Below are 57,671 nucleotides of genomic sequence, written 5' to 3'. Positions count from 1 at the left end.
CAAGGGGCAGGCAGGATCCTGACCTCAGATGCCAATGGAGTTGCAACATGGACTCCACCAGCAGCAATTCGTGTTGAAGAGACAGTCTTTGTGGGTGAACAGGGACCGGATCCATACGTAGTGACTGGTTGGGAGGGCACATTCAACGTACTTAAAGATCGTATTCCATTGGCGGTGAGGCCTGGCTCCCTGCCCGGCTACAATCCTGCTACTAAGCAATATACTATACAGGAAAGTGGTTATTACAGAGTTTTTGCCGGCGCAGGAATAGTTGGCACATTGCCTTTCCCTCGTACTACCGATGTCGTATTTTACCTGCACCCATGGCAAGTTTTCAATAATTACCTGAACATAGATGATAAGACTGGCCCAGTTCTATCCTCGTTCTGGCAGGCATATCTACCAGCTGGTTCTGTAGTTGATATTTATGTTACTGTTAACTATGATGGAGGACCTGCGCAATACGTTGTTGTCAAAAATGCCTTTCTATCCATCGTCAAGATGTTCTGACATTTTCCCAACTACTTCTTGCCTCCAAAGAGCAACTGGAAAAGCATTTCATTTTTTTCTCCCTGCGAATAAGTCTTGCGGGGAGATTTTTTTCGTTCAGCTCGCTCCATTTTTAAGTGCTGTTATAATCAGCTCACCTTTCTCCACTTCTATTTCAGTTGATACTAAAAGTCTTTTGTTGCTTTGTAAGCTTTGGCAAATGATCTAAAACACTACAGAAGCGATACAGAATCAATTCTAACCAATCACCAGAATAACTGCGAAATTAATGCGGCTTACTCTATTTACATTTGTTGCGTACTTTCAAAACCCTGTCAATCAAATCATTGACCAGGTGATTAATTTATACCTGATTTTACTAATCCGAACTTATTTACACCTTTCACAATTTAAACTAAATTACACATGCTCACGAAACATTTCAGTTTCAAGAAAAACCTCTACTTACTGGTTGGCATCCTTTCTCTATCAGGCCATGTCTCTTATGTTGCAGCGCAGATCAAGATCGGCTCCAACCCTACTGTCATTGGTGAAAATCTACATTTGGAAGTAGAAGCCGTCACCGGAAACAAAACCGTCATTCAGAAAGAAAACGGCAATATGGGTGTAGGGACTTCCGCACCTGGAAATAAGCTGGAGATCAAGTCCGATGGAGTGAATCAATCCGGGTTAAGATTTACCAACCTGACCAATGTGAGTCCAACTACAGCAGGAGCTGCTATATTGGGTGTAAATGCATCCGGAGATGTGGTTGTTACAGAGGGCACTGCGCCCAGACAATTTCTAGCAGTAGCCAGAACAGCCAATTCCCAGGGTGTTGCTACCGGCGTCGATATTATTCCAGATGGAGTCATCAAGACAAACAACACAATTCCCTATAATACCGCAACCGGTGTAGCCAACTTAACGGTGGGTAAAACCTACCTGATTACAGCTAACTTACACTGCGCACAATTCAATAATACTTTCGGAACTTTTGGCTCTATATTGTTCGGAGTAGTAAATGCCGCTGACAACCAGCCACTGGATATCTCAGCGAAGGCAGAATTGTTCGGACATTACAACCCGGGGACGGGAAGCTCCGGCAGCATTCAAATGGTCTTCACTGCAACTGCCGGCACCGAATCAATAAAACTACGGGCACTGCAAATCGTAGCCGGTGACGGAGCATCCGAAGGGCAGGCTACTATCCGAAATGACCTCTTTTCAGGATTTACGGTTACAGAGCTGTAAGGTTTTTTCGGGAGTTGCAGTCGGGCATCTGACTGCAACTCCCGAAAGACATTGCAAGCGATACAATGATCCGTTCAGTTTTTTGCCTGCTACATAGCCTTCATGATACTGGATTGCCGGTTTAACAACCTATAGCTCCATCCATAATCGTTATCCGGTCTGATCTATCTCTTTTCAAAGAAGAGCTAAGAGCATTAGAATTACGGTTCTTCTAACGATAGAATCAATTCTAAACTGACAGCATATCAAGATTAGAATCTCTAAGTTTGATACCAGGATTGATAGTATGGTTTGCAAAGTCCGCCATAACCTGGCTGCGCAAGTAACGATAGTTTCGAAACTCTATTCAATAAAAAACTCAACTTTTTCAATTAAACCATCTAAACATTTTCCTTATGGATCTTTTGTATTTCCTGTTGATTGGGGCAGTATCCGGTTGGCTTGCCGGCATTCTTTTCAAAGGCTGGGGTTTTGGACTAATCGGTAATATCATTGTTGGTATTGTAGGGTCAGTCCTGGGCGGCTGGATAGCTGCAAAAATAGGAATTGGCGGAACAGGACTTTTTGGCCATATCGTGATCGCCGCGCTTGGCGGATGGCTTCTGCTGTTCATCATTAGCTTGTTTTCCCGGCGTTAGTTAAGCCTATTCCCATAGACCTGGGCAGCATCTGAATAAATGCCGGTTGTTGATCCACGAAGCGTTTATTCAGATGCGTTACACTGTTAGGAATAAGCCCTCTAAGTAAATTCCCAGCCTACTCTCCTATCTTCATTTTAAAAGTTTCCGGGAAGACGGCAGCACGGCAGAATCAAGCTGTTGGGATTTGCTGATAATTTTCCCAAAGCGTTTAGACAGCTGTTTAGCCATATCGCCTGTTACCTGACCAGAGGAAATATTGCCGACGATATTCATGATTACATCGGCATTCCCGCGCCCATGATTTTTTTGAGTTGACTAAAATCCTGAATGCCCAGAGTCGTAGCCACCTTATTACTCCGAACGGTACTAATCAAACTATCCATATTATTGAGATAAATTATCGCAACTTGACCGAAGACAGAACTAATTTTCAGCTTATCCTTTTGGTTCATAGGCTTCACCAAGCGGTTCACATACAGCGACAAAACAGCTCTGTAGATCTGCATCTTTTGCGCCAAAAGAATTACACCTGTTGAAGAGCCAAAGGTCTGTTCTTTTCGTTCAGATATGTTTCTCGAAGCTGCAAATAAGATGAATCGAAGACCGACAGAGGGGCCAGTTTACCTTCTACTAAAACCAAAGGATCAACAGTGCGAATTTTAGGAGTGAGCACAAAATCAGGGCTTTCTGCGCTTTCCACAAAAAGGGCTTTGGAAGACAGTCTGGATAATTGATCCTTTAAAATGACATCTTCTGAAGCATTTAGTTTATCCCAGAATTCCTGATCAGTTCCCCAGACGTCTGATTCTTGTATCACAGCTATTTGGAGAGCTCTGCGAATTGCACTCGCTGTTTGTTCGTACAAGCCAATCGCCTGCAGGCTCGACCAGCATTGTTGGTCTGTCTTCATATAGGCTTGTGCCAAAAGCCGCGCAGCGACAAGGTCATTGACGACAATTTGTTTTTCCCGGATCACCAGATGCGAAAGTATATAAATGACCTGCTGGCCTGTTATTATCTCCAAAGCAAGACTATCCCGAAAGAAATAATCTAAACGGTCGGCACAAAGCAACGGTGAAGGCTGCTCCAAGATCGGATAAACCGAATCGTCGAGCAAATCGCGCCAGTCATATCCGTAATCTGCAAGCACTTGGGCAATATCCGATTGAGCCAAGAATGTCTGTTTCATGATTTCATGAAAACTCTCCCCGGCTGGTGTGCAGAAAACATGATCTGTTACGTGCGAAAAAGCAGTGTGGCTCACATCATGCAGCACCGCGGCAATCTGCTCGGTCAGCGGAGCTTGAGAGTGGCGGACCAAAAGCATAGCTCCAACTGAATGTTCAAAACGCGTAATTGGCTTGGTAATTCCTAAAAACCCGGTAATCCCATGTTGTAAAATACCTTTAAGCCGCTGCATACTAGCAGTGCTTATAAGCGCATTCAAAACGGGCTGGTCAATTTCGATCTGACCGTAGACGAAATCTTGATAGGTCATGACTTTGATTATAGAAATATCCTGGGTTATCGTGAAAAGATAAGGCCACAAATTTTCTGCTTCCTTACAGTTGCCACTCTAATTCAATTAATCACCTGTAGTTAATAAAGATTTTACGAATCCAATATCCGAAAGATCGGCATACCACCATTTCTCAGAAAATCCTTTTTCCTCTTCAAACCGGCGTAAATAGGCTATTTTAAAAAGATGCAGCAGCAGAATATAGCTCTTTCTGAGCTCGCTATCAGGTAAATCTATAACTTTAGGTAACCCAATTACCAAACGGTGAGTGAGCAGAAGCACGCAAGGAGTAAATGTAGGTTTGAGAGCACTACCCTCAATAGCTAATCTGACATCTGAATCAACTGGCTTGGATTGCCATATCAAATTACATAAAAAACCCAAAACTGTGCGCTTGCTATTTTCTTCCAAATTTGAAAATGAGGCTAGCAAGTCGTCTATTGACCGGACTGACTGAGCGAACTGATTGATAGCTATTTCGTCTTCAAGTCTCATAATTAAAAGATAACCTGCTGAGTAAAGATACTAAAAAAGTAAACAACCTGTCTGAATACTCTTTTACACCCTATCAAGGCTGCTGCCAGGCATTAGCACGATTTATCTCTGATTCTTTTCGCTGGATCATTTACCGGGATTCAGTATAATCTAAAAACCGCAATGCTCTGCTAAACAAGGTAGATTTATTCGCTAACAAGCAAATTGTTCTTTTATACTCTATAAATTCTATGGGGAATATAACTTAATGTATATATTTGCGATTCGGGATATCTATTCCGGCATTTAAGTTATCGCTAAATACAAGTTCATGCCCCAAACTCTATCTGAAGAGGAATTATGGCATTCGTTTATTGCAGGTAATTCCATAGCATATGAAACGCTGGTAGGCCAAACCTACCCGCTGATGTTTCAGTATGGTTCGAAGTTTAATAAAAACAAAGACCTGGTAAAGGATTGTATTCAGGATGTATTTTTAAATGTCTGGGAAAAGCGCCACAACCTGGATAGCACCATTCCTGTCAGAGCTTATTTGCTCGCTTCACTGCGCCGGCGAATCCACCGCAAGGTTCAACATGAGCTGATCGAATTCAATAATATTGAGCCCGACTCTGTTTTTGACCCTATATTTAACGTCGAGCAAACACTGATAGAAAACGAGAAAAACATGTTTCTGTCTGAAAAAATCGCAGCTATGCTTAACACACTGCCCGACAGGCAAAAGGAGGTGATTTACCTGCGCTTTTTTCAGGAACTTGATCGTAACCAGATTGCCGAGGTGATGCAGATTACCCCACAGTCTGTATCCAACTTTTTGCAAAAATCTTTTACCCATATCAAAAACAACTGGATTTCTGCAAGTTACCATCTCTCAGGAATCATTCTGAGTCTGGCATTTCAACAATAATATACTTTTTTTGATTTTTTTTCCTGCAAACAGGGTATGTGTCCCGACCTTGTGTCTAATGGGGTTTGAAAGAAAAAACCAAAGACATGGACAAGTATCTGAATTATTCACTTGAGCAGCTTTTGTCAGACGACAGTTTCAGACAAATAACACTGAATCCGACCAGTGCACAGCAGCTCGAACTGAATTCCTTGATACAGTCGCATCCCCAGAAAGCAGAGCTATTCTGTGAAGCGCAGGATGTTATCCGCTCAGTTGGAATCGCCAACGTATCACTCACTGAGCAAGAATTCCAGCAGGCTGTTGAGCAGATATTATCTGTAACCTCCCGCAAGACCCGGCGAGCTTCCCGGATTGTCCCTGTATCCATACTTACAAGAATTGCCGCATCTGTTACCGTCATTATAGGACTGTTTATGCTGGGCAAAATGATCTTGAATAAACCTTCCGCTGCTGCGAACAGCGTGCAGATGGTTCGCAAAGAGAATAACACTGCAGTGGCAAAACTTATCCGTCTGCAGGATGGTAGCGCTGTAGTCCTTAAACCGGGCAGTTATATTACCTATCCTATCACCTTTGAAGCACATAAAAGAGAACTGAATCTGGTGGGTGAAGCTTTTTTTGAGATCAGCAAAAATCCTGAAAAACCCTTTTTCGTTCATGCGGGCGGCTCTGTGACAAAGGTACTGGGGACCAGTTTTAATATCCGGGCATTTGAGCACGATGAAAGGGTAACAGTTTTGGTAAAAACAGGCAAAGTGGCTGTATACAAGCAAGACAAAGAAGATAGGTTAACCAAGCCTGTAAGCCTTCTGCAGGCCAATCAACAGCTACAACTGGCAAAAAATGACAACAGCTTTCAAAAAAGTATTTTAAAGCAGGGACCTGCTGTTCAGGATGAGCAGCTAATGGAGATACCTGTATCTGAACTCTTTGAAAAACTCAGTAAATCCTACGGGATCGTCATCGACTTCGATCAACAGAAATTGAGCAATTGCGCTGTAATGGCTAACCTGACCGATTTACATCTGCTCGAAAAGCTGGATGCAATTTGTCTTGCCATCAACGCATCCTACACAATCAACGAAAACCAGATTACCGTTACAGGTCAGGGTTGTTGACCCCAAAGAATAAGACCTGCACAAAGCATTTTCAAACAACTCAACAAGACACTATATCAAGTTAAAGCCGGCGTTGCTTGCAACAACACCGGCCCTATGTTGCCCGAATAGTCTGTGAATTTTCGACGATCTGCAGACTCTTTCGGTAAGTTTTATTACATGTTCTACCATAACAAAACCCCTTAAAGGTATGCAAAAAAGTGTATTTGCTAACAATCAATGGATCCGGCTTATGAAAATCGGGCTGCTACACATGCTTCTGGCTATCGGCTTTTTGCAAAGCGCATTTGCAGCCAAAAGTCATGCTCAGGATCTTCTGAGCAGAAAAATTAATCTGAATCTGAAAGAACAAAAAATCAGTCATCTGCTGCAGCAAATCGAAAAGCAGGCTGATGTCCGGTTTGTTTTCAGTCCGAAGCTGATTGATGCAGGCCGGAAGGTCTCTGTGAAAGTGGTTAATGAACCCATCGGTCAGGTGCTCGACAGCTATCTTCGGCCTCTTGGAATCAGCTATCAAGCTACCTCAAAGGTGATTGTTCTGCGTACCCAGGTCCAGCCAGCTGCTGCGGGACCACAGCCAGTAGAGGTAAAAACGCCTTCAAGCTCACCGCTTACCGAAAGGGTTATAGGCGGAAGGGTAACAGATCAAAACAATGAACCTTTGATCGGGGTGAGTATTCTGGTTAAAAATTCAACGAAAGGGATTGTCACAGATCAGGACGGGAAGTATAGCCTTTCGGTCGTAGATGAAGAAAACGCCGTATTGGTATTTTCCTTTATTGGCTTTGTTGGCCAGGAAGTCTCAGTGGGCAAGCAGTCAGTGATCAATGTTACATTGCAAAATGATCTGCAAAACCTGAATGAGGTGCTCGTTGTTGGATATGGCACTCAGAAAAAAGCAGACATTACCGGATCTGTCGGAACAGTTAAAATTGACAAGGAGATTGCCGGCCGGCCGGCCGCGGAAGTAGGTCAGGCACTCTACGGACAAATCTCTGGCGTGCAGGTAATCACCGCCAACGGGCGCCCGGGAACATCCACTTCAATTCAGGTGAGAGGAATCAACTCGGTTTCTGCCGGTAGCACGCCACTTATCGTCGTGGACGGCCTTCCTACACCCAATTACGATCTGAATTTGATCAACCCGGCCATCATTGAATCGATAGAAGTACTCAAAGACGCTTCCTCGGCTGCTATCTACGGGTCAAGAGGGGCGAACGGCGTGATTCTGATCACGACAAAAAAAGGAAAATCCGGCCATGCCAAACTGGACCTTAACTTTGTGAGCGGTCTTCAGCAGGTGATCGATAAAATACCGGTGATGAACTCGGCCGAATATGCGCAGGCTTCTATCGACGCTGCTCAAAATGGCTGGATCAAAAGTGGTGGCGACCCTTCAGCACCCAATACGCTTGCAGCCAGAAAACAGTATAAATACACCTGGCCTGCCGCGTTTGATAATCCTGAAAACCTGGTCAATACCGACTGGCAGGATGAAATCTATAGCGTTACTCCTATCAATAAGCTGGATCTGAGCGTAAGCGGAGGCTCTGATAAATCCGCCTATCTGGTATCAGCAGGATTTGTAAAGCAGAAGGGAATTATTCAAACTTCTGAATACAGCAAATACACGTTGGGCTTAAACACAAACACGAAAGTAACCAACTGGCTCGAAATCGGAGGTTCGGTAAACCTGGCCTTGGATCACGAACAAGAGCCTTTCAACAGAATTGCGGAATGGGCAGTTCAGTATCCTTCCATTTATCCTGTCTACAGTGCCAACGGATATCTGGGGGCTCCTGCCAATCAGCCCGGATTTGAGAACTACAATGCAATTTTATTCCGTCCGCAAAATGGTCACCCATTATACCGGATTACAGATGACATTCACCATCGGCGTTTCAATGCACTGGGAAATGCCTTCGCAGCGATCAAATTATTACCGGGCCTGAATTTTAAAAGTGCACTGAATTATTTTTACAACCGCACCGACGACAACACCTATGCAGCCAGAGATCACCAGCTCGGGCCAGCTTATTACACAGAAGGCAGTATGTCTGTAGCCAACGCAAGAACGCTGAATTTCACCTATCAGAACCTTCTGACTTATGACAAAACAATAGGCAATCATAACGTCTCAGTCTTGCTGGGTGCTGAATACAATTCGAGCAATTACTATTATACGCTGCAGGAAAGACGCGGATATGACAACGATGAGCTCAAAGCACTCAGCGCAGGACGTACTGTTTTCCAGTCCATGGATAACAAAAACAAAAGTGCTCTGATTTCTTATTTCGGACGCGTTAACTATAACTTCAAAGAAAAATACTTGCTTTCTGCAAGTCTACGAACAGACGGCTCTTCTCGTTTCGCACCTAATAACAAATGGGGACTCTTTCCGGCAGTGTCAGCAGGCTGGGTGGTATCACAGGAGGATTTTCTTCAGTCTGTGCCGCAGATCAGCCAGCTGAAGATCAGAGCGAGTTATGGTTTCACAGGTAACGACCGCTTCGACGATTACCGCTGGATAGGTTCTGTTCAACAGGGACGTGTTGCATTTGGCAGCACGCTTGGAGCTTCCTACTACCCTTCTGCGATCACCAATCCGGATCTGCAGTGGGAACGAACCCAGCAGTTCAACATCGGCGTTGACCTGGGTATTCTTTCCAACAGGATCAACCTGGAAGCAGACTTTTACAGATCTGTTTCCGACGGACTGTTACTGGATGTGCCAGTGCCGGTCGTATCAGGATTTACAAGTGTATTTAAAAACATTGGAAAACTTGAAAATAAGGGAATAGAGCTGGGTATAACGACACACAACATTTCTAAAGGCAGCTTTAAATGGAGCACGAAATTCAATATCTCCGGCAACCGCAATCAGCTGTTGGCACTGGGACCAGACAATGCTCCTATGATTTTCACGCCTGCTGTGTTCAGCGGCATGCAAAAAATCAATCAGGTGGGTAGTCCTATATTCAGCTATTACGGCTACGAATATGCAGGTGTCTATAAAAACCAGGGTGAGATTGATGCTGATCCGGCTCATTACAGCACAGCCACTCCCGGAGACGGCAGATATAAGGACGTGAACGCAGACGGCAAACTGGATGCAAACGACCGTACACTGATCGGCAATTACAATCCTGATTTTATATGGGGACTTACCAATAATTTCTCTTTTAAAGGGATAGACCTGAGTTTTCTGCTTCAGGGCGTACAGGGCAATGATGTACTTGACGAAAATATTCACCGTTCACTGCTTTATCACGAGGGCCGCAACTATTACAAAAGCGCGGTCAACAGATGGCGCTCAGAGGCTGAACCCGGAGACGGTTACCACTACAAATTATCTGTAGACCAGAACGGATACGAAAAAACACCGTCAAGTTACTGGATTCAGGATGGCTCGTACTTCCGATTAAAAAGCCTGACACTGGGCTATACATTTGCTGCTGCTGTTCTTGAAAAGATCAAGGTGTCCTCTCTTCGGATTTACCTGACGGGACAAAATTTGTTCACGCACAAAAATATCCCGGTTTACGATCCTGAAAACTTTAGCGGTGATATGACCGACGCCTCCCGAAGAGGTGTAAATGCCAACCCCTATCCTACTGCCAAAGTGTATTCATTTGGTATCAATATCGGCCTTTAATCCCAGAAAGCTTTATGAAAAATATAAACAGATATATTGTTCTCTCCCTGAGTATCCTGCTGGCCTCCTGCTCTGAGAGCCTGCTAGATTTGTACCCCGAGACGCGGCTCACCGATGCGAGCTTTTACAAAACAGAAACTCAGCTCGTGCAGGCCACCAACGATGTGTACCGGCAGCTGGGCAGGCTGTATGATGCTGGCGGTATTGCAGATCTTTACGGAGAGCTCTACTCAGACAACGTCTATATTGAATTTACGAGCGGGGCCAATGCGTTCCCTGAAGAGATCAATAAACACAAAATTCTGCCTGATAACGGCAAACTCAAACTGGCATGGGAAACTGCATACAACGGCTTGTATATCACAAACAACGTGCTGCTTCAACTTGAAAAAACAGAAGTGAGCTTCGCCCAGCCTGCTTTAAAAGAGCGCCTGAAAGCAGAAGCCAGACTGGTACGCGCAGTGATTCTTTTCAATCTCGTGCAAGCCTGGGGTGATGTACCATTGCCACTTACTGTGGTCTCTCCAACCGAGAGCTACCAATATGCAAGAGAGAAAAAGGAAACAGTTTACCAGCAGATCATCTCAGATCTGAGTTTTTCAAAATCAGTTCTCCCTGCCAGCTACACTGGCACAGATATCGGGCGGGCTACTAAATATGCAGCCGGGGCTCTTCTTGGAAAGCTGTATCTTCTACAGGGCGATAAAGTCAAAGCCGCAGCTGAATTAAAAGAAATTATAGACAGTGGATTATTCTCATTGGATGCCAACAGGGATGGGGCCGTAAACACTGCCGACTTTGCCCATCTTTTCAAAGCAGATACTAAGAATTCAAAAGAATCTATTCTGGAAGCGCAGTATCTGGCTGGCCAAAACCAGGTCAATAGCCTGCATCAACAGGCTTACACACCGTTCCACTTTGCTTTCCATTTACCTCAAAGTACAGAGACATTTCGCGGAGATGGCCTCAATACACCAACCGCAGATCTGATCGGTGAATTTGAAACCAATGATCCAAGAAAAGAGCTTTCGATTTACCCTGGCTACACCGACCTGCAGACAAATCAGTTTATCGCTTATCCTTTCACGCTTAAATTTTTTGACCCGCAATGGAGATATGCCGGTCAGAACTTTGAAATTATCCGTTATGCTGATGTTCTTTTGTTGTATGCAGAAGCCACAGAGCAGGTCACCTATCTGAATCAGGTTCGTGCCAGAGTTGGTCTGCCTGCCTACGGCCAGGCCGCATACCCGTCCAAATACAATACACTTGCCCTGGCGATTGAACATGAGCGCCGCGTAGAACTCGCTTTTGAATTTCACCGGTTTTTCGATTTAGTTAGAACAAAACGGGCCGCCAGCGTTTTGAGCAGCAAGGGCATTACGATTTCAGCTGACAAATTGCTTTTCCCCATACCCCAAAGCGCGATTGACGTTAACCCGGCTATCACACAAAACCCATGAGACTTAAAAGTTTTATTCTTCTGCTGGCAAGTACAGTACTTGCCAGCAGAGCTGTGAGCCAGCCTGATCAACGGCCGAATATATTGTGGATCGTCAGCGAAGACAACAGTCCTTTTATCGGTGCCTATAGTGATCAGTTTGCCACAACACCGGTACTCGACAAGCTGGCTTCAGAAGGAATTCTTTATCAGAATGCTTTTTGTACTGCCGCAGTTTGCGCGCCGTCCCGCTCTACGCTCATTACAGGTATGTACCCCTCCTCAATGGGCACAGAGAATATGCGAAGCAATTATCCGGTACCCTCTTTTGTCAAATTCTTTCCGCGTTACCTACGTGAGGCGGGATATTATACAACCAACAATGCAAAAAAGGACTATAACACAACCGACCAGACAGAAGCATGGGATGAATCCAGTAAACAGGCCACTTACCTGAACAGAGCACCAGGTCAGCCATTTTTTGCCGTATTCAATCTTGAAACAACCCATGAGAGCTCGATATTTCCTGCTGCTGCCAAACGGCAAATGTATGCTCAGTTTGCCTCAGCACAGCAGGCCAATACGGTTCAGCTACAGGAGCCAACACCTGAGCATGACCCGGAAAAAGTCCGCATACCTGCCTACCACCCCAAGACTGCAGAGATGAAGCACGACTGGGCCCTTTACTATGATAAAATGCAGCAAATGGATGCTCAGGTAGGCAAAATTCTGCAAGAGCTCGATAAGCAGGGACTCTCACAGAACACGATTGTGTTTTATTATGCCGACAACGGAGGAATATTGGCAAGAAGTAAAAGATTCATGAACGAGTCGGGTCTTCGTATTCCATTAATAATCAGAATTCCTGAAAGGTACCGTGCGGCAAGTCCACTTAAAGCGGGATCAGCAACTGACCGTTTGGTTGACTTTACTGACTTTGCCCCTACAGTGCTTAGTCTGGCTGGAATAACTATTCCAAAGTACATGCAAGGGAAAGCATTTTTGGGTGCATCGGTCAGACCAGAAGATGAAAAAGCACTGGCCTTCGGATCAAGGGGCAGAATGGATGCCGGAATTGATCTGGTCCGCACTGTCCGTGACAAAAAGTACCGTTATGTGGCCAACTTCATGCCGCACAAAATCTACGGACAACATATCAAATTCATGTGGATGGCCTCTTCAATGCAGTCCTGGGAACGGGAGTTCAAAGCAGGTAGGCTCAATCAAATCCAATCTGCATTCTTCAAAGAGAAACCATCAGAAGAGCTCTACGATGTTTCTGCTGATGCTGATAATGTCATTAACCTGGCAGACAAACCGGAATTCAAACAGGTATTGGAAACATTGAGAAAAGATACATTTGACAAGATTATCAGTTTGAATGACCCTGGTTTTATTCCTGAATCGGGCCTTGAAGATATCTCGAAAACGACCACTCCCTATGACTATGCGCGTTCGGGCAAATACGATATCAATCAAGTGCTCAAAATTGCGGTTGCAGCATCCTCCAGAGACCAGTCAAAGCTACCACTGCTGATCAAAAGCATGTCAGATAAAGATCCAGTCATACGTTACTGGGCAGCCACCGGCGCATTGGTATTGGCAGACCGGGCAAAAACAGCTTCCAAACAGCTGATCAAACTACTTGATGACCCCACGGATTACGTGCAGGTGGCTGCCGCTGAAGCTCTTTACAAGCTTGGTGATAAAGATAAAGCGCTGAGCGCATGGTATCGGAACCTGTCAAGTAGCAACACAATGCTTCGTGTACAGATTCTCAGCGCGCTGACCGTGGTCAGTCCGGCTGAACTGGAACCAATCAGAAAGGATCTGATACAGCTTTCCAAAAACAAAGCCTCAGAATATGATTCTAATGCGGCCGAATTCTTATTGAGCCGGCTCGAAGAAAAAACTGATAAATAAGCGCTATCTTATATGAAAAATAGTATGATCCGGCATCAATTCCTATATATCGTGCTTGCACTTTTCTGCATAGATGTCCAGGCCAAGGCTAAAAAAGAAGTAGGTCCTGGCAGTCCTCCGAACATTATACTGATCATCGGAGATGATATCAGCGCAGAAGACATTGGCATTTACGGAAACAAGGCGATACGTACTCCGAATATTGACAAATTGGCTAAAAACGGTTTGAAATTTGACAATCTGTTTTTGACAGCGAGTTCCTGTAGTCCAAGCCGGACGAGCATACTCACCGGGCGCTATCCGCACAATACCGGAGCCGCTGAGCTGCATACGCCACTTCCACAGCACCTGACCTACTTTCCCGAGCTGCTCAAAAAAGCAGGCTACTATTCCGCATTGGCTGGAAAATGGCATGAGGGCGAAAACTCGAAGAGAGCGTATGATACCCTGTTAGTAGATAAGGGTGTAAACGGAGCCGGTGGAGAAAAGCAATGGCTGAGCCTGCTTAAAGCAAGGCCGACTGACAAACCTTTTTTCTTTTGGCTCGCTCCCTATGATGCACACAGGGAATGGTCAGCTAACGACGAATTTAAAAATCCTTACAAACCACAGGATGTAGTAGTGCCGCCCTCGCTGGTTGATACCAAAGAAACCCGTCAGGATCTTGCCTACTATTACAACGAGATCACGCGAATCGACGATTATATCGGTGAGCTGCAAGCTGAACTGAAAAGACAAGGTATTGCCGATAACACGATCATTATATTCACCGCTGACAATGCCCGCGCTTTCCCCGGAGCTAAAACCAGGGTATTGGACAGAGGATTAAGAACACCTTTTGTGATCCAATGGCCAAAGGGGATTCAAGGCCAAGGTGAGAGTGTTGATGCGCTTGTCAGCAGCATCGATATTGCCCCAACGCTGCTTGAAGTGGCAGGCGTTGAATCACCCCAAACAGTTCAGGGTGTCAGTTTCTCTAAACTGTTCAACAATCCCAAAGCCGATTTCCGTAATTATGTTTTCGGTGAACACAACTGGCACGATTACCAGGGTTTGGAGCGGTCTGTAAGATCGAAAGACTTTCTTTATCTGGTAAATGAAAGACCACTACTGACCAATGAAGGCCCTATTGATGCCAATCAGAGTCCTTCCGCCCTGGCGCTGAAAAAGGCCAAAGCTGACGGAAACATCACTGCCTATCAAAACGAAATCTTTCTTTCCCCCAGGCCGGCAGAAGAGTTTTTTGACAACCGAAAAGATCCGTTGCAAGCCAGGAATCTAATTGCAGACCCTGTCTATAACAAACAAATAGCTGCTCTTAAACGGGTATTGCTGCAGTGGAAGCAACAGACAGGCGATTCGTCCCCTAAAGCACTCACGCCGGATTGGTATCACCGGGAGAATGCCACTGAGCTTCCTGCCAAAGGTCAGCGTGGTGAAATGCCAGGCCAATCCCAGAATGCAGACCGCATCAATCACAAAGGCCCTTTTTAAATCGCACAACAAAGCTGTCTGCAAAAGCGGGCAGCTTTGGATTGTGCGATTTATTGTACAAGCAAAATGATAAGATTAACTCGCTCTAAAAAACATATTTGTGAAAAATGAATTGAAGTAGCTTTAAACACCAAGATTTTCACAGTAGTTAGACAGCAGGGCATGTGCACCAAGGTCAGCAGATCGACAGCACCTATCTGGGTTTTGAGAGTGACATTTCATCTGAACTACAAGCCGGTCAAAGCTATAAACGTCGTTTATGGACTTTCTTTTGCCGCCACTAATAAGCGTATGGAGTTGCTCAGCAAGGTTCCAGATTCTAAAAAATCCCGGTCTGTATACACTTGAGAGTTTCCTTCTCAATGCGCATACTAAGCAAAAAATCTCTTAGAATCAGTTAATACTACTCTCGATACTATATCCATGTATGCGACCACATGTTAAAACTCACTCTGAATATTTTATAAAATAATCTCCTAATTGAAATGCGACGGTTTTACTTATGAACAATCTGCTGAAATAAGCAGTCTGTAGGCGGTAACCAAACTAATTAATCTATTACGACGAAGCACCCTAGTACTTCCTTATTCCTGTAACTTCCTTGCAGTTACAATAACAATTGCTCAGGCTTTCGTAAGGCCGTCTGCAATGGCGTTGCCGACTCCCTTGCAGACTCTGGTTAGCTATGCGATTTTTCCTGATAACTCATTTTTTAAAAGTTAGAATCCATCAGCCCGCCGATTTGTCCAAGACAAATTTCTGAGGTAGTATAAGCGTCACCAGATAGGGACTTACGCCTCGCATAAGGGATAAATTTTTATCCCTATTGAATCGATATAATCATGTGATTATAATTGCAATATGTAAAAATGAAAGATACTACCGCTGGAGGGGATCAGGAAAAGTAACCTTACGACACCAATACTTTCAGTAACAAGGTGCTTAAGGTGTAATTCAGATCCTATCAAATTAAGCCGCCAAACATGCTTTGATAAGAGACAAGTTCTAAGCGACTTGCAGAATGTAAGACTTATTAAATCGAGTAAATCTTCTATCCAATAATTCCTTTCATAGTAATAGTTTTAATCAAAACAATAATTATGTAACCGATCATAGCAAAAAAGCTATATTTAAGTCAGAAATTTGATTTTTTACAATTTTATACGTGGACGCATTGGATAAGCAAAGAATCGGCACAGAAACCAGTTTTTTAGTAAACGCAGGCGAAATTGGTCAACTCATCCTTCTTTACGACTGGAATAAATCCTCATTGGGACCTATCCGGCTATGGCCCGCCAGCCTAAAAACGACATTAGGAATTGTGTTAAATTCTGCTTTTCCAATGTTTGTATTCTGGGGACCGGATAAAATTTGCTTTTACAACGATGCCTACCGGCATAGTCTGGGAACATCTGGTAAGCATCCTGCAATAGGAAAGCCTGCGATCGAAGTGTGGCCAGAAGTCTGGGAAACAACTGCTTCATTAATCGACAGCGTATATGCTACAGGGACGCCATCGTGGTTCGAAAACAGATTAATACCCATAGAAAGAAATGGCCAAATGGAAGATGTTTACTGGACCTTTAGCCATAGCCCAATCTTTGCAGAAAGTGGTAGCATTGAGGGAGTGTTGGTTACATCTTTGGAAACAACTCCTGCTGTGACAGCGAAGAAAATGATTCAGGAGTCAGTTCAGCAAAGAACAAACGAGCTAAATCAAGCAAATACTTCCGTCATGCAGGCGAACAAATACCTGCAAGATATCATCAATTCGTTCAAACAGCCTCTGCAAGTACTCTCGCCAGTCTATGAAAAAGGTGAAATTGTTGATTTTCGGTTTAATCTGACAAATCAAGCGTATGCCTCCTATGCGAACACAACGCCCAAACAAATCAGTGGGTGCAAAGTAAGTGATGTATTTCCCGGATATTTAAATACCACAAGCTTCAGCAACGTAGTTGCAACCTTCTTAACTGGAGAATCTAACACCTGGATGATTCATTATGACCAAGATGGATTGGATTTATATAATGAAATGACAGCGATTAAAATGGGAGAGGAAGTTATTTTGCACTTTGCAGATTACACCAAGCTGAAATACCTTGAATTTGAGTTGCTCAATAAGATCACTGATTTGGAGAAATCCAACCAGAATCTCGAAGCCTTTGCGCATGCTGCTTCCCATGATTTAAAAGAGCCTTTAAGAAAAATCCAAATGTTTGCAAATATGTTGCAAGATCAACTTGGAGAAAAATTGACTGAACAAAACCTGATGATGTTCAACAGGATCATATCATCGGCGGAGCGAATGGGAAAATTGACTGATGACTTGCTGCAGTATTCGCAATTGAGCTTGGTGCCTCCATCCAAAGAGCCAGTCGATCTCAATGAGAATGTGAGTCAGGTACTAGAAGATCTGGAAATTCGCATTCGAGAAAGCAATGCTTCTTTCACCTTTAATGACTTACCCGTTATCGCTGGTTATAAAAGGCAGCTTTACCAAATGTTTCTTAATTTGATAAGTAACTCCTTAAAGTATAGAGATCCTTCAATTCCATTACACGTTGAAATTTCTTCAGTTCCATATTTGGAAAACGGAGTCCAATATCACCAAATACAAGTACGCGACAATGGATTAGGTTTCCAGCAAGAATTCGCTGACATTATTTTCCAACTTTTTACAAGGCTACAAAACACAAGTACGCAATCCGGCAGTGGAATTGGCCTCTCCACTGTGAAACGAGTTGTCGATAACCATAAGGGTATTATCAGAGCAGATAGCAAGCCAGGTAACGGCGCGCTGTTTAGTGTCTATCTTCCTTATTAGCAGATTTTAATCATCAGGTGGCAAAGTCAGTGCAAAAACGAAACTTTCGACAGAATTTCAATTACATAGCAGACAGCCGTATATCGGCCACTGATACAATTATGCTTTCACGGATTTTTACAAGTGTATAGAAATTCTAATAATTCATCCTGACGTAACGATTATGGCTACGAAGAAAAGTGCAAACACAGCATAAAAAACTTATTGCACAGGTCGGGTGAAACTGCGGAACACCCCAGAAATATTAAATGTCCGCTTACGGAGATATAGCGTAGCTTAGGGAGCAGAGATCGATCATCTGATAACCAAGCTAGCAGAGTCGTATATCAATCAACAGGCCGGTGCGGAATAGGTTTGATAATACGAAAATTAAAGCCAATGCCCCTGTATTGCTACCTATAATATAAACCCCAACTAAGGCTGATGTTGACTTGATCGGGGCTTATATTTTTCGGGCCGTAGTTCGATAGCTACTGTATGTGAAATAATAAGATTCATGATGGCTATCATTAGCAATCATACTGAGAAATTTTACCCCTCAACATACAGTCCCTTTAGTCAATAGCGCTTTTGAAATCCGGTAACCATCGTTTTTGTATCGTCTGCCAATTGATCAACCGCTGTATTGGCTTTATGCGCATATTCATCAACGGCATGCTTTGCTTGATCTGCTGCATTATCCAATCTGCTTCTGAGGTCATCAACAGCAATTGCCGCATTGATTTTAGTATCTTCCCATTTTTCACGTAACTTATCTTTTTGCTGATCTGCCAGATCTTTAAGTTGGGCGCGAGTTTCTGCTCCGGATTTTGGAGCAAATAATAAGGCAGTCAATGCACCTATTGTAGCTCCAACCAAAAGCCCGAGAGCAAAACCATCATTAGAATCTTCATTGTACTTCGAGCTCATATCTTTAAACAGTTTGAATGAGCCGTCGCTCCCGCTAAAAATGTGCCAGAAGCCGTAGTTTCTCTCATAATGAAACAGAGTTTATGACCAGGATAACAAATAGTGTGTAAAATAGATTGTCAACAACGGCACTGCAGTATAAGTGCGGGTTGTTGAAGGCCCATTCCCGGCAGGTTCTTGCTCATTGTGAGGTGTTCGTGCTTGGAATAAGTCTGGGTGATCACCTAAGTTTTCAAGATACTGATGGGAATGTAACACCTCTAAACAGTGAATTTTCCAATGCTTACCTAATTAGTAACATCCCTGCTATTTTCTCAGAATATCAGCTTCAGGTAAGCTATACGCTAACCGGGTGTCTTGGCTATCAAATAGCTTTATGGCAAATAAGCTGACCGTTATCTGCAACCGCGAGCGGCTTTCAGAAAACGTCATGAGACAAAAAAATCGCTGGGTCAGCCCGATTAAATTGATAAATTATCTGTCATCTCTTTCTTATTTGCAAACTAAAATTATTCAAAGTGTCATAAATTTTTAATACTTAATTAGGAAGGGAAAGACGAACTTCCACACGGCGATTAAACCGCTTGTTCTGCTCGCAGTCGTTGGGTGCTGCCGGTTTGCTGCCGCCGAAGGATTTACTGGAAATCAGTCCATCCAGATCGCTCGATTTTAATAGGTATGACCTCACTACGCTATTCCGGTCTATGGACAACAACATATTCTTCTGCGGATCACCAACATTGTCTGTATGACCTTGCAGACTTACAGCACTTACCTTGTTCTTTTGAAGATACGCCCCTACCCTTTCCAAGTGCCGAACAGACCTTGGAGCGATATCGGTATTACTTTGAGAGAAGTAAATAATTGCGCTGATCTCTTCGGCCAGAATTGGATTGCCGGCTGTATGCTGACTTTCTGAAGAAGAATGGTTCGCAGTAAGATAATAGGTCTCTACGCCATTGATCTCACCGATCACCAGCGACTCATTGAGCATATGATAACCAACCGCATATATAGAAATATTGACCGTATCTGTGAGCGTCAACTTGTATTTGTAGGATTTGTCTTCAAATAGGGGTGTAATTGAATGATCGACGTGCTGATTTGTGATCAAGATTCTTGCATCAATCGGTTGCAGGGTTTCTTTGTCCACAACCCGGATGCTCACGCGCGGTACCCTGCTGACGGATGATGCAATACGCTGACTGTGGCAAACCTGTACAAAGATACAAATGCAGATAAGCCCGTATAGAAAAGATCTCATAATAGCTACAAGTTAATGATATATAACAATAACCAAATGCTATTTGAATATCGCAAATTAATCTAATATTACAATACTATATCCCTATTTTATCCTATTCACAACTGGTCTTAGGCTTAGATTCTTTGCCAGATGCAATCAAAATTTGCCAGGTCGATGTTACAGGTTGTCGCAACGGCGATCAGCGTTTTATTTCTTCCTTTATTTTTGCCACTAATTCTAAAGCAACAGCAATCTTTTCTGTCAATTCCTGCACATTTTGCCATTTTGTTTGATCGATGATGGTTTTAGCTTCTTTGAGAACAGGATCAAGACTGTCAGATATAATACCTTCTATGCGCTTTTTGGTACTCTCGCTTTCCTGGTGCCGCTCTTCGAGCACCTTATGCAGTATTTTGAGGGAACGCTGCGTTTTTCTGTTTTCCATTAGTGAAACGACGTTTCCAGCCAGGACCTGTAAGGCTTGCAACTGCTGCTCCGAAAGCGAATTAGGCTTGTGATCTATCACACACAAAGACCCCAGTGCAAAACCATTTGAATCGACCAGTGGCGCACCTGCATAGAAAATCACATAGGGATCATCCGACACAAGCGGGTTATCCGAAAAACGTGCATCAACCCGAGAATCGGGAACAACAAATACCTGTGAAGGATTCTGAATCGTATGCGTGCAAAAGGCATATTCGCGAGGCGTCTCTCTAACAAACAGACCGTGATTCGACTTAAACCACTGCCTCGTATCATCAATCAGACTAATCAATGATACGGGAGTCTGGCAAATTTGTGAAGCCAGCTTGGTGATATCATCATACTCTTTTTCTGAAATTGAGTCAAGAATGTTGTATTCCTTAAGGGCTTGTATTCGCCGGTTTTCTTCGGGACTAAAAAGGGAATGAGTCATTTGGTTGTGATGATTACCTGTAAACTTACGCATAATTGCCCATGCCGTGGTGTATATTAAATAGCTGGCCCAGCGACTTGACGTAAGATGAGCAGGACAACATAGTAAATCGTAAACCGGTCTTCTTCAGGCTCGATCCCGCATGCGTGAGGCAGCGAGCCTGAAAATGCCATTACAAATACCTAATCCATGTGCGTATACACCCAACAGATTTGTGGAAAATTCAACCCAAAAGCCCCTATACGTTATGGAGAAATAACCCCAAAATACCCCTTGTTATATGACTGAAGCCGCAACGATACAAAAAATCTGTAAAGTGTCGAACATTAGCTATGGGTTTGCCCTACAAGCTCATACTGGTTTTCAACTTGTTACCCGATCTGACTCATGTTTGATCTGGGATACATATTAAAACAACCTTCATGACTCTGTTTTAAAGTGTAGCTAGCACAATTATTTCCAGTAAAAGACTGATTTGCCAACTCACTCAACCTGATATGAAGATCGCGATTATAGACGATGACCCGCTGTGTCATTTTTTGCACAGGAAATTGATACAGACCGTTTCTGTTGAACATCAGATCTTACGCTACAACAATGGTTTGGAGGCCATGGAGTTTTTGATTCTGAATATGGGCAGACCTGAGCTACTGCCGGAGGTAATTCTTCTTGATATTAATATGCCGATCATGAATGGATGGCAATTCCTGGAAAAACTCAGATTATTGATGCCATCAGGTTACGCTCCGGAAATATATCTGGTAAGCTCGTCGACGGACACAAGGGACGCTGAAAGCGCAGCACAGTATCCCGAGCTAAGGGCTTTCCTGCAAAAACCGCTTACCAAAACACAGGTTTCCCAGATACTGAACGGAGATCCGGTATCAATTGAAATACCTTCGTACAAAAGTAATGACTGGTTGTCATCATATGTACCGCTATCCAATCCGGCACATCCATTTACCTGAATCGCAAGAGGGGCGGGAAACAGACTACCTATTGATGAAACTGCAGGTTATTGGGTATGAACCAGCATCAAAAGGTTAGGCCGTAAAACTGATAACTTCGCGGATCTTTACATCAAGTTCTTTCGCTGCCTGGTCGAGCATCGTGATCTCCTCTTTGATACTTGTTGGTATCACCTCGGATTTGATCAGTTCGACAATACCGAGTATAGATGACACGGGCCGCCTGAGCTCATGCGACTGCACATAGGCAATTTTTCTCAGCGCCTGGTTTTGCTTTAGGACAAGCTGGCCCTGATGAATTCTCTCGGTGATATCCGTAGCATTAAATGACACCCCGATAATTTCCCTGTCCCTGCCAAAAGCAGGTTCGAAATTCATATACCAGTATATCCTCCGGCCGTTTTGATAGGTGAGCTCTTTCTCACTGGTCACAGTCTGCCCCTGAATGGCCGCGTTATAGTTCAGTATAAAGTCCGCCTTGTAGTCATCGTGGAGAAATTCAGAAATTGCCATTTTCTCTCGGAGCTGCATTTGCAGATACTCATCTATAAAACCAGCGACCATCCTATTGTAAGCCAGCACTTCCAGCTCTTTGCCGATCAGTAAATGGCAGCTCACTGTACTTTCAAAGAAAGAATTCAGCTTTATTTCAGATACTTGAAGCTGCTCTACCTGATCTTTCAGCAAGCTGATGCTCAGGTCAAACTCTATAATCTGAATAATCTGTCCGGATAAGGCCTGCAGCATCTTTCTTTGATTCCCGCTCAGATGCCCTGGCTCGCTGTCTAGCACAGAAAGACAACCCAGCACGTATCCATCACGGGTAGCAAGAGCTGCTCCGGCGTAAAACCTTACATGAGGCTCACCGACTACCAGAGGGTTATCATAAAACCGTTTATCCTGCCTTGCATCAGTCACTTCCAGAATTGCGTCACTCTGAATCGTATGATGGCAGAAGTCATGGTCTGTGACGGGGTCTTGTAGCTGAAAACCCGCTACAAATTGCATGTATTGCATTTGTTCGTCAAGCAGCGTAATCAGTGCCATTCGGGTTCCACATACCTCAGCTGCTAAATCGACTATTTGTTGCAGTTCATTTCTTCTGTCTACTTCCAGTGTCAGAAAGCGGCTCACCGTGGCAGCACGGTCTAAATTGTACAATGGCATGACTTTCTTTAATTACCGAACGATCTGAACGTAACCCGCAGTAATTTAGCGATTAGTCGCCAAACAAAGAGCTCTTCAAATAAATATATATTTCTGCAGAATAAGCGACTACCCTCACTGTATACTGTCAGGTGTGTCCCAGGGCAATAGATAGCCAGCTCATACACGCTCAAATCAGCTTTAATCTAACCGCAAGCTGCAGTCTGGACTATCTTGCCTTTTGTGTACTGTAATGCGGAATAACTGTACGGACAGACAGCATCTTCCGCCTGATTGTTATCTTCTCGCCGGTGTGGCCAGGATCCAGTGTTTGTCTGGTGACTTCTTTGCCTTCGCGTAGCATTTTCTCGACACCTGTCACATCCTGTTTTACTACTTCTGAAGATCAGATGAAGGGGATAGTTTTCTGGCCGATGAAGAGATAACTGGTTTATGCACGATATATGCGTTTATAAGTTGTACCTTGTAGAATACTTTAAATACCTATGAAAACCCAATCTACACTTTACCTGGTTGATGATGACGAAGATGACAGATTATTTCTCAGCGAAGCTGTCCGCAAAACCGTTAAAAATGTAGTTATTATCGAATGCAAAGATGGTGTCGAGTTTCTGGAAAAGTTAGGGTCTGAACCCCAGATTGCAGCGCCGGTTCTTGTGCTAATGGACATGAATATGCCATTTATGAATGGACTGGAAACAATCAAAAAACTTAAAAGTGTCCCTGCACTGCAAAGCATTCCGGTAATTTTCATCTCCACATCTTCCAGCCCGGACCTACAAAGCCAGGCTTTTGAAGCAGGCGCGACAGATTTTTTAATCAAGCCCAGCACATCGGTTGGATTAAATCAGATAGCGCTGAATATAGAAAACCAATTTGCTGCTTTCCTGTAAAATCGCCATTCAGACATACCTACGTCCTGACAGTTGTCACCATATATCGTCCGTGCCATAAATCCTCAAAGTTTATCCTTACAAAAAGTAACAATAAACAAGGAATAAAGAATAATAACCCTACATTGCACACCCGAACAAAGCGCTTGCCAAATCGTTGCAGGCGCTTTCTTTTTTTGATCAAACAAAAACTTTAAGCGATTAAATGGAAAGAGATATTATTGACCTGTTGCGGTCTAAAAAAGACCAGGTATTGACACTCTGGCTTCAGGCCCAGGATTCGGACACTGAAGCATCCTCCAACTTTAACACCCACGACGAGCTCCAGGCACAGTCGTCTGAGTTTGTTGATCTGCTTTTCGGTAGCATTACCGAGCACAACATCCAGGATTTCACCTCTTGGGAGCTTGAAGCTTTGACCGACTATGTTTCAAGCCTGACTATTTCCAGGGCACGCCAGGGATTTTCTCCCAGAGAAACAGCGACTTACATCTTTACGCTCAAAGATGCACTTTTAAAAGTGCTAAGTGAACAGATCGAATCAGATCCGGTTAAACTCTACCACGCCAGTATCCAAATCAGCAAGTTCATTGACAACATCGGTATACTTAGTTTTGAAACCTTCATCACAGGCAGAGAAGATATCATTTCTCAGCAATCTGATGAAATGGCCGAACTCTCTACACCTGTCATCCGGGTTTGGAACGGAATTCTGGCAATGCCGATCATCGGAACCCTGGACAGTGCGCGCACTCAGGTAGTTATGGAAAATCTTCTTCAGGGGATTGTAGATACCGGCAGCAGCATTGCTATCCTTGATATCTCAGGTGTGCCAGCGGTGGATTCACTGGTGGCACAGCATCTGATCAAGACTGTCAACGCGACCCGTCTGATGGGGGCTGAGTGTATCATCAGTGGTATACGCCCTGAAATAGCACAAACGGTGGTGCACCTGGGCATCGACCTTTCCCAAATGATCACGAAGGCGACTTTGGAGAGTGCCTTGAAATATGCGTTCAATACGCTACAGCTGGAAGTACGACGCGTGCAAAAAGAAAAAGTTAACGGATAATAAGAAGCGATCACGATATGGAAAGAATTCCTATTCTTAAAATGGGAAAGTTTTTGCTGGTTACCATCCAGGTAGATCTGTATGACCGGCTGGCCTTAAACTTGGAGGAAGACCTGATCCAGATGGTATTTAAAACCGGGGCCAAGGGGGTACTGATTGATATCTCTGCCTTATCCATTGTCGATTCATTCATGGGTAAAATCATAGGTAACATCGCCGGGATGTCCAGTATCATGGATGCTGAGACGGTGGTGGTAGGTATGCAGCCTGCAGTAGCCATTACACTTATTGAGTTAGGGCTGCCACTTTCCGGAGTACATACAGCTCTGAATGTAGAAAAAGGAATGGCATTGCTTGAATCCAGAATGATAACCGGCCAGGAAGATGACACCACCGCTGATGATGATTAAAGAAAATATGGCTATCCAGCAGGAGCGTGATCTGATTTTTTGTCGCAACCGGGTTAAAGAAGTTGCGGGGAAAATAGGTATGGGTCTTGTTAACCAGACAAAACTAATCACTGCAACCAGTGAACTTGCGCGGAACATGCTCATTTATGGTGGAGGCGGCATCATGAGGCTGGAAATAATCACACGAGGCAAATTGGAAGGTATACAACTTACATTCGAAGACAAAGGACCTGGCATTGCAGATGTAGACAAGGCCATGCAGGATGGATTTACTACCGGCCGGACGCTTGGGATGGGTTTACCCGGCGCCAAACGCCTGGTAAACGAATTTTCAATTCAAAGCACTCCAGGCAAGGGGACGACTGTAAAAATTTTAAAATGGAAAAATGGATAGCAACAAGCAAGTGGTTTTCAACCTTAATGACCGCAGCTATCTGGGTATATTAAAAAAAGACATAGTAAAAATTGCCGTAGCAGCGGCCCTGCCTGCCAAAAGGATTGCTGAGCTTGAACTGGTTGTTTCTGAAATCGCGACCAATTTATTAAAACACGCGAATGGAGGCGAGCTAATCGTCCGCACTTTATCCGAAAACGGAAATGCAGGTATAGAAATAATAAGTGTTGATAACGGGCCGGGAATGTCAGATCCCGCCCGTATGATTGAGGACGGTGTATCGACAACAAAAACTTTGGGACATGGCCTGGGATCAATAAAAAGGCTTTCTGATCAGTTTCAACTGTATTCTCTCAAAGGCTGGGGAACCGTACTTTTGTCCCGGATTTTTTCCGTAGCCCTTCCGGCAAATCCGGCGAAACCCTGGGCATACCCTATTGTTCTGAATAAACCAGGAGAAACCGTTTGCGGCGATGGTTTCGCATGGAAAGCAAACCCCTATTTTTTTAAAGTTATTCTGGCCGACGGACTTGGCCACGGCCCGCTGGCGCATCTGGCTGCACAACGCGCCTGCGAGGCATTCCGTAAATCTGTGTTCAACAACCCCAGTGAGATCATCAACGACATTCACAGATATGTGAAAGACACCAGGGGGCTAGTTGCAACCGTGGCCGTTTTCGACTTGGTCAATAAAATCTGGAAAATCTGTGGTGTGGGCAACATTTCAACCAGGTTATGCAATGCGCTTACGGCGAAAACCTACATGCCCTACAACGGCATTATCGGTGTCAACATTTCGGCAAGGTTGCAGCCGCAGACCATTGAAAATGAAACGGGCAGCTACCTGATCCTTTGCTCTGACGGCATTTCGACACGCTGGGATACCAGCAAGCATCCTGCTGTTTTTAAATATGATTTGTCAATACTCGCCGCAGTAATCTATAAAGACTATGCACGCCAGTCTGATGACATGTCTGTACTCGTTGTTAAAGTAAATTAATTTACAGCATGGAGATCATTCTATTTAATCTTGAAAATGACCAGGATCTGGTGCTGGCGCATCGGAGATCCATGCAGCTTGCCGAAATGTGCGGGTTAGGACTGGTTGCGCAAACCAGTTTCGCTACCGCTGTTTCTGAGGTGGTGCGTTTTATGATTGAGCATGGCAGTAACAGTGTATTGAGCCTGTCTTTGAACAAATATAAAGCCAAGCCACTGATGATCTGTGCGAGTATCAAAAGCCCTGCTCTGGCCAGACTTAACCTGGCCAATGAAAATTTCAACTATGCCCGAAAGCTTGCAGGCTACTTCGATATTACGGATACGGAAGTTTCAATTCGTGTAGAGCCGCCAAGGTCTGTAAATCTTACGCAGTCACTGATCGAAAAGTGCAGGCAGGCATTCAGAAGTTCACAAGCAATATCGCCTTACGAGGAAGTAAAAAGGAAAAATATCGAGCTCCAGCAGCTGGCTGATAACCTGGTTGAAAGTGAGAACCGCTATCAGGAGCTGACCGGCTCGCTGCCTTTGATGATGTTTACCCTTGCTGCCGATCACCAAATAGTCTATGCGAACCGATGGTTTCTTAATTTCACAGGAAAAACGCTCACTACGCTCGAAGACACAAACTGGCTGGACTGGGTCAGGATTCATCATCTGAGTGTGGATATCGAACAACTACAGCTAAAACTGGCTACTCATCTGCCGTTTCAGCTTGAGGTCAACCTGTCTGACACCACAGGAAAGGTTTGGCATTTGCTCTCTATGACACCCCAGCTGGATAGTTCAGGCAACGTAATCCAGTGGTTCGGCTTCATTGTCAACATAGCTGCACAAAAAATGGTAGAGCAAACTTTGCGCGACAACCAGGAATTGAGGCAGGTCAGGCAAGAAATGGAGATCAGGCAGAAACAGCTGGATGATACAATTACCGAGCTCAACCGCAGCAACCAGGAACTGGCCCGTTACGCTTTTGTGGCCTCCCATGACCTCCAGGAGCCGATACGCAAAGTAAGGTTACTGACCGATCTGATTATCGAAAAATTTGGTGATACGGTTCCGCATGAGGCTACTGATTTACTGTCGCGACTGAAAATTTCTTCAGAAAGGATGCATCTGGTAGTGAAGGATCTGCTAGACTATTCTCGGATCAATTCAGGACCTGTTCCGTTAAATGAAACCGTTGAGTTGTCTACGATCATTGAGCTGGCCAAGGCCAACCTTGAATACCTTATCAATGAAAAAGCTGCAGTGGTTGTGGCCGACCATAGTTTCCCTATCACTTGTAATGCAGCTCAACTGATGCTACTGTTTCAGAACCTGCTGGCAAACGCTATTAAATTCACCGCCAAAGGAGTAACACCTGCGATTGAGATCAAAGCAAGTCGTCTGTCGAAGCAGCAGTCTGATCAGTTTGACCTGGATAAAAGCCAGCAGTGGATACATATTCAGGTCATCGATAACGGAATTGGTTTTGAGCAGCAGTACTCGGAAAAAATCTTTGAAGTCTTTCAGCGCCTTCATTCCCAAAAGCAATATGAAGGAACCGGCATTGGCTTGTCGATCTGCAAAAAAATAGTGGCTCTTCATGGTGGGACTATTTCGGCAAGCAGTTCCCCAGGCAGCGGTTCAATTTTTACACTCTTCCTGCCGGCTGGCGATGCGCTATGAGTCAGTAGGCTATCCTGTCTCCAGGTTAAAAAAATAGCCGGAGATTTACACCGACTATTTTGTATGATATAAATTTGTATCAGGCGGCAGTAATACCAGCTTTCAAAGTACAGTAACTCTTTTTTTGCGCTTCTGAGCTGTCACCAATCATAAAAACCGTACGGTGTAAACAGGTTTTTGAATCCTTGGACGTTTCCCCTCCTTGCTTACGACCCGGCTCTGAGCTGTGGTATCTTTCTGGCTTGCAAAAGGATTGGTGTTGATATATGCTTTATCTGATTTTGAATTCTTTTCCATGATTTTATTTTGTTAAAATGAAGTTATTCGTTGATTTGACAATTAACAGAGGAATAAAATCATGCCAAGAACTTTTCCATCAAATCTTTGCACTCCGATAAAATCTGGTCTATTTGGATTCCGCACTCAGACAAAGTTCGTGTTAATTAAACCAACAAAAAGGACTGGCTCCCTGTCAGATCCGGACAGAATTTTCACTCTCCTAACACTTCAATATCGGCCCGTCTGGGGCCATGCATATCAACCAGACGGGCACCCACATTACACAAAAAAGGGGAATACAGCAAAGCTCTTCCCCCTTGAATTGAGCATGATCAACCCCACTGCTCTACACCGAAACAGGCTCTATTTTAGGTGTGATCAAATGTATGGCAAGCCATGCGATAAGAAACGAGACACTGCATAGTAAAAAGATCACATTATAGCCCGCTACCAGATTGCCGATACCTTTGTAATAGTCCAGAATAGTCCCGATCAGCAGTGGAAATAACACACCTCCGATTGCCCCTGCCATCCCTCCGATGCCAATCACTGAGCTCACCGTATTTTTGGGTAGCATGTCCGAAACAATCGTGTAAATATTCGAACTCCACGCCGCATTACCTGCTACAGCAAGCCCGATCAGCCCCACAGCCGCCCAGATGTCCGTTACGAAACGAGCACCCAGGATAGGCACCACGCACAAAGCGGCTATAAAAAGTGCTGCTTTTCTGGATTTGGACACACTCCATCCTTTTTTGATAAACCAAGAAGATAAAAACCCTCCTCCCACTGCTCCGATCGTGGCAGCAGAATAAACAATCACCAGCGGAAGGCCAGGCTTTTTAAGGTCCAGATTAAATGTCGTACTGAAATAAGACGGTAGCCAGAAGAGAAAAAAATACCAGATCGGGTCGGTCAAAAACTTTCCCGCTATAAATGACCATGTCGGTTTCAAAGAGAAGAGCGCAGTCCAGTTCAACTTCTGGCCCTGCTCACCCAGCAAAGCCTGCTGATCTGCTTCGCGCTCCGATTCGGTATCATCAATTCTGATATACTGAAGCTCACCGGCAGAGAGCTTCGGATGCTGCTCGGGCTGGCGATAGATTATTCTCCAGGCGATCAGCCAGAAAAAACCTATCGCGCCCGTGATGATAAAAGCAGCCTGCCAACCGTAGATTCCCAGAAGCCACGGCACCATAATCGGTGCTACACAGGCTCCGATATTAGCTCCGGAATCAAAAATACCTGTTGCAAGTGCACGCTCCCTTTTGGGAAACCATTCTGTAACAGTCTTGACAGCAGCCGGGAAGTTTCCGGATTCTCCGATTCCCAAGGCCGCTCTTGCCAGACCGAAACCAAAAGCGCTGTTGACCAGCGCGTGACACATCGCAGCAATACTCCAGATGGTAACTGATATAGAATAGCCCGACCGCGCGCCAATCTTGTCGATAATTCTTCCGAAAACAACCAGACCCACGGCGTAGGTCGAAGAAAAGGCCATCACGATGTAGCTGTAATCCGTTTCAGTCCAGTTGTACTGCTGTTCAAGAATAGGCTTTAAAAGACCCAGTACCTGCCGGTCCAAGTAATTGATCGTGGTTGCAAAAAAGAGCAGGGTGCAAATCACCCACCTGTAGTTTCCACTTATTTTATCTGTCATAGTCGGGTTTTAAAACAGCTATAAAGCCTGATTTTGTTTTCGGACAGGCCCGGCCTTTGACCGGGCCATAAGATCAGTCAAAAAGTACCGGTGAAATTTCTGCTTCAGTTTCTACAAGCTCAAAACTATCCTGATCAAGCAGCAGGTAAGCATTCGGCAGCGTGCGCAGAATCGTTGATGGATACTTTTCTGAAATATCGTCATTTAATGTATAAAAAACCGCCTGTGCTTTTGATGAGCCGGGAACCATGCTGTAGATGTATTTGGCTTTCAAAAGAGCTGGAACGCTTAGCGTATAAGCAAACTCAGGAACCTGGTCAAGCGTATCGAAGCAGTCTTCATTTACTTGCTGCTGCCGGCTTTCGACAGCAAGCTCAACGACTTTTACCAACCTGTCCTCGTTAAAATCTGCAATATAAGGGTCGTTGAAGGCCAGGTGCGTGTTCTCCCCTATCCCCATGCAGGTGATATCGGTAGGATACTTCAGCAGTAAAGCTTCGTAACGCTCGCACTCTGCTTTTGTATCACTGGCGCTACCATCCAGGCAGAATACATTTGCAAACGGTACTCTATCAAAAATTTTCTCTGAAAGAAAATGAGAAAAGTGTTGTTTTGCTCCTCTTGCAAGTCCTATATATTCATCCATATGAAAGGCATTCACACGCGTCCAATCCACATCAAGTTTTATAAGTGTTGCTAAAAACTCGTTCTGTGAAGCGGCTGCAGCAAATATGATGTTTACCGACTGTTGGCTTTTTAACAGCTCATTTATTTTTTCAGCAACCGCCTCAGCGGCATACTGCCCAAGCTGGTCTCTGTTTTCAAAAACAACTACATTCAACTCTGCTGCCGTGCCCTTTTTAATCATTGTCATTTTGTGTGAATTTAAATTATTGTCTGTTACGTGAGTATTTGATTTTTATTTCTCTAAAATCTTAGCTTTACACCAGCCCGTCCCCAGAAAGAATAAAACTGCTTTTGATAGATTCTATCCCGCTCTCCGAAATAATCGACCTGGGGAGCCTTCCCGATGTTTTGCGCTTCTGCATAGATTGAGATTTTATCCGTAATGCGGTAAGAGGCGTTGGCATCTATCTGAATTCTGTCGTGACGTATCACATCAGTTGCATCCTGATCACCCAAAAGCACCGTGTAAGAACCGTTGTAGTTCAGATTCGCCTGCATCGTCAAACGCTTATGGTTGAAAGAAAGTGAGCCGTTGGCTGTATGCTTAGCCTGACCTGGCAGTCTAAGATCCTTACGGAACTGCGCATCTGCATTTGAATGCGTATAGGTATAGTTGGCAAGCACCGAAAGACCTTTAAGAATGCCCGGAAGGAAAGTAAGGTTGGCCTGAAGGTTTAGCTCCATTCCATACACATTGGCAGTGTTTCCATTCAGGGTTCTGAACCATCTCCAGCCAGTGTAGCGCTCAGCGCCTTCGAATTCATCACCTGCCAGCGCAAAGACGCTATTGTATTGGAACTTATTGATTTTCTTGTAAAAGAGTCCACCTGATATAATTCCAAGATTACTCAGATACTTCTCATACATTAGATCAAAGTTGGTTGCAAATGCAGGCTGTAGTTCAGGATTTCCATCAGTGACCGTCTCGCTCAAAAGACTAATCACACGCCCCGGCACCAGATCTACAAAGTTGGGACGTGAATAACCATAGGTCAAAGCAGCGCGCAGCAAGGAGGATTTATCCAGATCATATTTAAACTGGATGTTGGGAAGCACCTTGATGTAATCATTCTTTTTCTGGTTCGGTGTTGTAGATACCCAATTACCGTCTACATCAGTTTGAATAACATTCCCCTTGTAATCTACCTTGGTTTGTTCGATGCGAGCTCCCACAAGAAACATCAGCTTATTAAACTGAATCCTGTTCATGATATAACCCGATGAAACAGTTTCAACTGCATCGTAGTAATAAGAGTCGATACTGTTTCTGGTCGCTCCCACATTGATAGGGAAAAGCGCTGTTCCCAGATTCTGATCCAGAAAACTGATTGTTTTGTCCTTATCTACGCCAAGGCCGAAATTGGTATTCCCATCCAAAAGATCAGAAGAGATCTCAGGGTTACCGCTGAAGTTGGTAAGATTCCCCGCTGCAGCCGCTCCTGCGTAAGTTGTAACCACGGTTTCATCCGGCCGTGAGCGCTGGTTGTGCATGCGCTTAACTTTCGCTCCTGCCTTAAAAAAGGCTGAGTTGTTTCCGATCTTATAAGGTACACTTGCATTAAGACGGGCTGTAAGGTTTTTACCTTTCGTGTTCCACCAGTCTCTTTCTACTGTGTTGTAGGTATAAAGCGAGGCGTTATTTTTCCAGTCAGTCCCATAAGCTGACAGGTAGTCAGTACTGATGTCAGATATGGCAAGCGGAATATTTCCGGTGATGAAATTATAAATACCTGATCTGTTCACAAACTCGGACTCGTTCATAAAAACACCCGCATCCAGCTTCACAGAGCCTATCACAGTCTCCCCTTGAATGTTAAAGTTCAAGCTACTGTTGTCCTCTGTGGCAGACTTGATCTCATTGTAACCACGGCCCCGTGAGTTGGTATACTCTCCCTGTTCTGTCAGAACGTTTCTCGCCGTCTGCATCCGGGTTCTCTTCCGATACCGGGTCAGCTCATTGAAGTGATTGCTGTACATCACATTGGCGATAATGTTTGTCGTCGGACTGAAGCTGTAATCAATTGTAGCCGATGTCCCAGTCCTTGTGCGCTGGTTTTCAACATACAACAGCCTGATGTCTGTCGGAAAATAGATACTCCCTTTGCCGTAATCATTGGCCTCCCAAACCTGAGCCCGTATCTCATCGTAGCCATTTTTGGTTCTGAAATAGCTTCCTGTGGCCATGATCCCGAGCCTGCCATTCGGATTTTTATCGTTAGCAAAAAAGCGCTTGCCCGCCGAGATATTTCCGATTCCGTTCAGATTGCTACGAAGATTATTGTAACCTGCTCCTAAATCAACCGATAATTTAGGCTGAAGCGAGCTGGCCGTAGGCGTCTTCATATTGATCACCCCTGCAATTGCATCTCCGTCCAGATCCGGAGTCAGAGTTTTGACCACCTCCATAGAAGAAAGCACATTAACCGGAATCACATCCAGCTGAGCATTCCGTGAGCCGTCCTCCTGGGTTCCCATGATCTGCTCTCCGTTCACGTTAATGTTTGTAAAGTTTCCCGGCGTTCCTCTCATCTGAACCGTAGCCCCTTCCCCACTGCTGTTTCTGCCTATGGTGACCCCAGGCAGACGCTGCAACGACTCTGCTACGTTCAGATCAGGAAATCGCCCCATCAGATCAGCAGATATAACCTGTTTGATATTGTCAGAATTTCGTTGTTGATTCAGAGCTTTTCTTTGTCCTTCCTGAGCGGCAGTTACAGTCACCTCGCTCAGATTCAGATCATCCGAGCTCATCCTTACATTCAGAAACACGGTTCTGCCCCCAACGACGCTCACATTTTGTTCAGAGGACTTAAAACCCATATAGACAACCGAAATAATCTGTTCGCCGACAGGCACATTCAAAAGTGTATAATTTCCTGAAAGATCAGTCGCTACACCATAGGTAGTACCTTTGATAAATACCGACGCGCCGGGAAGAATCTCTCCGCTACTACCTGTAATCTGCCCTTTGATATTTCCTGTGTTTTGCTGCGCAAATACACTGCAGACCGAACCGGCCAGAGCCAGCATGCCCAGCAGTAAACCCCGAAAGGCACTGAGATTTTTGAGTAAATTTTTCATACTACAATAAGGAAACAGCGATAAAAGATTGAAGGATTTATTTGAACTTGTATTGGGAATAATCTACTAGAAAACGTAGCGCAAAGATGCTGCCTGTATCACGGTTAGTTAGCCATACCTTACCTTTCCTGAAACGTGTGCGGGTTTCGAGCACAGCTCCTCTCAGGTTCGGATCGGGATGGTTCTGAGCATAGCGGTTTTGCAGGATCCAGATAGTCGACCTTTCGATGTTACCCTCAAACTGCTTGTAGCCGTTTTGCACAAGTTTGATCCAGACAATGCCAGCAAGCGCTGATGCAGACCCGGTCACTGACCCCTTGTCGGGCAATCTTCCGTTCAGGTAATTATCATAAAATATTGTCCCGTCTTTCTGCTGGGCTGCAGCAAAAACTTCAGCTGTTCGCGCGGCCCCATCAAGATACTTTCGGTCGCCAGTCAGATTGAAAGCTTCGATCAATGATTCGGCATACCAAAGAGAAAAACGCGGGTGGAATGACCTGGCTTCAACTGAATTGGGCATAAAGCTCATCCAAACGCCTTCTGGTCCTTGTTTTTCCAAAAGACTGTTACAAAGATTAATAAAAGCATCCTTGAACTGACTGTCTTTAGAAAACTCAAAAGCATCCTTAAACAAAGACCCTTCAGTATTCGGACGCGACACGTCAAACAGACTCTGTTGGCCTTTGTCTTTCCAAAACGGGCTATACTCTTTAAGTACTTCTCCGGTTTTAACATCTATGTTATCATAACAGATCCCCTTGTCAGCATCATACATATTTTTAATCATCCAGTAGGCAGCAGACGTTGCTACTTTGGCATACTTAGGATTTTTAGTAACCCTGGATAGCTCATAGATTCCCGGGGTGCCATCAGATACGGTAGCAAACACGATGTAATCTTCTCCTATCGAATCGCCATGTCTTGCATTAACCATACCTTTCAAAACAGGATGTTCTTTGATCTGAAGTCCTGCCCAATAGTCTCCCGCCTTGATGGCTGCAGTCAGGTATTTTTTGCTACCCGTATGCTTATAGGCAGCCAGCAGCGCATTCACAGCCTGCCCAGTATGCCAGGGAACCTCGTAATCATACCATTTACCCTCGGTCATATTGTAATCGCATCTGGATTTACCTTCCGCGTCCAGAATTACATCAGAGACATATCTGGCAATCTGATCAACTGCAAGGCTTACCTGCGGCTTTTCACTCTGAGCCTCAGCAACAGTTGTCGCAACTGACAAAGCCAGCCATAGTAGTATATAAAACCGCGATCTATTCTGCTTCATAAGTCTTGTTTTTAGAGTTAGTCTGATATTTGTGTTTACTGTTGACGACCTGAACCGTGTTTCCAAGCCGGAAGCTAAAATTCCAAGGGGTGGCATCATCTGCGGGTAGTTTTAATAAAATCTGATGGTTTCCTTTTTTCAAGATCAACGGTATTCGCATCTCACCTGAATCGGTCTGATCTAAGGTGATAACTCCCACTTTTTCCCCATCACAAAATACCTCGGCGCCCTGAGCAGCTTTTACAAAAAGCTCACTTACCTGCTGTCCTGTTACATTCAAAGTACAGTAGGCATATGCTGCCGCTCTTGATTTGCCCCCAAAGTAGTCTTCCAGCTCAACCGGGCCGCCAGTGTCGGAGGCAAACTTTTTCCATCGGTAGTTCTTGTTCTGATAAACAGCAATCGCTCCCGGAATTGGTGGCTTGTCATACTCTTTGCTTTCAGAAAACATAAAGTCAGGAACAACCCCTTGCTTCTCTGTTGGGAAGGGCCCTGCCAAAAGCCAGTACTGAAAATAGCTGTGGGGAGTCTGCACAATGTCAGCACCGATAGCACCCGGCGAAGGCAACGCGGTCTGAGCCTGGGTGCCGGCAAGTTTTCTTAGAGACATTTCCAGTTCTGTGAGTGCAGTCGCCTTGCTTTTATAGGATTGCAGCACCACATCAAGCCAATAGGGCTGGTTTTCAGCAAGCCACAGCTTCTCAAAATTAGCAGCAAGAGCGTTGTAACGACCAGCCAGCAGGCCAATCGAATCTGCTGACTCGCTAAGAAGCCTGACGCTGCCGGCAGCGTCGGTCTGTTGGATTTTCGAGGCTGTCTTGTAATTATTGCCAACGCTGGCTACCAACTGACGGGAATCCATCAAAATCTGGTACTGGGCAATGGTTTGCTGCAGGGCAGTAATGTCAGCCAGATTGATCGACGCGTGGCTACCACTAAGAAGTTCAGAAGCCTCGCGCAGAATCTTTTGTGCCGCCGTCACATCCTGGTTATTGAGCCAAAGTTGCTTTGATTGTTTTGGAAGTATCTGTTGATGCCATACAAGATCATTCATATTGTAAGTCAAAGCAAGACTCCTCAGCTGCAAGAGTTTATTAACAGCCTTCACATAGTTAACGTTATCTGACTTGTAAGCAACTGCAGTGTAGCGCTGATCGAAAGAAGTCTCATTCTTTTTTTGAAGATTCCAGCTTTTCTCTGCCGCGTAATAAACACCATACCAGTCCACAGAAAACAGGTAGGCACCCCCATCGTCCCAAAGTGTAGTAAACGCGCCTGTCGCCCCGCTTTTTTTACCCTCTGATAAAAACCCGTTGATGTTAGATTTGGCCATATTCATATCAGGAAACATCCTGTAAGAATTAAGTATACCCGGACACACCATATATTCCAGCCCGCGGCTGGCAAAGGGCCTGATCCATTTAGCGTAATCATTGTTCGCGCCATACTCCCAGCTCAGATAAACCACATCCTTGGGCAGCATATCCAGAATACTCTCATGTTGAAGCGCTACGTCGCCCCACATCATCATTTTTTTGTTATGGCCTTTTAATACATCGTACAGAAAGTTGAGATGATCAGCATAGAATCGGTCAGCACCTATGCTATCGATATACTCTTTTGATTTACCCTTGTTAAGATCGAAAGTCTCATCACAGTTCACATTGAACCACTCCGCGCTGAAAGCCTCGCAAAGCTCCCCGATCACATCCTTCAAAAATTGTCTGGCTTTCGGATCGAGTGGAGATATCAGTGAGGGAGTCTCTCCCATGCTGCGGTATTGATCCAGGGCAAGAATCTTCTCGAAATGCCCAAAGGACTGAAAACTGCCGATCAGCTTCATATGGTATTTTTCCGCATACGCTGACAGCTCTTTGATCTGGGCAATGGTCAGATTGCCGTTTTCAGGAGCAAAGCCGGGGTGCGAGACAGTCTTGACCACGTGCTCGATATAAAAGGAAAGGTAGTTGATCTTTTGTTCTGCCAATCTTTCAATTTGCTTTTTGATGTAATCAACTTTGGAAATAGGCCCCCGGCTGATATCATCGAACACAACCCTTACCTGGTAAGCGGGCCAGTCTGCTATAAATACCTGCTTACTAAAATTTGATCTCAGTAGTTGTTTTAGCGTCTGAAGACCATAAAAAAGCCCTGTTTCACTTTGAGCACTGATTATAACTTTGCTGTTTTCAGCTGACAAGATGTAACCTTGTGTTCCAATGCTGTCTTTGTAAGTCTTTGCCTTATCCCAAAACGCCCCCTGTCCGTTTTGAACCTGGGAGAGCAGTAAGAGCTCAATATGAAGAGTTCCTTTTACTTTGATTTGTTTTGTTTCATCGCTAACCGTCTTCAGATGCTCTTTTAGCCTTCGGGACTGTTGAGCACTCAGACCAGCCGATTTTACTTCAATACTGGAGAAAGCCTGAAAGACCCCACTACCACCAGAAACGTATTGTGGGTAGGGCAAAACCGGTAAGCTGTTCAAAACCGTATCTTCTGCTAATCCCCGATTAGCATACGACCCAATACTTGCCCGCGCAGATGTCGCTACCGACCAGAATAGCGCTACAATCAAAAAGTACAGAATATTTTTTACCATCACGCTGCCGTCTTAATAACTAACTATTATAACTATACGCACCCTAAACTGTCACCTATTCGATTCTTTCTACAATGTTTTTTGAAAGTTTATCTTTTCTGACCAAACCAGGCAGCGAAAAGTGAAAACCTTTGGCCGTAATCATACCATTCGAGCTGCTTTCAACAACTGCCATTTCATCTTTTCCAATTCCAGGCTTGACATCTGTATCAGTTATGGAAAAATTATGTGTATCAGAGAGAAAAAATGCCGGACGCTGCTCGGAGGACTTATAACTAAGTGAGATTCCGGACATTCTAATGTTTTTGGCATGCCTGATATAAAATCCGTAAGAAGGAAGCGTTCCGAACATGGTACCCTCTGGATACGCATCTTCCAGCTCCTGGACTGCTTTGTTTGAATCTGATGACTTTCCGCCTCCTTCGAACTCAATATTGATATTGCGCAGGGTTATGTTCTCGATTGAAGCGCCTTTTATACCTGTAAACGAGCAGCCTGTCAGCCCAGCGCCGGTAGCCTGAATATCCGAAATACTGATATCACGCAGTTTGCCAAGCCCTGGCGTCGGCGCGGACGCAATGTGTTTTCTGGCCCTGTTTCCAAGACGTATGAAAAGCGGCACTTCGGTTCCATCGATCACCAGATTACTTACTGACACACGTTCCATAATTCCACCGTCAACAATCTCCATTGCCAGTCCGCCGATCCCCTTTGGTTTACCATAAATAGTTGTCTTCTGAGCTGATGGCTTAATCACGCAATTCGAAATAGCAATGTTACGAAAGCCCCCAACAGACTCTGTGCCAAACTTAATAGCACTGCAATGACTGCTTAGCACGCAGTTACTGATCGTTATATGCTCTGAAGGCAGTTCTGAAGTAGATTTAATAGTGATACCATCGTCATCAGAATCTCCGATTACATTCGATATTGTTACATAACGACACCCGTCAATATCAATCATGTCGTTGTTTTTATTGGAATGATTCCAGATTTTAACGCCATCAATACGCACATTTGTGCACCCCAGATAATGCTGCATCCAGAAAGCCGAGTTCTGTAACCTTACTCCTGTGACAAGAACATTCTCACAGCCTGCAAACCATAAAAGATAAGGTCTGTCTTTGTAACGGTCAGGCTTTTTAGTTGTAGTTACCACAAATGAGTCCCCCTGCCCATCAATGGTTCCAAGCCCCTCAATACCAACGTTCTTTTGATCCTTACAGAAAATAAGTGCCTGCCTGGCCCAGTCCTCGCCATAAAACCTGATGCCCGAATTCTGATAGGGATAGAACCTTGTATGGGGTTGCCCCAAAAGCGTTGCGCCGGCGGCAATGTGAATCGTGACATTGCTTTTTAGTACCAAAGTTCCCGAAAGAAACCTCCCTCCAATAACATAAACCTTCCCTCCATTTTTAGCACAGGAATCTATCGCCCTTTGAATAGATGCTGTGTTATCTGCAAGCCCATCCCCCACCGCCCCAAAATCACGGACATCATAGCCTGTATCTCGCCCGAAAGCGCAGACAAGGGCGAAAACAAGCAAGAGCAGCATACTGAAGCTTACAATTTTTATAAATCTTCCCAAAACAGCCATAGGACAAACCTCGCTAAGTTGACAAATTAAAACACAAAAAGTTGATAAGGCTTTTGCTCGCCTTACAATAGTGTGAACCCCCAGTCCTTACATTACAACTGCTACAAGCACCATTAGGGCTATATCGACAGAAGTCTGACTAACAATTCATCAATTACCGGGTACGTACCCGATTTTTCAAAAATTGATATCCCGCTGCTACACGGGTAAAGTTCCTAAGTGGTTTTCAGGAGTGATTTAAAGTACCGGGCACGTGCACAAATGTATAGCAAAAAATTAATACACCAAATTTTATAACATCCTTTCATATAAAAAACTTTCAAATCATTGCCCAAAACAACAATAAGCCGTTTTAAATACAAGCAAAAAGCGCGTTTACAGATGTTTTAGGCCCTTTTTTACATTTACCTATGTAATTTTATTTTTTATTAAAATTATACAATATTGAAATTTGCAGGAGAAGAGCAAGTATTGCAGACCGCAAGCTCTATTGGATTGCCGCGACTTTAAACACATAAGATCATCACGATTTGCCGATCAAGTTAAGTGTTCTGCTGTCTGGTTTTCCGTCGAAGTATTTATCAAGAACCTTTTGAAAGACCTCATCGGCTCGCTGCACGCTGCTGAACAGGGTCATAGATGATCTCAGCTTCAGATCGTCAGGACTTCCCATAATCTGATTTGCAGATTTATGCTCAACGCTCAGTAAAGCATTACTTATTTCGATAAGTCTTGGGCCAAGAACCGGATGCGATAAATATTCAGTGGCATGCCCCAGATCTTCAATAGCGTATTGCACGGCGTTGATGCTTGTTCCAAGCCCTGAGATCTGCGGGAAAATATACCACATCCAGTGCCCTTGTTTACTACCGGCTTTTATTTCAGCCAATGCCCTGAGATAATCCCGCTCCTGTATTGCCAGAAATTTGAGTATGTTTTGCTGTTCCATGAAAGTAAATCTGGTTTGGTTGAGTTTTATAATCAGCCCCATCAAATTTCATTCCATTGCACTTTCAGCTCGCCTCTTTTAATATTTTACAATCAGTTTTGTAATTCCTGGTACTGGCAAGTTAATTTCGATAGAATTTATAGTTTGCGCTGGTGATAATATCGATTGGCATCAGATAATCCTCTTTAACCTGAGTTGAGAATACTAAAAATTGAAACAGCGTCATCACACTGCGGTAGCCCTGCTCCTGAGGCTTTTCACAAATCAGAAAGTCAATCACTCCTCTTTTAAGAAACTCAATATTACTTCTCAGATAGTCATATCCCATCAGAATGATATCTTTCCGGCTTACTGATTCCAGCCACCTGGCAACCAGTGAAACACGCGAATTTGTAACATAGATAACTCCAATTTGCTTCTGAGTTTCTAAAACAACATTCAGCTTTTCGGCAACAGATTCGTAATCAGTATCGGTACTGTTAAAACTTACCAATAAATCCTTTGAAAGCTTCTTGTCAAAATAGGCAAGAAAGCCCTCTTGCTTTCGGATAATGGCCGCATTATTCTCAATTTCCCTTGCGATATTGACTACAAGCACCTTCTGATCTTCTTTAAGACAGTAATCGACCAGCTGGGCTGATAGATACCCACTTTCAAAGAGCTCAGGGCCAATATAGCAGAGTCTTTGCTGACCTGCGACGTCTGAGTTCATCAGCACACACGGGATCGTATGCGCCTTGCAATGAGCCAGGAGTTTTATCGATTCTGGCTCAAATGTGGGAGTGATCAGTACCCCATCCGCTCCGTTGTCAATAATCAGCTGCACCTGCCGGGCGAATACAGCTTTATCATTCTGATCGAAGAAATAGTAGTCGACCTGTACTCCATACTGTTTGATTTCTGCTTCCGCTCTGCTAATGCCCTCCAGAGGTGCTTTCCAGTATTCTGTTTCTTCCGATACGCCGGGTAGAAGTACTGCCAGTTTGACAATTCCCCTTGATGCAAGCGCCAACCGTTGAGCGAGTACATTAGGTTGATAATCGAGTTCTTCAATAATAGCTGTGATACGGTCCTTGGTTTTTTTTGAAACCCCTGGCCGGTTATGGATAACTCTATCCACTGTTGCTCTGGAGACTTTTGCTCTTCTGGCAATTTCCTTCACACCTGATAACAGGTTGTCTTCTTTCTGCTCCACGGTTGCTGGCAATATAAAATGAGCCTCAAATATATGCAATCAAAGACATATCTGAGTTGAATGATCGCGACCACTTATCATTATCCAAAATCTGACATTGACAACAATCCCAATCAGCACGTTTGCCTAGTCAGTTATCCCCTCTTTTCTTTTTAGCGCTGGAAGCAGTTTTTTGTATTCCACAGTATCCCACTTAACATCCCAGTTCTTAAGGTAAAACTCTATAGGCCCCAGTCCCATGTCCGCTCTTCGCACATCAACATTGTCTGGATCCTGCATGGGAAGTACATACGCCAAACCCGTACTATCTTCACCAATCTGACTTCCATAAATCTGCAGCCTTTTTTCTCCTAAAGCGACCCTGTCCTCTAAAAGAGCCAGTTCTGCGGACTGAGCTTTGCCCGACGCGACAGCCTGCCGCATCATAGGCAGGTACTTTTGCTGCGTGGGAAGATCAGCATGCTGAATCACCAGAAAAAGAGCCGAGTTAGCCTGTGGTCCTACCTGCTCGGGCCCAGTCCAACCTGCTTTATCCAGTATTGAGACAACCTTGATTAAATTGATGCTATCCAGATGCTCAATGGTCTTCCACAACGCATCCATTTCTTTTGATTCATATCCATGCTGCTTGCCTACCTGATCACTTTGGAGACGATACTTTTGATCCTGTTCGAAGATAGCCAGCAGTTTCTTTTGCAAAGGTTTGTCATATCCTGCCTCGATCTGGTCAACTTTTGCCTGCATGAGCTTTAACAGAGCCTGGTACTGTTTCAAGCTGTGAAGACCTTTTAAATCGGCATCTTGTTTTACATGGCTGATATTGGTGTAGCCATTATCGAACGCCTGCCGCAGCCATTCTAATGCCAGATCATTTTGCATTGCCAGAGCCGCTGAGCAGGCCGCATTATACAGATCATAACGGCTATCCTTCTTGATTTCAAATGCCTGTTTGTATAAATCTACCGAGCTCTGATAATTCTGTTGATTGTACAGATCCTGAGCGGCCGCTGCAATTTTGTAATACTGCTGTAAATTACTCTTCTGAGCGAGCACGGAAAAGCTAGTAAAAAAAAGAATCGTATACAGAATGGTTCTCATGGGTATCTTACTTTGGCGCGCTACAATACAGACAATTAACCGGTTTACAGATCCGAAAAGTAACAAATAAATTGATAAAGCGCTATTCAGAGATCAGTGGTTTGCCCGGCTGCCCTTTGAACTGGCTAGGGGTTTTCCCATGCACTTTTCTAAATTCTTTACTGAAATACTTGACATCCTCAAAACCCACCTGCATAGCCACTTCGCTCACCTGATAATGTCCCGACTCTATGAGATGCAATGCCCTTTGCATTCTGATGGTCTTCACAAAGTCGTTGATTGTTGTGCCTGTCAGCGCCCGAAGCTTTCGGTACAGTACCGAAACACTCATCCCTACCTGAACCGACATTTGCTGAACGCCAAAATCAGCATCAGACAGATTGTTTAGTACCAGTTCGCGCAGTTTGGAGATCAGCTCACTATCCTGGCCTTGTATCGGCTGCTCATTATCTGGAAATACCAAAGAACGGTTATAATAGCGCCTGAGCTCTTCTCTGACCCGAATCGCATTACTTATTTTCAGATTCAGCACAGCCGGATCAAAAGGTTTGACCAGGTAGTCATCCGCACCAGCCTGAAGCCCCTCCAGAACCTGTGGCAGCGCAGTACGTGCTGTCAATAAAATAACCGGTATATGACAGGTTCGCAGATCAGCTTTGATTAACTCACAAACTTGTACACCACTCAATTCAGGCATCATCACATCACACAAAACAAGATCAGGAAGATGTTCAAAAGCCATTTTTAAACCTTCTGCTCCATTGGCTGCTTCCAAAACGTTATAATGCTCTTCTAAAAGATCCCTCTCAAATAATCTCAGCTCGTCGTTATCTTCTATTAGCAGTACAGTCTGCGACTTGGCAGTTGTTAAGGTGTGTTCTTTTTCAACTCCGTGGGTACTGCCCGGTGCAAATGATGCTACCTGTGGCAGATCCTTCCCGAGTTGCTCTTCACGGTAATGCTCCCGGCCAGTCTGTAGCCTCACCCTGAAGGTAGTATGACCAGCCTCAGAAGCAGATTCGGGGCGACTTTCAACCGAAAGGCCACCTTTGTGCATATCTACAATCTGCTTTGCAAGGGCCAGACCGATGCCATAACCTTTCTGTGAGCTGCTGCCGGCTGCCTGAAAGAAGTTTGTAAACAAGTGCGCCAGGTCCTTTTCGGCAATACCTTTCCCGTTATCTGTAACACTGACAAAGACCTGATCTGCCAGTTGAGTAATATCTACGGACACATGTCCTGTCTCAGCTGTAAATTTGTATGCGTTACTTAAAAGATTATAAAATACCTTCTGCAGCTGACTCAGATCAAACCATAGTCCCGGCAAACCGTCAGGGTAATTAAAACTTGTGCTGATTCCTTTTTCGGCAGCCAGGTGCTCAAAAGACGAGAGTACGCTTTTTAAGATTTTGACAAGATTGTACTGATGAACCTGAAGCCTGACACTCCCATTCTGAATTTTACGAAAATCAAGAAGCTCATCTACTAACTGCATCAGTTTACCAGAGTTGTCGCGTGCATAATTCAGATGCTTCTTTGTCGTGGTATTTTCCGTAATCGAGCCATAGGCTTTTTCCAAAGGACCAATGATCAGAGACAAATGCGTACGTATCTCGTGAGAAATGTTTGTGAAAAAGTCGAGCTTGGCCTGGTAAAATTCGTTCTCCTTTCTCAGCGTTGTCCGTAGCCAAAGAAAGCGGGTTATCAAAAATATACTTGCGGCAGCAATTAGCAAATAAGCCCCATATGCATACCAGGATAACCACCAAGGAGGAAGCACCCGGATATTCAGCTGTCTGGTTGTTTTCATCCAGTAGCCGTCTCCGTTGGAAGCGCTTATGGTTAGTACGTAACTACCCGGCGGCAGGTTCATATAGGTAACAGACTGCTTATTGGTGTAGGTCCAGTTGTCATCAAAACCTTCAAGCTTATAGGCATACCGGTTCCTTTCAGATCTGGGAAAGCTCAGTAGCGCAAAATCGACAGAGAATATATTCTGATCATGCTTCAAAGTGATACTTGACGTCTTATCCAGGGTTTTGGAAAGAATGCCTGTTTCATCATCTGCTTTGACAAGCCGATCTGATAATTTCAAAGATGTAAAAATGACTGGCGAAACGCTGCTTCGCACTTTAAACTCATTAGGTGAGAATTGAAAAATTCCTTTGTTTGTCGTAAAATATAATTTTCCTGTATTAAGCTGAACACTGGAAGCAGGGCGTGAAATTCCGTTGAATGGAAGACCATCCTGATAACTGTAGGTCTGCAAAGACATTTTATCAGGATGATATCTGGTTAAAGCAGCTTCGGTAGCCAGCCACAAATAGCCTCCATGATCAATTTGTATATCCTCAATTTTGGAAAGGCCTACTCTCTGATCTAATTTAAACTGACCGGATTTAGAGTCGTAATATTGTAATCCCTGCCGGGTAACGGCCCATATCCTGCCTGACTTGTCCTCAGCTAACTTCCACACAGAGGCAAAGTTACCAGCACCCCTGCTTTTGTCGGTGACCAACATTTCAAAATCTGCTGTATCTGATTTCAGCACGTAGGCCTCATCGCCACCACCTACCCAGATATTCTTGTGAGAATCTTCAAGAACACTATGGGCATAACTTACTGATCTGTGTTTTTTGAACCGTCCGGTTTCTTTGTTAAAAAGCAGTGCTCCGAATGTGCCTATCAACCAGAATCTGCCTTGACTATCTTCAAGCATATCGTGTACTCTGCCGTCTTCGAGTTCCTGCTGACCTTCAATCGCTGTGGGATAATTCTGGTAGGCGTAGGTTTTCAGGTTATAGCTCGTAAGCATAGAATTGCCTGCGGCCCATAGCATATCATCTCCGTCAATATAGAAGCGGTAATAATCAGTGGATGATTTTAGCCGCAGATCATAAGACTGAGCAGTGATACCATCAGGATCAAAAAAATGCAACTTCTTTTGATCCTTTCCGATCACCCAAAGTTCGCCGTCTTTGCTTAATCCCATCCACGAATTGGCATATCTTACATCGGAAATACCATTTGCTGTAAATGGCCAGGGTAGAAAACGCGGAGCATTCGGATAGAAGTTACTGATTCCGAAATAATGGGTTCCAAGCCACACGCCTCCCTGGCGATCCAGACACATGGTTTGGATACGATTGTCTGCAAGACTGTAAATATTGCCGGGTTGATTTCTATACCAGACAGATTTCCTGCTGACGGGGTCAAATAAGGCAAGGCCCGAATGTGTCGCCATCCATAGCTTCCCACTGCCATCGGCAACAATACTGCTCACTACGGGCAGGTTCCCCTCAGGATCCGTAAAGTCGGCCATCGGACGGAACATCTCTGTAGCGATATCAAACTGCACAATCCCTCCTGAGGCAGGGCCCAGCCAGATAATATTATGATCGTCCAGATATTGAGTAGGAAACTGATTGACCAGCGGTGATTTATTTGAAGAATTAATGCGGAGCAACCTTGGTTTGCCTCCCCGGGCAGGCACGTGCACCAATCCGTTAAGGCTTCCTGCCCAAAACTCCCCTGCCCTGGTCTGGCTCACCGAGACAATATCCTGACTAGGCCCTTCGAACACACGATGCAGGATATAGGTAACTTTTGCTCCGCTTTTTTCTACAACTATTTTGTTCAACCCGAATGGTGTACCAACTATGATATGATGTTCGCGGTCTTCAGATATAAAGTAAATCTGGTTATTGCGTTCAGGATTTGTATTTGGCAAATTATGATCGATGTGTGTGAAGTCATCCGTTTCGCGGTTATAACGGTCAAGTCCTCCACTGCTACCCACCCACAAGTCCCCTTTTGAATCAGAAAAGACTGCACTGAGCATATCAGAAGATACCGATCTGGCATCAGCAGCACTGTGTAGATACTGTTTCAAAGTATGGGAATCGTAGCGAAACAAACCGGCATAGGTGGCAAACCACATAAATCCCTGTTTGTCCTGCACCACGGCTTTGGCATTTGACATAGATGCACCTTCTGTTCCTGACAGATTCCGGAAGGCCTGCGACCTAACCGAATCAGCACAATAGAAACATAAGAGGATAAGAAATACCAGGCGAAATAAAGCAGTAGGTATCACAGAAAAGGTAGTTTTGTTATCAAAATATTTCGATAACTAATTCATGAGCAAACATAGTGATGAATCGATCACATTATCCATATATTCAGCAAATTGACAAAATAACACACCTTAATGACAAAATTTTCACCCACGTCGAATAAGCGACCCATCTCAATATTCTATATAAAATAGATTTTATTCTATAGAATATCAACATATAGTATCGACTTTGCTTTCAATTTGTTAACCTTTCTGTTTATCTGCCAAATTTTGTCCGGAAACACCCACCTGAATGTCTGTTTTCCCCCTGCTTCATTGAATGCCGGGGATCTATATTTGTATAGTTTCAAACGTTGACACAACATGAAAAAAGAAGCGTACTCTATCACTATTCTTGCCGACGCCCCATCACATGTAGCGTTTGACTGCATAAACAATGTAGCGTCCTGGTGGACATCAGACCTACAGGGCCGGTCCCGCAATATGAATGATACATTCACGGTATATTTTGGAGAAGTACATGTTTCAGCCCAAACGATAACCGAGCTTCTGCCGGACAAAAAAATCGTATGGCTCGTAACAGAGAGTATGATCAACTTTGTCAACGATAAAAAGGAATGGCTCAATACTTACATCGTTTTTGATATAACACCAAAGGGAAACCAGACTGAAATCCGTTTTACGCATATCGGCCTGACGCCTGATCTGGAGTGCTTCTCAGCCTGCTCTAACGCATGGGCAGATTACATTATAGAGAGCCTTCTGCCACTGATTAACACAGGGGTAGGAAAGCCAAGTGGAAAAACGCGTTAAGAAGCGACATTTTTGCTGTAGCGAGAAAAAGACCAAAAAGGTCATTTTAATCTATACGAAGTAAACGGCATTGCGTCTGCTTGTTGATCCCTTCTGAAAGTAAACCAAAGAAGAAAGGAAAGAGTACCTCGGAAGGGTATTCCTGACGTACTCTTGATAATGATAGACTTATAGCAAGGCAGTTAGAATCATTAAAATAAGAATCCTCATACCGAAAAATATATTGCAGAGAATCTGTCTTCTTAAGTGTTGCTGCTGTTTTCAAATTCAACAATTACAGCCTCATAGCAAAAGCTTCGCGAATACCATTCATATCCATCCTGCCTGACGCCGCCATAACTGAAAATCAGAATCACTTTCCAGTGTATCTGAGTACATCTGCTTCACAGACCCTGCATCCACAATTCTATCTGGCTCAACAGCTGGCAATTGCATCTGCGCTCTGAGCGTGTTAAGCTCCGCTGCATTTTCAACCGGATACATATTTCCGTTGTCGTACTGAGTACCAAACCTTTGAGGTTTCTGCTCAAAAAAACAGATCCGGTCATGTAAATAAGCAAGATTCTGAGAATTAACATCTGATGCCGATTCGAGCATCAGACTATAACAATACCTCATAAAATCTGCTTCTCCGATCGAATGCTGGGCGATGAGTCAGGCGGCATCACTAGCCTTTTCTCCTACTCTGGCCTGTGTCGGCCAGCCAATTTGTGAAATGATAACTCTGAGCTGAGCTGCATTTTGTCTGTGAACTTGTTCCATTTTAGGATTGTACCCTTTCGACAAACTGTTCTCGGTCAAAAGTATTTCCCTGACCCTTAAATCATTTTCAGCAAGCGCTATAAGCTGTCCAGCAATACCGTCTTGTATCATTATACTAAGGTTATTTTTCTGCCAAAAGATAAAGTAAAACCTTCAATAATCTGCTAGAAGTGTAAACCTATTGGCTGCCATTCCATAACTAAATCAACCAAGAAATTAAGATTTGTTAAATATTTTTCAAAACAGGGAATCTTTTTGAATACCGATTTGTAGTACAGCTAATTCAGATACATCAATACATTTATATTCATCAATAAATAAGAATCATGGATGTTCGCAAAGTGGAGAGAATTTCCAAAGCGTTGAGCGACCCGAGCAGGATTACCATTCTAAAACAGCTTCGTGAAAAAGAAGATTGTTTGTACTGTCATGAGATATCCGATTTTATTGACCTGGCACAACCTTCCATTTCACACCACGTTAAACAGCTTGCGGATGCGGATCTGATCATAGCAGGAAAAGAAGGAAGAAACGTAAAATACAGACTCAATAAAACAGTACTTGATGAGTACGTTAATTTTTTAAATACACTTAAAAGCTAAAATTTTTTAAACTGATATATCGAAACATTTGAATATATCAATTTAATAACTCTTGGTTACATCATCGGTTGAGTAACCACTTACACTACAGCAGCAAAGTGAAAATGAAGCATCACTCCTATTACATATATTCAAATATTTAAATAAATCAATTCATGAAAAGGACAATACAATCCGCAAAAATCGTGTCAGGGCTCATCATAGCAGGCCTGATAACAGGAAGTGTGCTCTTAAAAGCGTACAGTTCAAAAGATACAACACCACAAAAGCCTGAGATAAAACCACAGTCGCAAGGCATACCCGTTGACGGTCAAATTATTACTTCCGGTGCGCTAAATGAAGAAATGGTGGTTTCCGGTACACTGATGGCCTATCAGCAGGTAAGCATTATGAGTGAGTTAAACAGAAAAGTGATTGCTGTTCATGCAGCAGAGGGTAAGTTTGTCAATACGGGAGCATTGCTTTTTAAACTGGATGATGCCGATTTGCTGGCAGAACTCGAACAATTAAAACAGCAGGAAAAATTTGTCTTACTCAATGAAAGCAGATTAAAAGACCTCGTCGACCGGGAAGCCGCCGTGCAACAAGATTATGATCAGGCCTTTACTAATCTGAAAGTAGTTCAGTCAAAAATCCAGCAGCTGAAGGTCAATATTGCCAAAACAAGCATCAGAGCGCCTTTTAGCGGTCACTTGGGAATAGTGAACGTATACACAGGTGCATATGTGTCGCCTGGAACGCCGCTGGTTCAGCTTACAGACAACAGCAAGCTAAAAATAGACTTTGCAGTACCTGAAAAACACGCCTACACTTTGAAGAACGGGGATCCGGTACAGTATCAGGTAGAATCCAATGAGAAAATTCAAAGCGCAAGAATCATCGCTCATGAGTCAGCTTTGGATCCCAAAACCAGAACCTTGCTAATACGTGCAGTTGGCGATAATGCAAGCCACGAACTACTACCAGGCCAGAGCGCTCGCCTCACCTTACGTTTAAACACTACCGGTAACGCTCTAATGATACCGAATCAGGCGCTGATTCCATCTTCTGACGGCTACAGTGTTTTTGTTGCAAACGCAGGCAAAGCAAGTCTGAAAAGCATACAGATTGGTCAGCGCAACGCCGCTACCGTAAACGTAGTCAGCGGATTAGCGAAAGGCGATACGCTTATCACCAGCAATATGCTTAGGCTCAGCCCTGATGCGCAGATACAACTGGTGAGCGTTAAATAGTATTAAACACCTTCAAATAGCTGACTAACAGAAAACATTACTGTTCCGACTAATGTACAATACAGAGCTGATAATCTCGTGTTTATCAGCAATACAACACCAAATTTGAAATCAACCCCAAGGCTGACAGCAGCTCGTTGAAAGCCGATAGCTAGTAAAAAAATGAGTTCTATTTCACAAACAAGCATTTCCCGGCCTGTTATGGCCGGGGTTATGTCCGTACTGCTCGTACTTTTCGGGATTGTAGGTTACACCTTCCTGGGAACCAGGGAGTATCCTGTAACTGATTCCCCTATTGTAATGGTCACAACCGTTTACCCGGGAGCGAGCGCGGATATCATCGCCTCACAGGTTACCAAGCCACTCGAAGAAGCGATAGCCGAAGCTAATGGTATACGCTCGGTATCATCCACTTCCCGTGAACAGGTCAGCATCATAACTGTCGAATTTGAGTTAAATGCAGACCTTGAAGCGGCCGCAAATGATGTGCGCGATAAGGTTTCCAAATCCCGCCAGCAGTTGCCTACCGACATCGAACCAACAATTGTCGAAAAAGCAGGACCTGCAGACTTTCTGGTGTTTCTCACAGTTCAGAGTAAAACCAAAAGTCTGGAAGATGTTACCGATTTTGTAAACATCAATGTAAAAGAAAAACTGCAGTCCATCGCTGGTGTACGGTTAGTGGATTCCTATGCCGGCCGTAAGCGCGCTATGCGGCTTAGAATGGATCCTGTCAAGCTGGCCGCATATGGACTCACTCCTATTGATATCCAGAACGCTTTGCAAAAGGAAAATGTCGATCTGCCAAGTGGCAGAATTGAAGGAGCCAGCACAGAAGTGACCTTACGTACCCAGGGCAGACTTGTTACCGAAGATGACTTTAATAATATGATTCTTCGCGAAAGCGAGGGCGCGATAGTACGCTTTAAAGATGTAGGTCAGGCGATTATGTCATCTCAGAATGAACGTACAGCTATGATCATCTATAGTGGTAAAACTGCTGATTACGGTGTGGGTACCGGCGTAAGTCCGCAGCGTGGTGCCAACTCGCTTGCCATTGTAGATGAGTTCAAAAAGCGGTTTGAGGAAATTAAAAAGACCGCTCCGAAAGAATATGAAATCGCTCTTGGTAAAGACTTTACTGTACCTGTAAGAAATTCATTGTCAGAAGTTGAAGAAACGCTGCTACTGGCTTTCGCGCTTGTTTCACTGATCATTTTCATCTTCCTGCGCGACTGGCGAAGTACAATCATCCCATTGGTAGCCATTCCGGTCTCGATCGTATCGTCATTCTTTATTATGTACATCGCCGGCTTTTCGATAAATGTACTGACGCTGTTAGGGCTGGTTCTTGCCATCGGGCTGGTGGTAGATGATGCCATTATTGTGCTTGAAAACATATACGCCAAAGTTGAAACAGGCATCTCGCCTATTATGGCCGCCCGGCAGGGCTCGGCAGAGATTTACTTCGCTGTGATTTCTACCACAGTAACACTGGTAGCTGTATTTCTTCCCATTTTATTCTTAGGAGGCTTAACAGGACGGTTGTTTAAAGAATTTGCTATCGTTGTCGCAGGCTCTGTATCCATTTCAGCCTTTGTAGCCCTGACGCTGACGCCCATGATGAGCGCTTATCTGCTTAAGTCGGGGACTTCTCATAATTGGCTTTACAAAAAAACAGAACCCTATTTTATAAAACTCAATGATGCTTACGGCAATTCTCTGGCAGCTTTTATGAAAGTACGCTGGCTGGGATTTATTCTTCTGGCTGCCTCGTTCGGAGTGGCTTATTGGCTTGCACCAAAACTTCCTTCAGAACTGGCGCCATTGGAAGACCGTTCTATGATTGGCCTAGCTGTGATGGCACCCGAGGGAACTTCCTATGAAAGTATGGAGGCAAGCATGAAAGAGATCGGGAATTTCATCAGTGATTCTATCCCGGATCTGAATCAGGAGCGCACCTATACTGCGGTAGCGGCAGCTGGTGGAACCCTGGCTCAACCTGTGAATGGCGGCTTCCAATGGATATTTCTCAAAGAACCCAAAGACCGCAAAAGCGGACTGACCCAACAGCAGATCTTCATGAAGCTGGTTGCTGCTTCTTCAAGATTCAGAAATGTATTAATCATTCCCGTGCAAACCCCAACGATCGGCGGGTATGGTAATACGCAGCCGGTGCAGTACGTGGTGCAGGCTCCGGGCCTAAAAGAGTTGATTGACGTAATGCCTAAACTGATGTCCAGCGTCGGAAGTAATCCAAAGCTCAACTTCGTGGATGCAGATTTTAAGATAAACCGTCCTGAAATCAGTATATCAATTGACCGTCAACGTGCTGCACAACTAGGGATTTCAACGCAAGCCATCGGTCAGACACTGCAGCTTGCGCTCAGCAGCCGCCGTTACGGATATTTTATTCATAACGACCGTCAGTATGAAGTCATTGGCCAGCTGGACCGTGAAGACCGCTCGGCACCTTATGATCTGAGATCTCTTTATCTGAAATCAGGAAGTGGAGAAATGGTTTCACTGGATAACCTTACAAAACTTAATGAAGGAATCAGCCCACCAGCTATTTACCGTTACAATCAATCTTATAGTGCGACCATTTCAGCGACACCGGCATCAGGCGTTAGTCTGGGGGAAGCGATAAAGGAGATAGACATAATCACGGCAAAAGAGCTTCCGAAGGGATTTAGTACCGCACTGGCAGGACAAAGCCGCGATTATTCCGAAAGTAGCGACAGTCTGATCTTCGCATTCATTTTCGCTATTGTGCTGATCTACCTTGTTCTTGCTGCACAGTTTGAAAGTCTGATCGATCCGTTCATCATTCTACTGACAGTTCCTATGGCATTAACAGGAGCACTACTAAGCCTTTGGTTTACAGACCAAACCGTAAATATTTTCAGTCAGATAGGTATCATTATGCTCATTGGTCTGATTACAAAAAATGGTATTCTGATTGTGGAATTTGCCAACCAAAGCAAAGAGGAAGGAAACAGCATTATCGAATCAGCTAAAAAGGCTGCCGTCTCCCGTTTCCGTCCGATCCTGATGACCACACTAGCGATGATTTTTGGAACGCTGCCTATTGCCTTGTCGCTGGGAACAGCATCAGGAAGCCGCCAGTCACTGGGAATCGTTGTTGTAGGCGGACTGGTTTTCGCCGGAATTCTTACGCTATATGTAATCCCGGCTATCTACTCCTACTTCTCGCGGCCTTTCAAAGGGCATGCAGGTGAAGAGAAAAACCAAATGGTTGAAGAGTTAGTACATTGAAAATCAGAAGTTACAGGGAGTTAAGAAGTTAGAGAAGTTAAAAATCTAATTCACAGTGAAACATCGGTAAAAAAACCGTGAAACTCTGCGATTGACTCTTTTCACTCTGCGTTTAAAACACCACAAAAAATGAAAAATCATATTCTAAAAATGGCAATCTGGCTACTGGCTTCGGTCTGGCTACCAGCTCGCCTCAGCGCACAAAATCAAACGCTGTCACTGAAACAGGCTATCGAGCAAGCCAAATCACACAACCGTGATTTAAGAATCGACTCATTTAATATTGCCAAATCCAGACAACAGACTCAGATAAGTAAAGGATTGCTTCTGCCCAATATTAGTCTGACCGGCCAATTTCAACATTATTTTCAAAGGCAGGTTTTCTTTGGGTTGAATTCGAGCTCTTCATCCGAGGGGGTTGGTTATGCACGATTTGGAGGCTCGCAGATCAGTGGAGCACAGGTAACGCTCTCGCAGGCTCTTTACAGCGCAAGCGCGAAATATGAAATCCAAAGACGCAGACTCCTTGAAAAACAAAGCCAGCTATCTTACAACAACCGGGAAGTAGATGTGGTCGCCCAGGTAAAACAAAATTATGTGCAACTCCTCGTGCTTCAGCAACGGCTCAACTTGCAATATGAAAGTATTGCACGCAACAAGAAAGCTCTGGCAGATTCGCGATCACTGCTTGCGCAAGGCAGGGCACTTCGTGTAGATACGTTAAGAGCATACACATTAGTGAAAAACCTGGAACCGGATGTACTGCGGCTCACCTATGCACTTCAGATCAGCCAGCAGCAACTGAGCACTTTGATCGGCAGTGCGGCCGGTACAGAATTCATTCTATCCGATTCACTGCAGCTTAACACTTCTGATTCGATTCCCACCGAAACCCAGGCATTCCGCAGATCGCTGATGGAACGTCCCGATTTCCAGATCTTGAATTTGAACAAGGAGATTAATGACAAAGAGATTCAATTATACAAATCAGCCAGACTACCCGTTGTAAGTTTTGTCAGTCAGTACCAGTTGCAGACACAAACCAACAAATTCAGATATGATCAAGCCGGTTGGCCGCCGGTTTTCTATGCAGGTATTCAGGTCTCAATCCCACTATTTACAGGTATGCAGAATGCGAATAGAATCGCTTTGGGTAAAATCGAAAGACAACAGTCCGACGCGATCTTTGATAATGCACAAGAGCAGCTCAAAACCACAATAAAACAGGTCACAGCCAGTCTGTATGAAGCATCTGAGCGTATTAAAACGCAGAATAACGTTTCTCAAACAGCAGAATTGAGCTATTCCATAACCAAATACCGCTATGAGAAAGGTGTCGCCTCACGGCTTGAACTCACTGATGCAGAACTGGCATTGACAACGGCCAAATCAAATTATCTGGAAGCTGTATTCGACTATCTCTCAGCCCGCATCGAATTAGACCGTACGACAGGAATCGTTAACGAATGACAGTTAAAGTATAATTTTACCACCCCGAAATCAAAACTCTCGCAATTGGCCAAATTAGGAATTGCGAGAGTTTTTAAAACTCACTAAATGGTCGTCTTACTACAAATGAGTAGTTTAGATACAGCCTCCATCTTAGCGGCATCCATTATCTTTTTCAGAGAGTTCAGCCTGTCCTCAGCATCCATTTCAGTTCGCCGATGGGGATATATCTGACCTGAGCACCTGCGTGAGTAGCGGCCTTGATATAAGAATCTGCTACCGCGCTATTGAAACTTTCTTTGTCCGGATGATCATTAATAACAACAATTCTTTTCATAAATTCTAACTCTGATGAGAATGGTGAGACCTTTTCTCTAATGTCAGCCGAATGACTCACAAACAAATCATCTTATCTGGTGAGCTCATAGCGTAACTATAACTTTACCAACAGTTCGGCCGGTTTGAATTTGTTGATGAGCCTGAGCGATCTGATCAAAATCAAACACGTGGGAAACATGCGGTTTTAAACTCCCTTCACGTAGTAGTGAGGCGATAAAATCCATATCTGCCCCGCTTGAAAAAACAGACATAAAGTAACAGGCATGGAGTTTCTTTTCTTTTGCTGCCAACTCGTCATCTGCTGAATGACCCGAGGGAAGAGTGACTATTGTACCGAATGGTTTGAGGACTCTAACCGATTTTTGAAAATTCTCTCCGCCCACAGACTCCAGCACAAAGTCAATATCATCTAAGATTTGCTCAAACTGATTTTTACGGTAGTCAATATGCTGATCGGCTCCCAGCTCCAGAACAAAATCCCTGTTCGCGCCCGAAGATGTTGCGATCACTTGTGCGCCTATATGTTTTGCAATCTGCACGGCAAAGTGTCCAACCCCTCCTGCTGCCGCATGAATCAGAACGGTGTCTGTAGATCTCAGCTTTCCGTAACACGTAAAAGCCTGCCAGGCTGTAAGAGCAGCAAGAGTGCTGGCAGCTGCCTGAATGTGACTGATATTTGAAGGTTTCAAGGTCAGATGATCTGCCGCGGCCGCCACATACTCCGCATACGCTTTACCATGTCCGGCAAAGTTAACCATACCAAATACCTGATCTCCAACAGTGAAACGTGTGACCTCACTACCAGTCTCTGCAACCTCTCCCGATACGTCCCATCCCAGAATCAACGGGTTACGCCCGGCCAGATCTTTAGCCAACGGAGCCTTCCCGCTGCGCACCTTCACGTCAACAGGGTTAATACTAATCGCCTTTACCCTGACAAGGACTTCACCGGATTTTATTGCTGGTTTTTCCATGTCTACATATTTGAGCTGGTCAACTCCTCCGAAACCTTCCAATACTATTGCTTTCATAATTTTGTTTTTGAAAAGCAAAACTAGACCGGAAAGCAGCGCAAAAACAGGTACATTTCAAGCACACTTAGGTATATTTGCCACATGGCAAGAGAAAATATCTATCAGTCATTAGAGATATTCTATGAAAAGGTAGACCATTGTCCGCTAAGGGAAAGAATGTTCAATTTCTTTGAAATGGTCTATGTCATTTCAGGACCAGGTATGCATGCAGTCAACGGAAACCGGTTCGCCTTCTTTTCGGAAGATTTGTTTTTGATCACGCCTTCAGATACACATGAGTTTGATTTGGTAAGTACCTGCGAATTTATGGTTATTCGCTTCGGACAAAATTACATCAACGAATACCAGTGGAAAAGTATTGACCATTTAGAATGCATTCTACATTATGCATCTGACTTATCAGGTTCTGTACTGATCAATGAGGATGAAAAGGAAATTGTCGGTCAACTGATACAAAATCTACGGCTGGCAAATTCTGACAGCCGGATGTATGCACAGGATCTGATACGCCATTTGGTCAACGCCATTATTGTAATTGCTGCAAGGAATATTGCTCTCTTAAAACCTTCTGGGCTGAGTACAAACCCGGATAACCGTATAACACAAATTCTGGATTACATACAGGAGCATATCCGGCAACCCGACCTGTTAAGGATAAATGTTATTGCTGACAGGTTCGGAATGTCGCCGACTTATCTGGGAAGCTATTTTCGCCGGCAGTGTGCCGACTCTCTTCAACAGTATATCTCCAGCTACCGCATCAGACTCATCGAACATCGTCTTCGCTTCAGTGGCAAAAGAATCCACGAGATTGCCGACGAATTTGGGTTTGCTGATGAAAGTCATATCAACAAATTCTTCAAAAGGCACAAACAAATGAGTCTGGGCACTTACAGGAATGATCTGGGTAGCCCTACTAAATCCCTCTGAGTAATCTGAAAAGCAAAAGCCGCTTCAGCAGAAAAAAACCATTTCAAAATATTTTAACTACAAATAGTGTAAATATAAATTCATATTAACTACATTTGAGTAAATAATAGATTCATGAGCCAACATCATTTAGGTGAGTTTGAGGAAGTGGTACTGCTGACTGTAGCAGTTCTGTTTAATGAGGCTTACGGCATAGCCATTATTGACGAGATGGAAAGCCGCCTCAACCGTAAAGTCAGTATAGGTGCTCTGCAAACTGTGCTGCGAAGATTAGAAGATAAAGGACTGCTGACTTCAGCATTTGGTGAG

At 44.2% G+C, this 57,671-nt stretch carries 47 protein-coding genes (2 of these 47 cut by a window edge); 24 read left to right on the top strand and 23 right to left on the bottom strand.

What is annotated here, in order from left to right:
• From DSL64_RS29265 to DSL64_RS08400, 3 genes are all read left to right on the top strand, one after another.
• Positions 1-510: the 3' portion of a hypothetical protein gene (locus DSL64_RS29265; RefSeq protein ID WP_229217001.1), read on the top strand. The gene continues 192 nt to the left of window position 1, outside the view; only the last 510 of its 702 coding nucleotides appear in the window; its start codon lies beyond the left edge, outside the window; the stop codon is at positions 508-510.
• Positions 511-915: 405 nt separating this feature from the next.
• The gene (locus DSL64_RS08405) at positions 916-1,743 is read left to right on the top strand and encodes a hypothetical protein (RefSeq protein WP_115830231.1); all 828 of its coding nucleotides are present in this window, start codon (positions 916-918) and stop codon (positions 1,741-1,743) included.
• A 395-nt stretch (positions 1,744-2,138) separates the two neighbouring features.
• Positions 2,139-2,381, top strand: a complete 243-nt coding sequence (locus tag DSL64_RS08400) for a GlsB/YeaQ/YmgE family stress response membrane protein (RefSeq protein WP_115830230.1) — start codon at positions 2,139-2,141, stop codon at positions 2,379-2,381.
• A gap of 278 nt (positions 2,382-2,659) precedes the next feature.
• Here DSL64_RS08400 and DSL64_RS08395 read toward each other — a convergent pair whose 3' ends face one another.
• The 3 genes from DSL64_RS08395 to DSL64_RS08385 all read right to left on the bottom strand — a co-directional run bounded on the left by DSL64_RS08395 (position 2,660) and on the right by DSL64_RS08385 (position 4,398).
• Positions 2,660-2,890, bottom strand: a complete 231-nt coding sequence (locus DSL64_RS08395; protein WP_199539352.1) for a TraM recognition domain-containing protein — start codon at positions 2,888-2,890, stop codon at positions 2,660-2,662.
• 17 nt (positions 2,891-2,907) lie between these two features.
• The gene (locus DSL64_RS08390; RefSeq protein WP_115830229.1) at positions 2,908-3,882 is read right to left on the bottom strand and encodes an HD domain-containing protein; all 975 of its coding nucleotides are present in this window, start codon (positions 3,880-3,882) and stop codon (positions 2,908-2,910) included.
• 87 nt (positions 3,883-3,969) lie between these two features.
• Positions 3,970-4,398, bottom strand: a complete 429-nt coding sequence (locus DSL64_RS08385) for a DUF5958 family protein (RefSeq protein WP_115830227.1) — start codon at positions 4,396-4,398, stop codon at positions 3,970-3,972.
• Positions 4,399-4,708: 310 nt separating this feature from the next.
• Here DSL64_RS08385 and DSL64_RS08380 point away from each other — a divergent pair, with 310 nt between their 5' ends.
• The 7 genes from DSL64_RS08380 to DSL64_RS08345 all read left to right on the top strand — a co-directional run bounded on the left by DSL64_RS08380 (position 4,709) and on the right by DSL64_RS08345 (position 17,766).
• Positions 4,709-5,305 (top strand): RNA polymerase sigma factor, encoded by a 597-nt coding sequence (locus DSL64_RS08380; RefSeq protein WP_115830226.1) that lies wholly within the window; start codon positions 4,709-4,711, stop codon positions 5,303-5,305.
• 65 nt (positions 5,306-5,370) lie between these two features.
• Entirely contained in the window at positions 5,371-6,426 is a 1,056-nt protein-coding gene (locus DSL64_RS08375; protein WP_158547900.1) for a FecR family protein, read from the top strand.
• A gap of 190 nt (positions 6,427-6,616) precedes the next feature.
• Positions 6,617-10,081 carry a TonB-dependent receptor gene (locus DSL64_RS08370; RefSeq protein ID WP_115830224.1) on the top strand — a complete coding sequence of 1,155 codons (3,465 nt, stop codon included), beginning with the start codon at positions 6,617-6,619 and terminating at the stop codon, positions 10,079-10,081.
• 14 nt (positions 10,082-10,095) lie between these two features.
• Positions 10,096-11,544: a RagB/SusD family nutrient uptake outer membrane protein gene (locus DSL64_RS08365; RefSeq protein ID WP_115830222.1), complete on the top strand. Its 1,449-nt coding sequence runs from the start codon at positions 10,096-10,098 to the stop codon at positions 11,542-11,544.
• The gene (locus DSL64_RS08360) at positions 11,541-13,445 is read left to right on the top strand and encodes a sulfatase-like hydrolase/transferase (protein WP_115830221.1); all 1,905 of its coding nucleotides are present in this window, start codon (positions 11,541-11,543) and stop codon (positions 13,443-13,445) included. Before DSL64_RS08365 ends, DSL64_RS08360 begins: the two co-directional genes overlap by 4 nt.
• Positions 13,446-13,457: 12 nt before the next feature.
• Positions 13,458-14,939, top strand: a complete 1,482-nt coding sequence (locus DSL64_RS08355; protein WP_229217000.1) for a sulfatase family protein — start codon at positions 13,458-13,460, stop codon at positions 14,937-14,939.
• Between the two features lie 1,174 nt (positions 14,940-16,113).
• On the top strand, positions 16,114-17,766 hold the full coding sequence (locus DSL64_RS08345) for a sensor histidine kinase (RefSeq protein ID WP_147300348.1): 1,653 nt from the start codon (positions 16,114-16,116) through the stop codon (positions 17,764-17,766).
• A 558-nt stretch (positions 17,767-18,324) separates the two neighbouring features.
• On the opposite strand, the gene DSL64_RS08340 is transcribed toward DSL64_RS08345, so the two are convergent.
• From DSL64_RS08340 to DSL64_RS08330, 3 genes are all read right to left on the bottom strand, one after another.
• The gene (locus DSL64_RS08340) at positions 18,325-18,675 is read right to left on the bottom strand and encodes a YtxH domain-containing protein (protein ID WP_115830217.1); all 351 of its coding nucleotides are present in this window, start codon (positions 18,673-18,675) and stop codon (positions 18,325-18,327) included.
• 538 nt (positions 18,676-19,213) lie between these two features.
• On the bottom strand, positions 19,214-19,939 hold the full coding sequence (locus DSL64_RS08335; RefSeq protein WP_115830215.1) for an OmpA family protein: 726 nt from the start codon (positions 19,937-19,939) through the stop codon (positions 19,214-19,216).
• Between the two features lie 181 nt (positions 19,940-20,120).
• On the bottom strand, positions 20,121-20,840 hold the full coding sequence (locus tag DSL64_RS08330; protein WP_115830267.1) for a GAF domain-containing protein: 720 nt from the start codon (positions 20,838-20,840) through the stop codon (positions 20,121-20,123).
• A 497-nt stretch (positions 20,841-21,337) separates the two neighbouring features.
• Between DSL64_RS08330 and DSL64_RS08325 the strand changes: the two genes are divergently transcribed.
• Positions 21,338-21,808 (top strand): response regulator, encoded by a 471-nt coding sequence (locus DSL64_RS08325; RefSeq protein ID WP_115830214.1) that lies wholly within the window; start codon positions 21,338-21,340, stop codon positions 21,806-21,808.
• Between the two features lie 75 nt (positions 21,809-21,883).
• On the opposite strand, the gene DSL64_RS08320 is transcribed toward DSL64_RS08325, so the two are convergent.
• A complete protein-coding gene (locus tag DSL64_RS08320; protein ID WP_115830213.1) occupies positions 21,884-22,975 on the bottom strand; it encodes a GAF domain-containing protein in 1,092 nt (363 codons plus the stop codon).
• A gap of 485 nt (positions 22,976-23,460) precedes the next feature.
• On the opposite strand from DSL64_RS08320, the gene DSL64_RS08315 reads away from it, so the two are divergent.
• From DSL64_RS08315 to DSL64_RS08290, 6 genes are all read left to right on the top strand, one after another.
• Positions 23,461-23,868: a response regulator gene (locus DSL64_RS08315; protein WP_115830211.1), complete on the top strand. Its 408-nt coding sequence runs from the start codon at positions 23,461-23,463 to the stop codon at positions 23,866-23,868.
• A gap of 205 nt (positions 23,869-24,073) precedes the next feature.
• A complete protein-coding gene (locus tag DSL64_RS08310; protein ID WP_115830210.1) occupies positions 24,074-24,940 on the top strand; it encodes an STAS domain-containing protein in 867 nt (288 codons plus the stop codon).
• 17 nt (positions 24,941-24,957) lie between these two features.
• Positions 24,958-25,350 carry an STAS domain-containing protein gene (locus tag DSL64_RS08305; RefSeq protein WP_115830209.1) on the top strand — a complete coding sequence of 131 codons (393 nt, stop codon included), beginning with the start codon at positions 24,958-24,960 and terminating at the stop codon, positions 25,348-25,350.
• Positions 25,325-25,744, top strand: a complete 420-nt coding sequence (locus tag DSL64_RS08300) for an anti-sigma regulatory factor (RefSeq protein WP_229216999.1) — start codon at positions 25,325-25,327, stop codon at positions 25,742-25,744. Before DSL64_RS08305 ends, DSL64_RS08300 begins: the two co-directional genes overlap by 26 nt.
• On the top strand, positions 25,737-26,744 hold the full coding sequence (locus DSL64_RS08295) for an ATP-binding SpoIIE family protein phosphatase (RefSeq protein ID WP_115830208.1): 1,008 nt from the start codon (positions 25,737-25,739) through the stop codon (positions 26,742-26,744). The genes DSL64_RS08300 and DSL64_RS08295 overlap by 8 nt, the downstream gene beginning before the upstream one ends.
• A gap of 8 nt (positions 26,745-26,752) precedes the next feature.
• Complete coding sequence (locus DSL64_RS08290; RefSeq protein ID WP_115830206.1) at positions 26,753-28,414, top strand: ATP-binding protein; 1,662 nt, start codon at positions 26,753-26,755, stop codon at positions 28,412-28,414.
• Between the two features lie 147 nt (positions 28,415-28,561).
• On the opposite strand, the gene DSL64_RS28940 is transcribed toward DSL64_RS08290, so the two are convergent.
• The 11 genes from DSL64_RS28940 to DSL64_RS08240 form a co-directional block, all read right to left on the bottom strand.
• Entirely contained in the window at positions 28,562-28,711 is a 150-nt protein-coding gene (locus DSL64_RS28940; RefSeq protein ID WP_158547899.1) for a hypothetical protein, read from the bottom strand.
• 328 nt (positions 28,712-29,039) lie between these two features.
• Positions 29,040-30,353 (bottom strand): MFS transporter, encoded by a 1,314-nt coding sequence (locus DSL64_RS08285; protein ID WP_115830205.1) that lies wholly within the window; start codon positions 30,351-30,353, stop codon positions 29,040-29,042.
• Between the two features lie 73 nt (positions 30,354-30,426).
• Positions 30,427-31,227, bottom strand: a complete 801-nt coding sequence (locus DSL64_RS08280) for a 6-phosphogluconolactonase (protein WP_199539351.1) — start codon at positions 31,225-31,227, stop codon at positions 30,427-30,429.
• 53 nt (positions 31,228-31,280) lie between these two features.
• Entirely contained in the window at positions 31,281-34,121 is a 2,841-nt protein-coding gene (locus tag DSL64_RS08275; RefSeq protein WP_199539350.1) for a TonB-dependent receptor, read from the bottom strand.
• A 37-nt stretch (positions 34,122-34,158) separates the two neighbouring features.
• Positions 34,159-35,406 carry a hypothetical protein gene (locus tag DSL64_RS08270; protein ID WP_115830204.1) on the bottom strand — a complete coding sequence of 416 codons (1,248 nt, stop codon included), beginning with the start codon at positions 35,404-35,406 and terminating at the stop codon, positions 34,159-34,161.
• Positions 35,393-38,005, bottom strand: coding sequence for a glycoside hydrolase family 20 zincin-like fold domain-containing protein (locus tag DSL64_RS08265; protein ID WP_115830202.1), 2,613 nt, complete (start codon positions 38,003-38,005; stop codon positions 35,393-35,395). Before DSL64_RS08265 ends, DSL64_RS08270 begins: the two co-directional genes overlap by 14 nt.
• A 55-nt stretch (positions 38,006-38,060) precedes the next feature.
• Positions 38,061-39,560 (bottom strand): glycoside hydrolase family 28 protein, encoded by a 1,500-nt coding sequence (locus tag DSL64_RS08260; RefSeq protein WP_115830261.1) that lies wholly within the window; start codon positions 39,558-39,560, stop codon positions 38,061-38,063.
• A 565-nt stretch (positions 39,561-40,125) separates the two neighbouring features.
• Complete coding sequence (locus tag DSL64_RS08255) at positions 40,126-40,551, bottom strand: DUF1810 domain-containing protein (protein ID WP_115830260.1); 426 nt, start codon at positions 40,549-40,551, stop codon at positions 40,126-40,128.
• A 121-nt stretch (positions 40,552-40,672) separates the two neighbouring features.
• The gene (locus tag DSL64_RS08250) at positions 40,673-41,746 is read right to left on the bottom strand and encodes a LacI family DNA-binding transcriptional regulator (protein ID WP_115830258.1); all 1,074 of its coding nucleotides are present in this window, start codon (positions 41,744-41,746) and stop codon (positions 40,673-40,675) included.
• A gap of 126 nt (positions 41,747-41,872) precedes the next feature.
• The gene (locus tag DSL64_RS08245; RefSeq protein WP_199539349.1) at positions 41,873-42,844 is read right to left on the bottom strand and encodes a DUF6624 domain-containing protein; all 972 of its coding nucleotides are present in this window, start codon (positions 42,842-42,844) and stop codon (positions 41,873-41,875) included.
• Positions 42,845-42,926: 82 nt separating this feature from the next.
• On the bottom strand, positions 42,927-46,826 hold the full coding sequence (locus DSL64_RS08240; protein ID WP_115830201.1) for a hybrid sensor histidine kinase/response regulator transcription factor: 3,900 nt from the start codon (positions 46,824-46,826) through the stop codon (positions 42,927-42,929).
• 459 nt (positions 46,827-47,285) lie between these two features.
• On the opposite strand from DSL64_RS08240, the gene DSL64_RS08235 reads away from it, so the two are divergent.
• Positions 47,286-47,735, top strand: coding sequence for an SRPBCC family protein (locus DSL64_RS08235; RefSeq protein ID WP_115830200.1), 450 nt, complete (start codon positions 47,286-47,288; stop codon positions 47,733-47,735).
• Positions 47,736-47,781: 46 nt separating this feature from the next.
• Here the strand turns inward: DSL64_RS08235 and DSL64_RS08230 are convergent, their stop codons facing one another.
• Genes DSL64_RS08230 through DSL64_RS08220 form a run of 3 tightly spaced genes read right to left on the bottom strand, consistent with a single transcriptional unit; the run spans position 47,782 to position 48,608 of the window.
• Positions 47,782-48,000: a HipA N-terminal domain-containing protein gene (locus DSL64_RS08230; protein WP_229216998.1), complete on the bottom strand. Its 219-nt coding sequence runs from the start codon at positions 47,998-48,000 to the stop codon at positions 47,782-47,784.
• A gap of 44 nt (positions 48,001-48,044) precedes the next feature.
• Complete coding sequence (locus DSL64_RS08225) at positions 48,045-48,353, bottom strand: DUF6624 domain-containing protein (protein ID WP_147300347.1); 309 nt, start codon at positions 48,351-48,353, stop codon at positions 48,045-48,047.
• A 36-nt stretch (positions 48,354-48,389) separates the two neighbouring features.
• Entirely contained in the window at positions 48,390-48,608 is a 219-nt protein-coding gene (locus DSL64_RS08220) for a hypothetical protein (protein ID WP_115830196.1), read from the bottom strand.
• 215 nt (positions 48,609-48,823) lie between these two features.
• On the opposite strand from DSL64_RS08220, the gene DSL64_RS08215 reads away from it, so the two are divergent.
• From DSL64_RS08215 to DSL64_RS08200, 4 genes are all read left to right on the top strand, one after another.
• Entirely contained in the window at positions 48,824-49,099 is a 276-nt protein-coding gene (locus DSL64_RS08215) for an ArsR/SmtB family transcription factor (protein WP_115830194.1), read from the top strand.
• Positions 49,100-49,254: 155 nt separating this feature from the next.
• Positions 49,255-50,331, top strand: coding sequence for an efflux RND transporter periplasmic adaptor subunit (locus DSL64_RS08210; protein WP_115830193.1), 1,077 nt, complete (start codon positions 49,255-49,257; stop codon positions 50,329-50,331).
• Between the two features lie 162 nt (positions 50,332-50,493).
• A complete protein-coding gene (locus DSL64_RS08205) occupies positions 50,494-53,610 on the top strand; it encodes an efflux RND transporter permease subunit (protein ID WP_115830192.1) in 3,117 nt (1,038 codons plus the stop codon).
• Between the two features lie 129 nt (positions 53,611-53,739).
• Positions 53,740-55,080, top strand: a complete 1,341-nt coding sequence (locus tag DSL64_RS08200) for a TolC family protein (protein ID WP_115830190.1) — start codon at positions 53,740-53,742, stop codon at positions 55,078-55,080.
• 163 nt (positions 55,081-55,243) lie between these two features.
• On the opposite strand, the gene DSL64_RS08195 is transcribed toward DSL64_RS08200, so the two are convergent.
• Both DSL64_RS08195 and DSL64_RS08190 read right to left on the bottom strand, forming a co-directional pair.
• Complete coding sequence (locus tag DSL64_RS08195; protein ID WP_115830189.1) at positions 55,244-55,396, bottom strand: NAD(P)H-dependent oxidoreductase; 153 nt, start codon at positions 55,394-55,396, stop codon at positions 55,244-55,246.
• Between the two features lie 85 nt (positions 55,397-55,481).
• On the bottom strand, positions 55,482-56,429 hold the full coding sequence (locus DSL64_RS08190) for an NADP-dependent oxidoreductase (RefSeq protein ID WP_115830188.1): 948 nt from the start codon (positions 56,427-56,429) through the stop codon (positions 55,482-55,484).
• An 84-nt stretch (positions 56,430-56,513) separates the two neighbouring features.
• Here DSL64_RS08190 and DSL64_RS08185 point away from each other — a divergent pair, with 84 nt between their 5' ends.
• Together DSL64_RS08185 and DSL64_RS08180 are read left to right on the top strand one after the other, a co-directional pair.
• A complete protein-coding gene (locus DSL64_RS08185; RefSeq protein ID WP_199539348.1) occupies positions 56,514-57,362 on the top strand; it encodes a helix-turn-helix domain-containing protein in 849 nt (282 codons plus the stop codon).
• Positions 57,363-57,476: 114 nt separating this feature from the next.
• Positions 57,477-57,671 carry the 5' portion of a PadR family transcriptional regulator gene (locus tag DSL64_RS08180; protein ID WP_115830186.1) on the top strand. 132 nt of this gene lie beyond the right edge of the window, so only the first 195 of its 327 coding nucleotides appear in the window; the start codon lies at positions 57,477-57,479; its stop codon lies beyond the right edge, outside the window.

Source organism: Dyadobacter luteus, assembly GCF_003383615.1.
In the GTDB taxonomy this organism is placed as follows: domain Bacteria; phylum Bacteroidota; class Bacteroidia; order Cytophagales; family Spirosomataceae; genus Dyadobacter; species Dyadobacter luteus.
This window is presented reverse-complemented; position numbering and strand designations above follow the sequence as displayed.

Bases quoted from the DNA above. Each gene is read 5' to 3' on its own strand.
- DSL64_RS08200 (WP_115830190.1), top strand. From the start codon at position 53,740: ATGAAAAATCATATTCTAAAAATGGCAATCTGGCTACTGGCTTCGGTC.
- DSL64_RS08400 (WP_115830230.1), top strand. From the start codon at position 2,139: ATGGATCTTTTGTATTTCCTGTTGATTGGGGCAGTATCCGGTTGGCTT.
- DSL64_RS08285 (WP_115830205.1), bottom strand. From the start codon at position 30,353: ATGACAGATAAAATAAGTGGAAACTACAGGTGGGTGATTTGCACCCTG.
- DSL64_RS08325 (WP_115830214.1), top strand. From the start codon at position 21,338: ATGAAGATCGCGATTATAGACGATGACCCGCTGTGTCATTTTTTGCAC.
- DSL64_RS08360 (WP_115830221.1), top strand. From the start codon at position 11,541: ATGAGACTTAAAAGTTTTATTCTTCTGCTGGCAAGTACAGTACTTGCC.
- DSL64_RS08305 (WP_115830209.1), top strand. From the start codon at position 24,958: ATGGAAAGAATTCCTATTCTTAAAATGGGAAAGTTTTTGCTGGTTACC.
- DSL64_RS08275 (WP_199539350.1), bottom strand. From the start codon at position 34,121: ATGAAAAATTTACTCAAAAATCTCAGTGCCTTTCGGGGTTTACTGCTG.
- DSL64_RS08215 (WP_115830194.1), top strand. From the start codon at position 48,824: ATGGATGTTCGCAAAGTGGAGAGAATTTCCAAAGCGTTGAGCGACCCG.
- DSL64_RS08225 (WP_147300347.1), bottom strand. From the start codon at position 48,353: ATGAGGTATTGTTATAGTCTGATGCTCGAATCGGCATCAGATGTTAAT.
- DSL64_RS08370 (WP_115830224.1), top strand. From the start codon at position 6,617: ATGCAAAAAAGTGTATTTGCTAACAATCAATGGATCCGGCTTATGAAA.
- DSL64_RS08330 (WP_115830267.1), bottom strand. From the start codon at position 20,840: ATGACTCATTCCCTTTTTAGTCCCGAAGAAAACCGGCGAATACAAGCC.
- DSL64_RS08240 (WP_115830201.1), bottom strand. From the start codon at position 46,826: ATGTCAAATGCCAAAGCCGTGGTGCAGGACAAACAGGGATTTATGTGG.
- DSL64_RS08315 (WP_115830211.1), top strand. From the start codon at position 23,461: ATGAAAACCCAATCTACACTTTACCTGGTTGATGATGACGAAGATGAC.
- DSL64_RS08205 (WP_115830192.1), top strand. From the start codon at position 50,494: ATGAGTTCTATTTCACAAACAAGCATTTCCCGGCCTGTTATGGCCGGG.
- DSL64_RS08380 (WP_115830226.1), top strand. From the start codon at position 4,709: ATGCCCCAAACTCTATCTGAAGAGGAATTATGGCATTCGTTTATTGCA.
- DSL64_RS08300 (WP_229216999.1), top strand. From the start codon at position 25,325: ATGACACCACCGCTGATGATGATTAAAGAAAATATGGCTATCCAGCAG.
- DSL64_RS08235 (WP_115830200.1), top strand. From the start codon at position 47,286: ATGAAAAAAGAAGCGTACTCTATCACTATTCTTGCCGACGCCCCATCA.
- DSL64_RS08270 (WP_115830204.1), bottom strand. From the start codon at position 35,406: ATGAAGCAGAATAGATCGCGGTTTTATATACTACTATGGCTGGCTTTG.
- DSL64_RS08355 (WP_229217000.1), top strand. From the start codon at position 13,458: ATGAAAAATAGTATGATCCGGCATCAATTCCTATATATCGTGCTTGCA.
- DSL64_RS08220 (WP_115830196.1), bottom strand. From the start codon at position 48,608: ATGATACAAGACGGTATTGCTGGACAGCTTATAGCGCTTGCTGAAAAT.
- DSL64_RS08245 (WP_199539349.1), bottom strand. From the start codon at position 42,844: ATGAGAACCATTCTGTATACGATTCTTTTTTTTACTAGCTTTTCCGTG.
- DSL64_RS08335 (WP_115830215.1), bottom strand. From the start codon at position 19,939: ATGAGATCTTTTCTATACGGGCTTATCTGCATTTGTATCTTTGTACAG.
- DSL64_RS08385 (WP_115830227.1), bottom strand. From the start codon at position 4,398: ATGAGACTTGAAGACGAAATAGCTATCAATCAGTTCGCTCAGTCAGTC.
- DSL64_RS08405 (WP_115830231.1), top strand. From the start codon at position 916: ATGCTCACGAAACATTTCAGTTTCAAGAAAAACCTCTACTTACTGGTT.
- DSL64_RS08395 (WP_199539352.1), bottom strand. From the start codon at position 2,890: ATGCAGATCTACAGAGCTGTTTTGTCGCTGTATGTGAACCGCTTGGTG.
- DSL64_RS08195 (WP_115830189.1), bottom strand. From the start codon at position 55,396: ATGAAAAGAATTGTTGTTATTAATGATCATCCGGACAAAGAAAGTTTC.
- DSL64_RS08320 (WP_115830213.1), bottom strand. From the start codon at position 22,975: ATGCCATTGTACAATTTAGACCGTGCTGCCACGGTGAGCCGCTTTCTG.
- DSL64_RS08255 (WP_115830260.1), bottom strand. From the start codon at position 40,551: ATGGAACAGCAAAACATACTCAAATTTCTGGCAATACAGGAGCGGGAT.
- DSL64_RS08390 (WP_115830229.1), bottom strand. From the start codon at position 3,882: ATGACCTATCAAGATTTCGTCTACGGTCAGATCGAAATTGACCAGCCC.
- DSL64_RS08280 (WP_199539351.1), bottom strand. From the start codon at position 31,227: ATGACAATGATTAAAAAGGGCACGGCAGCAGAGTTGAATGTAGTTGTT.
- DSL64_RS08295 (WP_115830208.1), top strand. From the start codon at position 25,737: ATGGATAGCAACAAGCAAGTGGTTTTCAACCTTAATGACCGCAGCTAT.
- DSL64_RS08340 (WP_115830217.1), bottom strand. From the start codon at position 18,675: ATGAGCTCGAAGTACAATGAAGATTCTAATGATGGTTTTGCTCTCGGG.
- DSL64_RS08265 (WP_115830202.1), bottom strand. From the start codon at position 38,005: ATGGTAAAAAATATTCTGTACTTTTTGATTGTAGCGCTATTCTGGTCG.
- DSL64_RS08210 (WP_115830193.1), top strand. From the start codon at position 49,255: ATGAAAAGGACAATACAATCCGCAAAAATCGTGTCAGGGCTCATCATA.
- DSL64_RS28940 (WP_158547899.1), bottom strand. From the start codon at position 28,711: ATGGAAAAGAATTCAAAATCAGATAAAGCATATATCAACACCAATCCT.
- DSL64_RS08365 (WP_115830222.1), top strand. From the start codon at position 10,096: ATGAAAAATATAAACAGATATATTGTTCTCTCCCTGAGTATCCTGCTG.
- DSL64_RS08310 (WP_115830210.1), top strand. From the start codon at position 24,074: ATGGAAAGAGATATTATTGACCTGTTGCGGTCTAAAAAAGACCAGGTA.
- DSL64_RS08290 (WP_115830206.1), top strand. From the start codon at position 26,753: ATGGAGATCATTCTATTTAATCTTGAAAATGACCAGGATCTGGTGCTG.
- DSL64_RS08190 (WP_115830188.1), bottom strand. From the start codon at position 56,429: ATGAAAGCAATAGTATTGGAAGGTTTCGGAGGAGTTGACCAGCTCAAA.
- DSL64_RS08185 (WP_199539348.1), top strand. From the start codon at position 56,514: ATGGCAAGAGAAAATATCTATCAGTCATTAGAGATATTCTATGAAAAG.
- DSL64_RS08260 (WP_115830261.1), bottom strand. From the start codon at position 39,560: ATGCTGCTCTTGCTTGTTTTCGCCCTTGTCTGCGCTTTCGGGCGAGAT.